General features: G+C 57.6%; 54 protein-coding genes and 1 tRNA gene. 23 read left to right on the top strand and 32 right to left on the bottom strand.

Features of this window, described 5'->3' with window-relative positions; genetic code table 11:
• Positions 1-21 precede the first annotated feature (21 nt).
• The gene (gene purD, locus QP981_RS02955; RefSeq protein ID WP_070643288.1) at positions 22-1,296 is read right to left on the bottom strand and encodes a phosphoribosylamine--glycine ligase; all 1,275 of its coding nucleotides are present in this window, start codon (positions 1,294-1,296) and stop codon (positions 22-24) included.
• Positions 1,297-1,376: 80 nt separating this feature from the next.
• Here purD and QP981_RS02950 point away from each other — a divergent pair, with 80 nt between their 5' ends.
• The 3 genes from QP981_RS02950 (at position 1,377) to QP981_RS02940 (ending at position 3,452) form a co-directional block, all read left to right on the top strand.
• Positions 1,377-1,799, top strand: coding sequence for an HIT family protein (locus tag QP981_RS02950; protein WP_049172147.1), 423 nt, complete (start codon positions 1,377-1,379; stop codon positions 1,797-1,799).
• 122 nt (positions 1,800-1,921) lie between these two features.
• Positions 1,922-2,689, top strand: a complete 768-nt coding sequence (locus QP981_RS02945; protein ID WP_317614755.1) for an esterase/lipase family protein — start codon at positions 1,922-1,924, stop codon at positions 2,687-2,689.
• Positions 2,679-3,452, top strand: coding sequence for an alpha/beta fold hydrolase (locus QP981_RS02940; protein WP_284857394.1), 774 nt, complete (start codon positions 2,679-2,681; stop codon positions 3,450-3,452). The genes QP981_RS02945 and QP981_RS02940 overlap by 11 nt, the downstream gene beginning before the upstream one ends.
• Before the next feature lie 9 nt (positions 3,453-3,461).
• Here QP981_RS02940 and QP981_RS02935 read toward each other — a convergent pair whose 3' ends face one another.
• Both QP981_RS02935 and QP981_RS02930 read right to left on the bottom strand, forming a co-directional pair.
• Positions 3,462-4,304: a PaaI family thioesterase gene (locus QP981_RS02935; RefSeq protein WP_005511580.1), complete on the bottom strand. Its 843-nt coding sequence runs from the start codon at positions 4,302-4,304 to the stop codon at positions 3,462-3,464.
• A gap of 126 nt (positions 4,305-4,430) precedes the next feature.
• Entirely contained in the window at positions 4,431-4,838 is a 408-nt protein-coding gene (locus QP981_RS02930) for an arsenate reductase/protein-tyrosine-phosphatase family protein (protein WP_070603951.1), read from the bottom strand.
• A 590-nt stretch (positions 4,839-5,428) separates the two neighbouring features.
• Between QP981_RS02930 and QP981_RS02925 the strand changes: the two genes are divergently transcribed.
• On the top strand, positions 5,429-6,931 hold the full coding sequence (locus QP981_RS02925) for a hypothetical protein (RefSeq protein ID WP_070549865.1): 1,503 nt from the start codon (positions 5,429-5,431) through the stop codon (positions 6,929-6,931).
• 809 nt (positions 6,932-7,740) lie between these two features.
• Here the strand turns inward: QP981_RS02925 and QP981_RS02920 are convergent.
• Positions 7,741-8,103, bottom strand: a complete 363-nt coding sequence (locus QP981_RS02920; RefSeq protein WP_016421436.1) for a DoxX family protein — start codon at positions 8,101-8,103, stop codon at positions 7,741-7,743.
• Complete coding sequence (locus tag QP981_RS02915) at positions 8,103-8,675, bottom strand: TetR/AcrR family transcriptional regulator (RefSeq protein WP_284857395.1); 573 nt, start codon at positions 8,673-8,675, stop codon at positions 8,103-8,105. The genes QP981_RS02920 and QP981_RS02915 overlap by 1 nt, the downstream gene beginning before the upstream one ends.
• A gap of 451 nt (positions 8,676-9,126) precedes the next feature.
• On the opposite strand from QP981_RS02915, the gene QP981_RS02910 reads away from it, so the two are divergent.
• The gene (locus QP981_RS02910; protein ID WP_256374817.1) at positions 9,127-9,261 is read left to right on the top strand and encodes a hypothetical protein; all 135 of its coding nucleotides are present in this window, start codon (positions 9,127-9,129) and stop codon (positions 9,259-9,261) included.
• Positions 9,262-9,405: 144 nt separating this feature from the next.
• Here QP981_RS02910 and QP981_RS02905 read toward each other — a convergent pair.
• Positions 9,406-9,481: transfer RNA gene (locus QP981_RS02905), tRNA-Thr, on the bottom strand.
• 360 nt (positions 9,482-9,841) lie between these two features.
• On the opposite strand from QP981_RS02905, the gene thrE reads away from it, so the two are divergent.
• The 3 genes from thrE (at position 9,842) to QP981_RS02890 (ending at position 12,584) form a co-directional block, all read left to right on the top strand.
• The gene (thrE, locus tag QP981_RS02900; RefSeq protein WP_070595472.1) at positions 9,842-11,494 is read left to right on the top strand and encodes a threonine/serine exporter ThrE; all 1,653 of its coding nucleotides are present in this window, start codon (positions 9,842-9,844) and stop codon (positions 11,492-11,494) included.
• Positions 11,495-11,715: 221 nt separating this feature from the next.
• Positions 11,716-12,093: a hypothetical protein gene (locus QP981_RS02895; RefSeq protein ID WP_284857397.1), complete on the top strand. Its 378-nt coding sequence runs from the start codon at positions 11,716-11,718 to the stop codon at positions 12,091-12,093.
• Between the two features lie 14 nt (positions 12,094-12,107).
• Positions 12,108-12,584 carry an META domain-containing protein gene (locus QP981_RS02890; protein WP_284857398.1) on the top strand — a complete coding sequence of 159 codons (477 nt, stop codon included), beginning with the start codon at positions 12,108-12,110 and terminating at the stop codon, positions 12,582-12,584.
• Here the strand turns inward: QP981_RS02890 and QP981_RS02885 are convergent.
• Positions 12,566-13,189 carry a flavin reductase family protein gene (locus tag QP981_RS02885; RefSeq protein ID WP_284857400.1) on the bottom strand — a complete coding sequence of 208 codons (624 nt, stop codon included), beginning with the start codon at positions 13,187-13,189 and terminating at the stop codon, positions 12,566-12,568. The two genes, QP981_RS02890 and QP981_RS02885, sit on opposite strands and share 19 nt — an antisense overlap.
• Before the next feature lie 102 nt (positions 13,190-13,291).
• On the bottom strand, positions 13,292-14,398 hold the full coding sequence (locus QP981_RS02880) for a LacI family DNA-binding transcriptional regulator (protein WP_284857401.1): 1,107 nt from the start codon (positions 14,396-14,398) through the stop codon (positions 13,292-13,294).
• Positions 14,399-14,713: 315 nt separating this feature from the next.
• Between QP981_RS02880 and QP981_RS02875 the strand changes: the two genes are divergently transcribed.
• The 3 genes from QP981_RS02875 to QP981_RS02865 are packed head-to-tail and all read left to right on the top strand — an operon-like array spanning position 14,714 to position 17,240.
• A complete protein-coding gene (locus QP981_RS02875) occupies positions 14,714-15,685 on the top strand; it encodes a metal ABC transporter solute-binding protein, Zn/Mn family (RefSeq protein WP_284857402.1) in 972 nt (323 codons plus the stop codon).
• Between the two features lie 2 nt (positions 15,686-15,687).
• A complete protein-coding gene (locus QP981_RS02870; RefSeq protein WP_284857403.1) occupies positions 15,688-16,368 on the top strand; it encodes a metal ABC transporter ATP-binding protein in 681 nt (226 codons plus the stop codon).
• A complete protein-coding gene (locus QP981_RS02865) occupies positions 16,368-17,240 on the top strand; it encodes a metal ABC transporter permease (RefSeq protein WP_284857404.1) in 873 nt (290 codons plus the stop codon). Before QP981_RS02870 ends, QP981_RS02865 begins: the two co-directional genes overlap by 1 nt.
• 555 nt (positions 17,241-17,795) lie before the next feature.
• On the opposite strand, the gene rlmB is transcribed toward QP981_RS02865, so the two are convergent.
• The 3 genes from rlmB to QP981_RS02850 form a co-directional block, all read right to left on the bottom strand.
• A complete protein-coding gene (rlmB, locus tag QP981_RS02860) occupies positions 17,796-18,740 on the bottom strand; it encodes a 23S rRNA (guanosine(2251)-2'-O)-methyltransferase RlmB (RefSeq protein WP_284857405.1) in 945 nt (314 codons plus the stop codon).
• Positions 18,741-18,797: 57 nt separating this feature from the next.
• Positions 18,798-20,201, bottom strand: a complete 1,404-nt coding sequence (gene cysS / locus QP981_RS02855) for a cysteine--tRNA ligase (protein WP_284857406.1) — start codon at positions 20,199-20,201, stop codon at positions 18,798-18,800.
• 139 nt (positions 20,202-20,340) lie between these two features.
• A complete protein-coding gene (locus tag QP981_RS02850; RefSeq protein ID WP_284857407.1) occupies positions 20,341-20,916 on the bottom strand; it encodes a CarD family transcriptional regulator in 576 nt (191 codons plus the stop codon).
• Positions 20,917-21,070: 154 nt separating this feature from the next.
• Between QP981_RS02850 and QP981_RS02845 the strand changes: the two genes are divergently transcribed.
• Together QP981_RS02845 and radA are read left to right on the top strand one after the other, a co-directional pair.
• The gene (locus tag QP981_RS02845) at positions 21,071-21,757 is read left to right on the top strand and encodes a hypothetical protein (protein ID WP_070603942.1); all 687 of its coding nucleotides are present in this window, start codon (positions 21,071-21,073) and stop codon (positions 21,755-21,757) included.
• A 292-nt stretch (positions 21,758-22,049) separates the two neighbouring features.
• Positions 22,050-23,609, top strand: a complete 1,560-nt coding sequence (gene radA, locus QP981_RS02840) for a DNA repair protein RadA (RefSeq protein WP_016421451.1) — start codon at positions 22,050-22,052, stop codon at positions 23,607-23,609.
• Here radA and QP981_RS02835 read toward each other — a convergent pair.
• Together QP981_RS02835 and QP981_RS02830 are read right to left on the bottom strand one after the other, a co-directional pair.
• On the bottom strand, positions 23,606-24,316 hold the full coding sequence (locus QP981_RS02835) for a hypothetical protein (RefSeq protein WP_016421452.1): 711 nt from the start codon (positions 24,314-24,316) through the stop codon (positions 23,606-23,608). The two genes, radA and QP981_RS02835, sit on opposite strands and share 4 nt — an antisense overlap.
• A gap of 4 nt (positions 24,317-24,320) precedes the next feature.
• Positions 24,321-24,953: a carbonic anhydrase gene (locus QP981_RS02830; RefSeq protein WP_042388218.1), complete on the bottom strand. Its 633-nt coding sequence runs from the start codon at positions 24,951-24,953 to the stop codon at positions 24,321-24,323.
• A gap of 29 nt (positions 24,954-24,982) precedes the next feature.
• Between QP981_RS02830 and QP981_RS02825 the strand changes: the two genes are divergently transcribed.
• Positions 24,983-25,915, top strand: a complete 933-nt coding sequence (locus tag QP981_RS02825) for an HhH-GPD family protein (RefSeq protein WP_284857408.1) — start codon at positions 24,983-24,985, stop codon at positions 25,913-25,915.
• 62 nt (positions 25,916-25,977) lie between these two features.
• Entirely contained in the window at positions 25,978-27,240 is a 1,263-nt protein-coding gene (locus QP981_RS02820) for a lipase family protein (RefSeq protein WP_284857409.1), read from the top strand.
• A 39-nt stretch (positions 27,241-27,279) separates the two neighbouring features.
• On the opposite strand, the gene QP981_RS02815 is transcribed toward QP981_RS02820, so the two are convergent.
• On the bottom strand, positions 27,280-27,456 hold the full coding sequence (locus QP981_RS02815) for a hypothetical protein (RefSeq protein WP_005510144.1): 177 nt from the start codon (positions 27,454-27,456) through the stop codon (positions 27,280-27,282).
• Positions 27,457-27,789: 333 nt separating this feature from the next.
• On the bottom strand, positions 27,790-28,623 hold the full coding sequence (locus QP981_RS02810) for a DUF1266 domain-containing protein (RefSeq protein WP_016421456.1): 834 nt from the start codon (positions 28,621-28,623) through the stop codon (positions 27,790-27,792).
• A gap of 130 nt (positions 28,624-28,753) precedes the next feature.
• On the opposite strand from QP981_RS02810, the gene QP981_RS02805 reads away from it, so the two are divergent.
• A complete protein-coding gene (locus tag QP981_RS02805; RefSeq protein WP_042388222.1) occupies positions 28,754-29,317 on the top strand; it encodes a hypothetical protein in 564 nt (187 codons plus the stop codon).
• Positions 29,318-29,574: 257 nt separating this feature from the next.
• Positions 29,575-30,159, top strand: a complete 585-nt coding sequence (locus QP981_RS02800) for a hypothetical protein (protein WP_231367153.1) — start codon at positions 29,575-29,577, stop codon at positions 30,157-30,159.
• A gap of 123 nt (positions 30,160-30,282) precedes the next feature.
• On the opposite strand, the gene QP981_RS02795 is transcribed toward QP981_RS02800, so the two are convergent.
• Complete coding sequence (locus tag QP981_RS02795) at positions 30,283-33,000, bottom strand: ATP-dependent Clp protease ATP-binding subunit (RefSeq protein WP_284857411.1); 2,718 nt, start codon at positions 32,998-33,000, stop codon at positions 30,283-30,285.
• 213 nt (positions 33,001-33,213) lie between these two features.
• Complete coding sequence (locus tag QP981_RS02790; RefSeq protein ID WP_016421460.1) at positions 33,214-33,666, bottom strand: hypothetical protein; 453 nt, start codon at positions 33,664-33,666, stop codon at positions 33,214-33,216.
• A 231-nt stretch (positions 33,667-33,897) separates the two neighbouring features.
• On the opposite strand from QP981_RS02790, the gene QP981_RS02785 reads away from it, so the two are divergent.
• Positions 33,898-34,092, top strand: coding sequence for a DUF4236 domain-containing protein (locus QP981_RS02785; RefSeq protein WP_016421461.1), 195 nt, complete (start codon positions 33,898-33,900; stop codon positions 34,090-34,092).
• On the opposite strand, the gene QP981_RS02780 is transcribed toward QP981_RS02785, so the two are convergent.
• The 7 genes from QP981_RS02780 to QP981_RS02750 all read right to left on the bottom strand — a co-directional run bounded on the left by QP981_RS02780 (position 34,089) and on the right by QP981_RS02750 (position 41,841).
• Positions 34,089-34,961: a hypothetical protein gene (locus QP981_RS02780; protein ID WP_284857412.1), complete on the bottom strand. Its 873-nt coding sequence runs from the start codon at positions 34,959-34,961 to the stop codon at positions 34,089-34,091. The genes QP981_RS02785 and QP981_RS02780 overlap by 4 nt on opposite strands.
• Complete coding sequence (locus tag QP981_RS02775) at positions 34,934-36,529, bottom strand: serine/threonine-protein kinase (protein WP_147766211.1); 1,596 nt, start codon at positions 36,527-36,529, stop codon at positions 34,934-34,936. The genes QP981_RS02780 and QP981_RS02775 overlap by 28 nt, the downstream gene beginning before the upstream one ends.
• Complete coding sequence (locus QP981_RS02770; protein ID WP_070833334.1) at positions 36,526-37,116, bottom strand: hypothetical protein; 591 nt, start codon at positions 37,114-37,116, stop codon at positions 36,526-36,528. The genes QP981_RS02775 and QP981_RS02770 overlap by 4 nt, the downstream gene beginning before the upstream one ends.
• Complete coding sequence (locus QP981_RS02765; RefSeq protein ID WP_147766209.1) at positions 37,116-38,735, bottom strand: Hsp70 family protein; 1,620 nt, start codon at positions 38,733-38,735, stop codon at positions 37,116-37,118. The genes QP981_RS02770 and QP981_RS02765 overlap by 1 nt, the downstream gene beginning before the upstream one ends.
• Before the next feature lie 115 nt (positions 38,736-38,850).
• Entirely contained in the window at positions 38,851-39,765 is a 915-nt protein-coding gene (locus QP981_RS02760) for a hypothetical protein (protein WP_150961063.1), read from the bottom strand.
• Entirely contained in the window at positions 39,752-41,086 is a 1,335-nt protein-coding gene (locus tag QP981_RS02755) for a hypothetical protein (RefSeq protein ID WP_070546635.1), read from the bottom strand. The genes QP981_RS02760 and QP981_RS02755 overlap by 14 nt, the downstream gene beginning before the upstream one ends.
• The gene (locus tag QP981_RS02750) at positions 41,083-41,841 is read right to left on the bottom strand and encodes a hypothetical protein (protein ID WP_070546633.1); all 759 of its coding nucleotides are present in this window, start codon (positions 41,839-41,841) and stop codon (positions 41,083-41,085) included. Before QP981_RS02750 ends, QP981_RS02755 begins: the two co-directional genes overlap by 4 nt.
• A 193-nt stretch (positions 41,842-42,034) precedes the next feature.
• Here QP981_RS02750 and QP981_RS02745 point away from each other — a divergent pair, with 193 nt between their 5' ends.
• Complete coding sequence (locus QP981_RS02745) at positions 42,035-42,784, top strand: hypothetical protein (protein WP_224784054.1); 750 nt, start codon at positions 42,035-42,037, stop codon at positions 42,782-42,784.
• A gap of 2 nt (positions 42,785-42,786) precedes the next feature.
• Positions 42,787-43,503, top strand: a complete 717-nt coding sequence (locus QP981_RS02740) for a hypothetical protein (protein WP_070439703.1) — start codon at positions 42,787-42,789, stop codon at positions 43,501-43,503.
• Positions 43,504-43,545: 42 nt separating this feature from the next.
• On the opposite strand, the gene QP981_RS02735 is transcribed toward QP981_RS02740, so the two are convergent.
• The gene (locus QP981_RS02735; protein WP_070439705.1) at positions 43,546-44,460 is read right to left on the bottom strand and encodes a LysR family transcriptional regulator; all 915 of its coding nucleotides are present in this window, start codon (positions 44,458-44,460) and stop codon (positions 43,546-43,548) included.
• Positions 44,461-44,518: 58 nt separating this feature from the next.
• Here QP981_RS02735 and QP981_RS02730 point away from each other — a divergent pair, with 58 nt between their 5' ends.
• Positions 44,519-45,418, top strand: a complete 900-nt coding sequence (locus QP981_RS02730) for an EamA family transporter (RefSeq protein WP_070439707.1) — start codon at positions 44,519-44,521, stop codon at positions 45,416-45,418.
• On the top strand, positions 45,415-46,068 hold the full coding sequence (locus tag QP981_RS02725; RefSeq protein ID WP_070439709.1) for an NAD(P)-dependent oxidoreductase: 654 nt from the start codon (positions 45,415-45,417) through the stop codon (positions 46,066-46,068). The genes QP981_RS02730 and QP981_RS02725 overlap by 4 nt, the downstream gene beginning before the upstream one ends.
• Before the next feature lie 279 nt (positions 46,069-46,347).
• On the opposite strand, the gene QP981_RS02720 is transcribed toward QP981_RS02725, so the two are convergent.
• Complete coding sequence (locus QP981_RS02720) at positions 46,348-46,680, bottom strand: hypothetical protein (RefSeq protein ID WP_284857415.1); 333 nt, start codon at positions 46,678-46,680, stop codon at positions 46,348-46,350.
• Positions 46,681-47,044: 364 nt separating this feature from the next.
• Between QP981_RS02720 and QP981_RS02715 the strand changes: the two genes are divergently transcribed.
• Positions 47,045-48,763, top strand: coding sequence for an AMP-binding protein (locus QP981_RS02715; protein ID WP_284857416.1), 1,719 nt, complete (start codon positions 47,045-47,047; stop codon positions 48,761-48,763).
• 112 nt (positions 48,764-48,875) lie between these two features.
• On the opposite strand, the gene QP981_RS02710 is transcribed toward QP981_RS02715, so the two are convergent.
• The 6 genes from QP981_RS02710 to lysS all read right to left on the bottom strand — a co-directional run bounded on the left by QP981_RS02710 (position 48,876) and on the right by lysS (position 57,422).
• Positions 48,876-49,703 carry a hypothetical protein gene (locus QP981_RS02710; RefSeq protein WP_070607477.1) on the bottom strand — a complete coding sequence of 276 codons (828 nt, stop codon included), beginning with the start codon at positions 49,701-49,703 and terminating at the stop codon, positions 48,876-48,878.
• Positions 49,704-49,852: 149 nt separating this feature from the next.
• On the bottom strand, positions 49,853-51,310 hold the full coding sequence (locus QP981_RS02705) for a purple acid phosphatase family protein (protein WP_048731772.1): 1,458 nt from the start codon (positions 51,308-51,310) through the stop codon (positions 49,853-49,855).
• Positions 51,311-51,529: 219 nt separating this feature from the next.
• The gene (locus QP981_RS02700) at positions 51,530-52,741 is read right to left on the bottom strand and encodes an acyl-CoA dehydrogenase family protein (RefSeq protein ID WP_016421475.1); all 1,212 of its coding nucleotides are present in this window, start codon (positions 52,739-52,741) and stop codon (positions 51,530-51,532) included.
• A gap of 42 nt (positions 52,742-52,783) precedes the next feature.
• Positions 52,784-54,190 (bottom strand): acyl-CoA dehydrogenase family protein, encoded by a 1,407-nt coding sequence (locus QP981_RS02695; RefSeq protein WP_048731769.1) that lies wholly within the window; start codon positions 54,188-54,190, stop codon positions 52,784-52,786.
• A gap of 122 nt (positions 54,191-54,312) precedes the next feature.
• Positions 54,313-55,722: a metallophosphoesterase family protein gene (locus tag QP981_RS02690; RefSeq protein WP_284857417.1), complete on the bottom strand. Its 1,410-nt coding sequence runs from the start codon at positions 55,720-55,722 to the stop codon at positions 54,313-54,315.
• Positions 55,723-55,889: 167 nt separating this feature from the next.
• Entirely contained in the window at positions 55,890-57,422 is a 1,533-nt protein-coding gene (lysS, locus tag QP981_RS02685; protein WP_038626637.1) for a lysine--tRNA ligase, read from the bottom strand.
• Between the last annotated feature and the right edge of the window lie 249 nt (positions 57,423-57,671).

Here is a 57,671-nt window from a genome sequence, read left to right as displayed (position 1 = left end):
CCTGAACACCTCGGGCATTATTTAGATGGAAATGCGGCCCTCAACTGCAGGTAGTGCAATGTCGGTGCGGTAGTGCGAGCCCTCGAGCTTAATGGTCTTGATGGTCTCGTACGCCTTGTCGCGGGCCTCTTCCAGCGTGTCACCAACGCCGATGACGTTGAGCACACGGCCACCAGCGGAGACCAGCTCACCTGCAGCATTGCGGGCAGTACCTGCGTGGAGAATGCCATCTTCCTCGCGGCCAGGCTCTGCACCTTCAATGACATCACCCGTGCGCGTCGATACCGGGTAGCCTTCAGCGGCCAGTACAACAGTCAGAGCGTAACCATCACGCCAAGACAGCGGACCGAAGTCCGCCAATGTTCCGGTAGCAGCGGCGTTGAGCAGCTGCGCCACCGGGGACTCCAGCAGCGCCAGCACGGCCTGGGTCTCCGGGTCACCGAAACGGCAGTTGAACTCAATGACAGCCGGGCCGTCCTCGCCCCAGGCCAGACCTGCGTACAGCAGACCCTGGAACGGGCAACCGCGAGCGGCCATCTCACGAGCGACCGGCTCGCAGACCTCGGTGACAATGCGCTCAGTTGCGCCTTCCGGCAGCCAGGACAGCGGGCTGTAAGCACCCATGCCACCGGTGTTCGGCCCCTCGTCGTTATTACCGACGCGCTTGTGGTCCTGAGCCGGCAACAGCGGGACGACGGTTTCGCCGTCGACCAGGCAGAACAGGGAAACTTCCGGGCCGTCCAGGAAGGACTCCAGCAGCACCGGGTTACCGGCGGCCAGAACAGCCTTTGCGTGTTCGAGAGCTTCAGCGCGGTCCTTAGTGACCACGACTCCCTTGCCAGCAGCCAGACCGTCATCCTTCACGACCCAGTTCGGGCCAAAGCGGTCAATGGCGGCCTCGATGTCTTCGTCGGAGGCCTCCGGCTGGATGGCCTCTGCCGAGGCGGTCTTTACCCCAGCCGCCTTCATGACGTCCTTAGCGAAAGCCTTGGACCCCTCAATCCGAGCTGCGTCAGCGTTCGGGCCGAAGACCGCGAAACCAGCGTCGCGCAGTGCGTCTGCCACACCCGCGACCAGCGGAACCTCCGGGCCAATAACAACCAAATCGGCCCCAATTTCCTTGGCCAGCGCAACAGCGCCAGCGGGGTCATCCACGACCAGTGGATGCATGGTTGCAATTTCACTCATACCCGCATTACCAGGGGCTACGTGAAGATCAGTAGCCTGCGGGTCCTTACTCATTGCGTACAACAGGGCGTGCTCACGGGCACCGGAGCCAATTACGAGGATGCGCATAGCAATCATCTTACTAATCAGCCCGGATAACTCTCATCGCACCCAACCCCTCAATCCGCTATTCGGGTTACCCTTGGCACATGAGCACAGTATTTACCAAGATCATCAACGGTGAACTCCCCGGTCGTTTTGTCTACCGCGATGACAAGGTCGTCGCATTTTTGACCATCGAGCCAATTGCACCTGGTCATACACTGGTCGTCCCTGTTGAAGAGGTGGACAAGTGGACGGATGCCTCACCTGAGCTGTGGGCTCACCTCAATGAGGTTGCCCAGAAGGTTGGTCAGGCTGTTGTCTCCGCTTTTGACGCTCCGCGTGCTGGCTACCTCATCGCCGGCTTCGAGGTTCCGCACACGCACATTCATATCTTCCCTGCCCACGATATGTCCGGGTACAACCTACAGTCGGTAGATCGCAATCCTTCCGCAGAGTCCATGGATGAGGCCGCCGCCAAGCTACGGAAGGCCCTCGGGACTGACGAAGACGGAAAGTTGGTGCGCTAATCGCCGCTTCAAACGAGGATTTTCGGGAAGAACAACTTCCGGTAGTCCCTGCCCCTGAAGCGCAGGAACCGGAGGCGCAACAACCGGCTGCAGCTGAAGGATCAGCATCGCTTCCCTATGCCATCTTCCGTCCGCTGCGCGGTGTTTTCGAAGATAACTGGGGAGCCAAAGTATCCAAGTCTCGGCCGTGGCCGGTCATCCTCCTGCACGGAACAGGCCAGGTCAAGGGCATTTGGGAGACCCTTGGCGGTCAGTTGCGGGAAGATGGCTGGGCTGTCTTCGCGCCAGACTTTGGGCACCGTGCAACAGACCCCATCAATCAGTCCATCGACATGCTCGTGCCTTACATCAAGGCTGTCCTGCACGCCACTGACGCAAAGCACGCCGTTATCGTGGGGCACTCGCAAGGCGGCTTAATCGCCACCCTGCTTTCTCTACGCATTTCCAAGTACATCAAGCATGTTGTCTGTCTTGCCGCCCCCAATCACGGCACCAACCTGGGCGGCATCGCTTCCGGCATCACTAAGATTCCCGGCACGAGGTCGCTGATGAGCAACTTTGTTCAGAGCTACTGGGGCGTTTCCGGCTTGGAACAGCTCACGGGCTCAAAGATGGTTTTGAACTCCAATTCTCACGATATTCTCGGTCCCGGCGTTACTTATACCTGTATTGCCACTAAGTATGACCAGCTCATTTCCCCGCCGCAGTCCTGTTTCTTGGATGACGGTGACACAGGCATGGTCACCAATCTCTATGTGCAGGACACGTTCCCTCAAGCCATCGTTTTGCATGAGCAGATGGCACACGATTGGCGTCCCCGCACTCTTACTCGCGAGGCTCTATTCAGGCTGGTAGGCGAGGATTTTGACCCAACCGAGCATGCGGAATAGACCGCTCCTAACACGGATTTTCCCGCCGACAGCCGCACGTCCGTCCCTGCCAAATCCGAGTCTGGCAGCGGGGAACCTCAGCGACCCCGTTCCGGTTATCGCATTACATGGCACGCTCGATAGTCCCGGCGCGTGGGCACCGCTTGCCGACGGGCTCCGCTCCCTCGGCCGCCGCGTCTATGTACCGGCCTACGGGAACCGCGGCACTGCTGCCCTTGCGGATTCTGTCGCCGAAGTCGAGGCCTACATCAACGGAGTTTGCGCTGAAACGAACTCGGACACGGTCGACATTGTGGCTCACTCTCAGGGTGGGCTACTGGCTTTCCTGCTGTTTACGCGTCTTGCAAACCATGAATGCGAGCGTTTTTCGTTTCGACGTGTCATCAGTGTGTCGGGCTCTGTCGGCGGCGTAAATCTGACTGGAATTTCCCGCATTTTGGGCTGGCGAAATGGGTCTCTTGCCCGCTGGCTAATGGGACAGGCTTTAGCCGATCAAATTGCGGTAGCGGCAGAAAAATATGACCTTCCTGCCGCCAACACTGCCCCACACCTCCGAGGGCGCAAGGCAGCTGCACCTGACTGGATTAACGTCATCAGCCACCATGACAGTCTGGTCATTCCGTGGTCCGATACCGCGCAGAGTTTCCTGCCGGACAGTCGAACTGTTTTGCTCGAATCCGAGCTGGAGGGCAGGTCTGTTGCGCATTGGAAGCAGCAAACAGACCCCGAAGTGATCGATCTGATCACTCGGCTATTGGCGTAGAGCTTCGACCTAGAACTTGGTCAACGACTCGCGCGCGGTGACGACATCCGCAAGCAGCTGCTGCGCAGCTGGCGAGGGGTTATCGGAGGTGAGGGCCTCGATGACGACGTCGGGAAGCCCTGCGGCGCGGTAGTCGTCGACAGTGACATCGCCGTACTCAAGGACGCCGTGGAGCCATGCGACTGCACGCGACTCTGGCGAAATGCAGCGTCGTGCGGTGCGTTCCTGCTGGACGAGCACATCGCGGTTTTCCACCCCGCGCATCCCCAGCCGAGCAAGAGTGCGAGCAGCAGAGATGAGGTTCTCACCGGCAACACGATCCTGCTGATTCGGGTTGGCCGGCGGCTTCTTGCGGCCACGACGGCGCACGTAGAGCTCCTGCTGGCCAATACCGACCAGGGAACCATCGCGGTTTCGGATTACAGAGGTGTATGGAACGACCGTCGAATAGCCGCCTTCTGTTTCGGCCTTAAGCTTTTCGACCATCTCATCCGGCACCTCTACCTCGAGGTACGCACCGTTCTTACCTGGGCGGATAAATTCAAACGACCCAGTTCGGGTCCATGCCTCGTACTTCTTGACGTCCAGGCGCTGCATAACCAGCGTGCCAAACAGCACATCCGTCATCGAAAACAGCGCACCGCCGAATGCCGCGCCGTGCATATTCGCAGTCAGAGCGTTTAGGCGCAGCTCCAGCCGACCTGCCGACCAGTCATCCGCAATCTCGGTGATACGGATGCCGGTGCCAAACAGCGGCGGCCAAATGTTCAGCAAGAACTTTGCCTTAGCCGGGGACATCTCTTTCTCAGCAAGCTTGTACAGGGTGCGTCGCAGCGAGGGACCAATAGACATAACTACTTACATTAGGTGCTGACCGGACGGACGCGGGTATTATTGTCCGAAAACAAAAGTGTGTCGGCTTCAGCACATGCTTTACGACGGTTCCCGCGCCCCACCTTTTATGAAGTCAGCGACTATTTAGGCAGCAAACCGTTCCGCCAGCGTATTGACGCGCCGAGTGAAGAAATCCCGCAATTGCGCGTAGCGGGGATAACCATAAATGCCGCGGTCAGCCGGGTCATCATATTCCCAGCGCTCCGTCTCTACATCTGGTGCGATGTAGTCCGAAACGTCGATTTTCCCCACAACAATGACCACATCCGCACTGTCCGCGAGAGATGGCGTGAGCTGATGAGGATCTCCATCGCACCGTGCCCCCACCTCACAGAGTGCACGCCGCGCGTCTTCATCCAGACCGCGGTCATCATCATCGATGCTGATACCGGCTGACAAAACTGTCAGGCCCGGGGCCGCTTGCCGCAGCAGCCCTTCTAGTACGCGTGAGAGTCCCATGTTTGAACTACTGACAAAGAGCACCTCTGACATGGCTCTATCGTAGAATATTTTTCTCAGAGAAATCACCCCAGCTTGTGGGGTTTTCTGGAGGGTTTTACAGAAAAATGCCAAAAGCGCCCATAGCGCAGGCCCTTCCCCGAGACCAGCCCTATCGACGCTTATGACTTAAAAACAAAGCCCACTTTACATACGCGTGTAACTCCTGTGAAGCATGGGGCTGGAGTTATAGATGTGAATTCTCCGTGACCTGTGATTTTCCGGCTGTCGGTGTTGCGTCGATGCTGCGTTGTTCTGCGGTCGGTGTTGCGTTGTCCCGCTGTCGGTGTTGCGTTGTCCCGCTGTCGGTGTTGCGTTGTCCCGCTGTCGGTGTTGCGTTGTCTTATCGATGCCCTATTCACCTATCGATACGCAGCAGCGTGGCCATAAGTGGAAAGCTCATCCATATGTCGACCGGGACTTCCGACAACGTGCGCATAAGTGACAGAAAATTCCCCCGCCCCGGCCCCCGACAGGCATTTGCCCTTTAATCTGCCTTCAAAAGAATCCTTTGCTCCCCGCCCCGGCCCCCTTAGACCGGATAAAATTGGCGGGGCCAATCGCTCGCGAATAGGAGAATCACCGTGACCGACTCTCGCGATATTAAACCTTTTGCAGCCAACCGCAGCTCCAAAGTGACCTCCATCGGCTCCATCATCGGCGCAGCAGCAGTGAGCGGCCTACTTCTCGGAGGTGTCGGTGCGGGCACCTGCTTGGCAATTCTCGATGTGCCCGAGCGCTCCGACTACGTCATGAAGACTGCGCAGCGTGAGGTACAGGCTGACATCATGGACCCGGACGATGTGCTCACCCCAGAGGAAGAAGAGCGCATGCTTCGCGATGTCTCCCTGATCGCCGCCCCTGACGTGGTCCAAGAGCTGCACTACATGGTCTTTGCCGAGAACAAGGAAAACGTTAATGACTCCGTAGAGGAGTACCTGCGCGATAACCACCAGGAGCTCATCGGCAAGGATAAGTTTGCTGATGGCCAGGTCTTCGTCGGCGTGGGCCTTGATCCGCGCCAAGCCTTCGTCTTCGCGGGTGAGGACGTGGCTGCTCAAATGAAGCTACGCAAGAATGACAGCCATCTGAAACAGTCCATCGAAGCAATTAAGCCGGGCGTGCGGGATGGCAACATTCCTGCTGGCCTCTTTGCTGGCGCAGCGGCTGCAATCGACGTAGACCGTGCTGCGGATACTCAGTACGAGGGCGCAAAAGAGGATCGGATGGGGGCGGCCGTTGGCCTCGGGGTGGCGGGCCTGAGCGTTGGCGGCGCTGGTGTCGGCCTCGCCGGCGGTATACGCCGCAGCCGACAGAAGAAGGCACAGCAGGCACGCGAGGACTGGGACTACGTGTCGCAGACCTACACCGATGTGGCGCAACGGCTAAGGGAGATTGATATTCGAGCGCACTCGCTCCAATCAGGACTGGTGGATGAGCGCCTGCGCCAGGACTGGGAGGGTTTGCGCGATGACTTCCTAGCGATCGATAGCCAGGTCGGTTCCCTCATGTCGATTCCGGCGGATGCGCCAGATGAGCAATTCCGCTCACGCTCTGAGCTCATCGCCAATGCGCGCCAACTGTGCGAGCGCGTGGAAACCGCTGAGGTCAATATTGAAAAGCTGCACCGCATTGAGAACGCTGATGCGGATGCTCGCCGCTATGAACTCTACGAGCTGGGGAAGGATCTGGCACAGGCAGGCTACTTGGCCGCAAGCATCGACTCGACGCTTGAGCGCCACGCGAAGGAGTTGGAAGATGCCGCCACTGAATTATCCAAGGAACCACACCATCCGCAGTTCATGGAGCGCTACCTAGAACTCTTGGATCGCTCCGCGCTCTTGTCGGAGCACGTGCAGTCCCAGCTGCAGAAGCGCAATGAGGCCGACGAGCGCCCCGAGCGCACGCGCATCTACGACTCTAATTTCTTCGCTGGCTCCGGCTACCACGGCTACGTGCCCTTCTATGTCGTGAGCACCTGGGATAGCGATGCCACCACTGCCCGCGACAGCTCTTCTAGTAGCGGCGGCGTCAACAGCGGGTTTAGCTCGGGGTTTTCCGGTTCAGGTGGTTCTTCCAGCTTCTAAGCCGGCTTACGGGGCAGAAGGGATGCGGACGTTCTGTTAGACGATTTCACCCCTCACGCTACTTAACCCCCTACTTTTCTCCTTTAAACCAAAGAACCCCAGGCCGGAAAACTTCCTGGCCTGGGGTTTTGGAGCCGGAAACGGGACTCGAACCCGTAACCTACCGTTAGGGCACCCTGTAAAGGTTTGACCTATAATGCCATTTATGCCTGTCAAAGGCCGTTTCTCGCGCCGCACAGGGGCACCTCCCCTACTAATTTTTGAGGAAAGCCTTTGGGAAAGTGCGGAGTTTTCCGAAGTAGACCCGCAGCTAGACATACGCCACAGCCTGAGTACAAGACTTAACCCGTGGTGGCTGCGCGGTGTCGGCTAGGGGCCACACACCCCTTGCCCCAGCAACCCCTGCCCGTCGCCCCTACCCCGCGCATAAAAAGGGACTGAGATTGCCCCCAACCCCTCAATTCCGGTTACTGCTCCTGCCACCCCACGTCGTCGGGTATGACATCCCGGCGCGGGCCCAGTCGCGCAGCCCTCGCCACTGGCATCTCGGATGCAGTACTGCAGATACCCGTCGAAGAGCTGGACGCCTATCTACCAGTCCCGCAGCAGCCCGCCACTCCGCAATTCCCCCAGCCCCGACCAATCAGCTAGGGCTTTGTCATGCCTTCTGCACCGAGGCAGACGCTCATACCCTTCGACAGGCCGGCGAGGCGGTAGGCGGCTAGCGGGTCACAGGCACCCGCGGCAGGCCGCCCGGCGCGGGCAACGGCGCCCCTCAATGGGCGAACACAATTGGTAAATTGGTCGTCTCAGGCTATCAGCAGTGTTGCAATGAGAGCACCTAGTGAAATAGCGAGCATCCCTAAGCAATTGACCCAAAACTCGCTACCTAGAAACTTGGCTCGGATATGTGCGATTGCTGCGGTGCAGAAGTAGGCAATGACTCCAACCATCGTCGCTATTCCAATGCCTGGTATCCAGAGCCCAATAATGAGTCCACTTGCTGCTAGGCACTTGATAACGATAAGAGCCCACCACCACTCTGTAGGAAGTCGTACTCCTCTGAGGCAGGCCTCGATGAATGCTACGGGTTTGAGCGAGAGTACCGCATCTCCGAACAAAATGGCGGCAAGAATGATGGAGGGCCAAGCAGGCGAAGATTCGAGAATCATTATTTTACTCCGTACGCGATTTTAAGACGGGAGATGGAACTGTTCGCGTGAATGGATAGTTCGTCGGTGTCGTATGCACCGGCAGCCCAGCCAAGAAGCAACCCAAGATAAATGTTGTAAAGGATTGTTGCGAACTCTCTAGCGTCATCTTTAGGGAGCATGTTGCCTAGGCGCAACACGATTTCATCTACCAAGAGAGTTCGAAGCTCGTTGAGAATCTCTCCGTTGCTTCCCTGTGTGATTAGGGCAGCGCCATACGCTTTCGATAATTCTTCCTGCCCAGTAAACATTTTCAGAAAAGGAGCGAGAACGTCGAGAAGGTTGTCTGATTGTCCGCGGAGCTCATCGTGCATGACGGTGATTCGATGTCCGATGGTCTGAACCAACAGCGACTGCTTGCTCCCGACGCTCATAACGGTTCCAACGCTGACGTTGGCTTTCTGCGCGATGGCACGCACATTTGTATCCGCGTACCCGACTGACACAAAAAGGGCATAGGCGGTGTCCAAGACTTTATTGCGCGTCGCCTCCTTTTGAGTAGCACGACTTGATTGAACTTGTTCACTGAACATGTTCAAAGCGTATCGCTGCATCAATCTACGGTCAAGTAGCGATGTGGTTATCCAAGTACATTGCTGTCATGAGAGGCGAGCGGGTTTCCTGCTTACAGGGAGGAAAGTTATAGCTGATCGTCACACCTACATGTTTTTGCTAGACCAGCTTCTCAGACCAATAGACTCGAGGATTGCCGAGCGCTTGGCCGATAAGCCTATCGAGCTTATTCCACGGCCAACACACGACAGGGGCACCGACGACGCGGGTACTGCCTATGCGCGACGACCCATCCGGCACATGCCCCACCCTGGCAAAACTCTGGCCGGGCTCTAACATGAGCAGGCTTGCCACACCTCGCCGGCGACGATGTTGACACAGACGGATAGGGAATTACTGCCCGCGATAATATCCTGTCATGGCCTACGTCACACGGCAGCCACAGCTACGACTGGGGCCGGTAACGCCGCGTTGGCCACCTTGCAACTGGGGCATGCCTCCGTCTCTACGACCGAGGCGGCCTACATCAACCGCGCGGGTGGGTTTGCCAACTCCGCGATTATCGAGGCGTTCGCCACCGACGCACTGGCGATTTTCGGCGGCTAGTCGCTGCCCCCCCCCTGCCGCCGCCCCCGGCGCCCTCCCGGTGCGGGTTTTTTGCATTGAGACGACGAAAACAATTGCAATACCGTTGCAAGCACCCCTTAAACCAAAGAACCCCAGGCCGGAAAACTTCCTGACCTGGGGCTTTGGAGCCGGAAACGGGACTCGAACCCGTAACCTACTGATTACAAATCAGTTGCGCTACCAATTGCGCCATCCCGGCAACTTTAAAGCGACCCTTTTGGCGTTAGCCGTCGCTGGCTCGAAAGAATCAGAGTCAACCTGAGAATCGAACTCAGCTGTGCCGCTGACAGGCGATTGTACAGGTTGGCAAGCAGAAGTTAAAAACGACACCACAGGAATACTGCAACCGCACTTCTTGAACACTTTTCTGCACACTAAAAGCCCCGCTCAGATAGGTAAATTCACCCCACCGAAAACGAATTGAGATTCTCCGTCACCGACGGGGTAGTGTGACTATCGCTAAATCACTGGGGCTATGTTGCTGCAACGCCTCTAGAACTCGTCTTTGCAATAGCGCTGCAACGCACCCCAGGCAGTATCGGGGAAAGGAAGTGTCGACATGCCATTCGATGGTGGCAACAAATCCAACGCCGAAGAAAACTCCGCTGCGAAGGATGATGCCTACGATGCCGAAGCCGCTGTCGCTTACCCCGCTGACCCCACTGTCTCTTACGACGACACTCCGCAGACCCAGTTTCCTGCAATCGACAATCAGTCCACCTTCAAGCAGCGCGTGATTGATTTCGTTTCCGGCCCAACGGCAACTGTCGACCTAGTGCACTCGACCACTACCCCACTGCCGCTGGCACCGATTGATTATTCCGACCCCAGCCAGGTTACGGCCGTACTCGATCTCGCTGCTCGCATCGGAGGACTGCTGCTGGCATGTGGCTCGGGCAACCGCGACACCGAGCTGCAGATTAAGACCGTGACCTCAGCCTATGGCCTCACCCAGATCCAGGTTGACATCACGTTGACCTCGGTGACGGTCTACCACCTCATCGGTGCCCGCCGCACACCAATTACGGCTATGCGCGTAGTCACCGCACCAGTGCCCGACTTCGAGCGCTTGCGCCACACGGACCGTGTCATCCGCCGAATTCGCGCGGGCCATCTGAGCCTGGAGGAGGCTATTGAGGCTATCGACAAGGTCGAGCGTGAGCCCGCAAAATACCGCCTCCGCGTCATCTACGCCGGCTGGGCGTTGCTGGCCTCATCTGTGACAGTGCTACTCGGCTCTGGTTTCGAGGTCGCTCTCATCGCGGCTGCCGTCACACTGGCCATTGTCATTGTGATTGGCGAGCTTGCCGCCCGCGAGTTGCCCACATTCTTCCAAAACGCAGTCGGCGGTCTCATCGCCACACTCTCCGCTGCTGTACTCAATGCGGCACAGGCATACCTTCCCTTTGAAATGCAGCCATCCAGGCTAATTGCCTCGGGAATCATCGTGATGCTCGCCGGCCTAACCCTCGTGCAAGCACTGCAAGACGGCATCACCGGCGCGCCAGTGACTGGCTCAGCGCGCTTCTTCGACACCATGCTGTTGACCGGCGGCATCGTCGCTGGCATCGCGATGGGCATCGAGTTTTCTGGAATGCTGGGCATTCCGCTTCCCGACGTCATCGCGGGCTCCGACCTCAACCTGGCCCAGGCGACAGTGCGGGTGATAGCGGGAACTACCGCCTCAATCGCATTTGCGTTGGCCTCGAATGCTGGGTTCACTGCGTTGGCAGTGTCCGGAACGGTCGCCCTGCTGGGGTCAATGACCTACTACTACGTGTTGACTCCGCTGGGAGTTCATCCGGTGACCAGCGCAGGCGCGGCAGCAACACTGATTGGTCTCATCGGTGGCCTGCTGGCACGACGTTGGTCCATCCCGCCGCTAATTACGGCAGTGGCAGGCGTAACCCCACTGCTTCCGGGTATGACAATCTACCGCGGTATGCACGCACTGCTGCACGACCACCCGACCAAGGGGTTTACGGCGCTGGCCTCAGCGCTGGGCATTGCGACGGCACTAGCTGCGGGCATTGTCCTCGGTGAATGGATGGCGCGCAGGCTCCGTCGCCCTCGCGCACTGCGCGAAGACAGTGGCCTGACCCGTCCAATCCGGGCCGGTATGCGTCGCATCCGTCCTGTGAATCCGCGGAACAAGCCTCGCCGTCCACGCAACTACCGCTTCAAGGGCGGTATGAACCCGCGCGTGGACTAGCCGTACCGTGGGAGCATTGTCCACACCGCGCGACCTATCAACAACGTGGTAGAATAAGATTTTTGAATTGTAAGTAGCGCTTAAAGCTGAAACTGCGTCATCACAATCCCATTCCTTCTCCACTGAACTCCGTTGAGCTCAGTGACGGGAGCGTGTGGTGAGATGGCTGACAGAAGTAGGTGTACTGGGCGCAATTAAGGCCATGCTTGCCAGGAGGATTCGTGCCACCGAAGGTCACAGACACTCGCACTGCTCAGAACGAGGCTCTTCACAAGGTCGAAGAAAAGACCGCTGCTGGCGCACGGCGAATTGTGGCTACCTTCGCCGAGGATTTCTACGATGCCGTCACTCTGATGTGCATGCTCGGAGTGGAGAAGGAAGGCCTGAGCTTCAAGAAGGTTCACGAGGAGTACGAGAAGGAAAACGCTCCGAAGACCGCAAAGCGCACGCGCAAGTCCACTAAGAAGACTGCGAAGAAGTCGGCCAAGAAGGCAGCAAAGAAGACGACTCGTAAGACGGCGAAGAAGGCAGCAAAGAAGGCCGCCAAGAAGACGACGAAGAAGGCTGCTAAGAAGACCACCAAGAAGGCAGCTAGCTAACAGGGTTGCACAGCATGGGTCAGAGCGGAAACAGGGTAGTCGCCGCAGTAGCTGTCGTTGCTGCAGCGTCCATGACGGCTACCGCATGCCAGTCAAAGCCGGCAGCGGAGATCGTCGGCAAGCAATGGCAGATAACTGCGATTTTTGATGACCCAAACCTGCCCCACGGTGTTCCAGACGGAGCTCAGGCACCGACTATTACCCTGGGGCAGACAACATATACCTTCGCTGATTCCTGTGGCAACGGCTCTGGTTCGCTGCAGTGGAAGGGCGAGGCGGTCGAATTCGGCACTCCGGAGCAGACTCGAAGTTTGGACTGCTCAGACCAGGCGCAGACCTATTCGGAGCGCTTCCACAAGATTGTTGCGGGCGAATTCGTCTACACGCAGGACAACAATGGTCTGCGCATGCGAGAGATGAAAGACACCAAGCCAGGTGAGGATCGCCGTGGCTGGACTGCGACAACCTCGGGTTACACCGAGGGGCGCTGACGCCACTTCTGATCAACAGGCGCATCGGTGCCGGGGTGCGAAACCCGCGCGTAAGAACCGCGGTGGTAAATGAGCGGATTGATTTCTTCACGCTTGCCGATAGCCACAATATCCGCCGTCACAATCCAGTGATCGCCGCCTTCGTAAACATCAACGACGGTGCAATCAATCCACACGGAGCAGCCGTGCAGTAATGGATTGCCCAGCTCAGAGCGGGTCCACTTCCCCGTCTTGAACTTTTCGCCATTACTGCGACCGAAGGCAGCCGAGATATCCTCCTGATCCTCAGCCAACACATTGACGGAGAAACGTCCAGCGTTCCGTACGTGCGGCCAGGACCGCGAGGTCTTCATGACGGTAAACAGAACCATCGGTGGAGTGAGGCTCAAGGAGGAGAAAGACTGACAGGCAAAGCCGTACGGCTCGCCCTCGTCCTCGGTGGCGATAATGGTCACGCCGGTGGTGAACTCACTCATCGCGCCACGGATAGACATTTCATTCAATTCGACGGGGCCGCCAAGTTCGACATGGTCTTCGCCGGTGGCTTCCGGACTATTGGGAGCCGCAGCTAATCGGTCGGTGCTCGAATTTGTTGAGTCTGTCATGTAATAGACCTTAATCTGAATCCGAACACAGTAAAGATGAGGTGGGGTTTACTACCCCAAGAACCTCCGATAATGCCACGATGTTATAACCGCAGCAGCCCACTACCTGGCTGACGGTGCCGGCGGCGCTGCCGTTGTCGATCCAACGACGAACTCAGTTTCCAGCAAGACTCGAGGAGCGCGACCACTGTCCTCGTGTGCAGCCTCAAGTTCCTCGGCGAGCGCGCGACCGACGGCGATGCCCTTCTGCCTATTCGGCTGAATCACGGTGGTCAGCTTGTGGAAGAGGGCGCGCTCAATTCCGTCAAAGCCGGTGATGGATAGGTCCTCAGGAACACGAATTCCGTTCTCCTTGGCATATTCCAAGACCGCAATTGCCTGAGTATCGGTGGTACAGACCACCGCTGTGAGATCCGGGTTGTCAGTCAGCAGCTGGCGGGCCGCATCGCGGTTGTTCTCGCGGTCATTGAGGTGACGCTCGATGATGGGCACATCTGCCTGCTGAATACCGGCCTCGGCAAGCGCTTCCAGCGCACCTTCAACGCGGTTCTTCTGCACCTGGTGATGAGCTTCTGCCAGCCGCTCCTCCGTGACATATCCCGAGTTCGGGGTACGCGACAAACGCACCGACAGAATCCCCACTTTGCGATGTCCCAGCTCAGTCAGATGGCGCACCGCGGGCTTGATGGCCTCACGGTCGTCGATGCCCACAAACGGTAGAGCCGCCGCATCCGCAGGCTGGTCGCACACGACCGTCGGCAAGCCGCGAGCGCGAACCGCAGCGAGGAACGGGTCGTTGTCAGCGACGGAGTAGACCACGAAGCCATCAACCACCGCCTGCCGAATCAGATTGAGATCTACATCCCCTCCTTCCTCGGAGGAAGCTGGGATGACCAACATGGAGTCGCCCATTTCGCCGAGCTCCTCTGCCAGGCCAGCAAGGAAATCGACTGAGGCGGGATCTTCGAAAGCGAACGGGAGATGCTCGGTGAACAGCACGCCGATGGCACCGACCCGGCGCATGCGCAAACCGCGAGCCATTGGGTCCGGCCCCGGATAGCCAAGGCGCTCCGCAGTTTCCAGGATGTGCTCCCGCAACTTCTCCGAGAGCTGGTCAGGACGGTTATAAGCATTAGACACAGTCGTGCGCGAAACTCCAAGCTCTGCTGCGATGGAAGCCAAGGTGCCACGACGACGCCGACTTTGCACGGAATACCGACCCTTCTTGAAAACCAACAGTGACTGCGCGCTCAGCTATCTTCACTCATCTACCTCAGGTAGAAAACCTCAGTTTTATGGAAAAGAACTACAACAAGCACCACGCGCATCTAATCGCGGACAACTTTACCCAACGAATGTGCGCGACTGTCATTTTTCCCACGCCAGCAGCCATCTGCCTTGTTACGGGGTCGCTGCATTCCCTACTATATTCTTTGTACTAAAGACAACTGTTTTCAATAGCGGTTGATGCTCAGAAGCTGAATAAACGGAATAATTCAGCCCGCAACAGGATTGGATACATATATGAAGGCACGCTTTTCCACGCGCATCGCGGCGCTGGTCGCCAGCGCCGGCCTCGTCGCAGGTCTCGGCGCATGCTCCAGCAATGATGACAGCGCTACGTCCGCAGACAAGTCTGAAGACACCATTAAGGTGGTCACCTCCACCAAGGTCTGGGCAGACGTCGCCGACGCAGTCACCGATGACGAGAAGGTCTCCATCGACCCAATTATCGCGTCCAACGACATCGATCCTCACTCCTACGAGCCGGCCGCAGCCGACATGGCGAAGGTAGAGCAGGCCGATATTCTCGTCGCAGGTGGTGGGCATTACGACGCATGGCTGACCTCCTCCCTACGTGATGCAAAGGACAAGGTCATCATCTCTGCGCTGCCGCAGGAAGAAGGCCACGACCACGATCATGATCACGAAGGTCACGACCACGACCATGAGCGTCACGACCACGAGGGTCACGATCATGAGGGTCACGAGCACCACCACCATGACGGCGAAGCCAACGAGCACGTCTGGTACGACACCGATGCGGTTGAAGAAACTGCAGAGCAGCTCGCCGAAGCTCTGACCAGGATGGGCGCCAAGGCCGACACCAAGGCTGTCGATAAGGAAATCAAGGACATCGAAGAGGCCAAGAGCAAGCTCAAGGCCGCTAAGGTTGCTCAGGTTCACCCGCTGGCCGATGACATCTTGGAGGATACGAAGGTCGAGGACATCACCCCGAAGGGCTACCGCCAGTCCACGCTGAATGAGTCCGAGCCGTCGGCAAGCGATGTCAATGAAATGCTCAAGCTGATTGAGTCCGGCGAGCTGGACTACCTCATCGACGCACCGCAGACCCACGACCAGGTTTCGGAGCGACTCGTCGAGGCAGCCAAGGCAAAGGGCGTTAAAATCGTCGATGTTTTTGAGTCGCCGAGCGCTGACCAGTCGTTCTTTGAACTCTACAAGCAAACCCTTTCCGATATGGAGTCCGCATAACTTTGCCCTCACTGACTTTTACTGACGCAGCCGTTGAGCCGCTGTGGTCCGGCCTCAATTTGAACGTCGAGCCCGGCGAGTTTTTAGCCATCCTGGGGCCGAACGGCGTCGGCAAATCCACGCTGCTGACCACTGCCCTTGGCATGCGCCGGCTGACTCACGGTTCAGTAAAAGTCGACGGGAATCTGGGCTACATTCCGCAGCAGCGGATGTTCGAGCCCTCACTACCCATTCGGGTTCGCGACCTCGTCGAGCTGGCAGCCGGCAAGAACCGCTCCGCCACCGACGAAATGCTGGAGTTCGTCGGCGCAACGGGTATTGCGGACCGTCGCGTCGGCACGCTTTCTGGCGGGCAGCAGCAGCTTGTCCGTCAGGCCCAGGCGCTCGTTTCGGCGCCGGATTTTTTGCTTTGCGACGAGCCTCTGCTCTCCCTCGACCCTGCGGCACAACGAACCACGGTCGAGCGTCTGGACCGGCATCGCCGGGACAATGACACGGCCGTCGTCTTTGTCACCCACGACATCAATCCCATCCTGGGTGTCTGTGACCGAGTGCTCTACCTGACACCGCATGGACATGCGGTCGGATCGGTGGAGGAAATCATCACTTCAGAGACGCTCTCGGAGCTATACCAAACCAAAATTGTGGTTGCCCGTGTCGAGGGAAAGTTGGTTATCGCCTAATGAACCTACTGGCTCAGTATTTCTCCGACACCGCTGCCCTACTCCAGGTCGGATTCGTCCACAATGCTCTCATCGCTGCAGCTTTGCTCGGACTGATCTCCGGCATTATCTCGCCCCTGATTGTCATGCGGCAGATGAGCTTCACCGTCCACGGCACCAGTGAGCTAGCGCTCATGGGCGCATCCGCAGCTCTACTACTTGGTGTCAGCGTCAGCAGCGGTGCCATTATCGGCTCGGTGGTCATCGCAATAGTCCTGGCAGCACTGTCGCTAAGAGGACGCCAAGATGCGGTTGTGGGCGTGGTCTTGAGCTTCGGTATGGGCCTATCGGTGCTGTTTATCCACCTCTACCCTGGCCGAACCAGTACCGCGTTTTCACTTCTCACCGGCCAGATCATTGGCCTGACTGACACTTCTCTATGGACGATGGCCATCGTCGCGGTCATCGTCGTCGGCGGCATTGCCTGGAAATGGCGGCCGCTGCTATTTGCCTCCGCCGACCCCATCATGGCCGCCGCCTGTGGTGTCAACGTCAAGGCGCTATCGATCTACTTCGCGATTCTCACCGGTCTCGTCGCCGCCCAGGGCGTGCAAATTGTCGGCTCCCTGCTCGTCATCGCCCTGATTATCACCCCGGGTGCCGCGGCCGCATTCGTCACCGCCTCGCCGGTGAAGGCCATCATCCTTTCGACCATCTTCGCCGAGGTCGCGGCTGTTGGCGGCATCGTCCTCTCGCTCGCACCGGGCATCCCGGTCAGTGTTCTAGTGACGACAATCGCGTTTGTCATCTACCTCATCTGCTACGCCATTGGAGCGGTGCAATCGCGCAAGGCAACGCGTGACGACGTCCAGGCAGCCAAGTGGAGCAAATAGATACATACGCTTTTCGGAGTGGCTTTTAAAACAACAAAAACACCGGGCAGCCCCTCGAGTGGCTATTGCGGAGAAGATGCGTCCACCTTCCCTCTTGCCACCGAGGGGCTGCCCGTATTTTTGCTGGATTCTCAAAAGAAGACTCCAACACCCCCAGCTCTTTTCAAGACTGCGAGACTGCCGATATGGGATGACCCGGCAGACAGAAAAACTAACACTGACGATATCGTGGTCTGACATCACAGTGACCTAAAAGCTAGCTGTACAAGCCACCGCTAGGTCCGTGCGCTCCCCTAAACTACGGTCAAATACGCCCCCATTTCTAGGAGCATCATTTGCCCACCCTCCCCTCGGGAAACGACGGATAATTTTCTGTTGAAATTGATAATAACGCCGCTATTTTCCCAGCGCACGCCAGGAATAGAATTATTTTTAAAGCGCTGAACTACTGGGGGTAGCCATAAGTACCGGCCAGAATCTAGAACTCAAAATACCCCACGTAAACGCCATTACTATAACGAATTGATAATGGCGCCTACGGGGGTATCAAATGCGCTACTGGCTACTCTTTACCCGGCGCTGGCGGGCAAACTCACTCAGAGTCACACCGGCAGCAACGGAAGCATTGAGCGACTCAACCCATCCGGCCATCGGAATGGACATGATGGTGTCACAGGTATCGCGCACGAGGCGCGAAAGCCCCTTGCCCTCAGAACCGACGACCACAACCACCGGGGTGGTTCCGTCATAAGTATCCAGAGTGTGATTGCCACCAGCATCCAGCCCAACAACCTGGTAGCCAGCCTTCTGGAACTGCTTGAGCGAGCGCACCACATTGGTCGCCCGCGCAACCGGCAGACGCGCAGCAGTACCAGCAGAGGTACGCCAGGCGACGCCCGTAATGGCAGCCGAGCGACGCTCCGGAATCACCACACCGTGACCACCAAAGGCCGCCACCGAGCGAATGACCGCACCCAGGTTACGCGGATCAGTGATGTTATCCAGGCAGACGATAAGGCCCGGCTCCCCTGTCTTGGCCACCGAATCAATCAGATCTTCGACAGATGCGTACTTGTACGGCGGAATCTGCAGGCCGATACCCTGGTGCATGGTGTTGCCGGTCATGGTGTCCAACTCGTGGCGAGGTACCTCGCGAATCGGGATACCACGGGAGTTAGCAATACGCACTGACTCCTGCAGGCGCTCGTCATTGTCGGTACCCAGCGCCACAATCAGCGCGGCCGCTGGCACCTTTGCATGCAGGCACTCCACGACCGGGTTACGGCCAACTACCAGCTCGGTGCCATCCCCCTTGCGCTCATGACGCCCCGAGTCACGGCGGCGCTTCTCTTTCGCCCGCTTATGAGCTGCGTGATAAACGCGGTCCTCTGCTTTCGGGGTCGGCCCCTTGCCACGCAAGCCACGCTTTTGACCACCGGAGCCGCCAACGTTCTTCTTGCTTGCCTTGCGCACTGCACCACGACGACCGTTGCCTGCCATAGCTACCTGCTTCCTGTTGTTAATAGTTTTCTTTAGCCTAAAGCCAGCTTTTCAGCCCTAGTCAGCGACAGACCATGCCGGACCATCCGCGGTATCAGTTACCTCGATACCCGCTTCCTTCAGACGGTCGCGCACAGCATCAGCCGTAGCCCAGTCCTTCTCTGCACGAGCCCGGGTGCGTTCCTCCAACTGGTGCTCAACCAGCACACCGAGCGCATGCATTGCCGCGTCAGAACCGGAATCGGAGGTTGTCCACTGCTCATTCAGCGGATCGAATCCAAGGACTGCGGCCATAGCGCGGACAGCACCGGCAATCTCCTTGGCCTTGGTCTCGTCGCCGTCGGCAAGCGCCTGATTGCCCCCACGAACAGCGTTGTGGATTTCCGCGAGCGCGCGCGGGACGGCGAGGTCATCGTCGAGCGCTGCTTCGAACGCCGGCGTCCACTCACCGATTTCGACATCGCCGAGCTTATCGACGGCACGGTGCATAAACGCCTCGATACGACGGTAGCCCGTTGCCGCTTCCTGCAGAGCCTCCTCGGAGTACTCCAGCACGGAGCGGTAGTGCGCACTACCGAGGTAGTAGCGCAGCTCAACCGGACGGACCATGGTCAGGATATGCGGCACGGACAGCACGTTGCCGAGCGACTTCGACATCTTTTCGCCGGCCATTGTGACCCAGTGATTGTGCATCCAGTAGCGAGCAAAGCCGTCGCCGGCTGCGTGCGACTGTGCGATCTCGTTTTCATGATGCGGGAACTGCAGGTCGAGACCGCCACAGTGGATGTCGAACTCCGAGCCCAAGTAGTAGGTGGCCATGGCGGAGCACTCCAGGTGCCAGCCCGGGCGGCCATTGCCCCACGGCGTCGGCCACGAGGGCTCGCCCGGCTTGGCAGCCTTCCACAGTGCGAAATCGTGCGCACCGCGCTTGCCCGGAGTATTGGTCTCGCCCTGCTCCATCTCGTCGACGCGGTTGCCGGACAGGCTGCCGTAGTCGCTGCCTTCAGCCTTGGACCAGGCATCCACGTCGAAATAGACGCTGCCATCGACGGCGTAGGCGAAGCCGTTATCCATCAGACGCTGCATGTACTCCACCATCTGAGTGACATGCCCGGTAGCACGCGGCTCAACGCTCGGCGGGAGAACACCGAGCCGGTTGTAAGCCCAGGTAAATTCGCGCTCAAAGCGGGAGACCCATTCCCACCAAGGGCGGCCGTGCTCGGCGGCCTTGTTCAAGATCTTGTCATCGATATCGGTAACGTTGCGCACAAAGGCGACGTCATACCCCTTGGCGATCAGCCAACGGCGCAAGATATCAAAGGCCACGCCGGAGCGAACATGGCCAATGTGCGGCTGAGCCTGCGGGGTCGCACCGCACAGGTAAATGGAGGCATGCCCCTCCCGGAGAGGCTCAAAATCCTTCAGTTGGCGGGTTGCGGTATCGAAGATTTGAAAAGTCACAGCCCCGAGCATAGCGGGGAAATAGATACGGGTGAAAAAGAGAAAACGGCTAGCGCACACGGGCAATGTGTGTGCGCTAGCCGTTAACCGGAAAAGTGCAGAAAATCCCTACTGGAAGGAACCGGGGAAGGAAAACGACTTATGCGTCAGCGTCCAGGTCCACCGGCTTATCGTCGGCCTCGTCCTTCTTCTCACCGGCGGCACCTTCCTGTTCCAGCGCGCGGTGACGCTCGATAGTGGCATCGACGCGGGCAAAAACTTCCTCGACCTTGGCTTCATCAACGCCGTCGGCAAGCGCGAGCTCACCGACGAGAACCTGGCGAGCCTTGCTCAACATACGCTTTTCGCCGGCGGACAGACCGCGATCCTGATCGCGGCGCCACAGGTCACGAACTACCTCGGCGACCTTGTTAATGTCGCCCGAACCCAGGCGCTCCTGGTTGGCCTTGTAGCGACGGGACCAGTTGCCGGCCTCTTCCACGTCGGTCTCACGCAGAACGGAGAAAACCTTCAGCAGCCCCTCTTCACCGACAACGTCGCGAACACCGACCAGCTCGGCATTCTTGGCGGGCACCTGGATATTCAGATCACTCTGCAGAATCTGCAGTACGAGGTACTGAACGGTCTCACCGTTAAGCTCTCGTTCAATGATGTTTTCGATTTTCGCAGCTCCGTGGTGCGGATAAACTACGGTATCGCCAATGCTGAATTCCATGTAATGCACACGCCCTTTCCAACGGCCTTCCACCCTATCATGTCCCCCCATGATTTTACGGGTAGTATGAGAACATCTTAGGAAGACACTAAGGTGTTCTTTAAATACTGAAAATCCTATCGCCCATCCTCAAGCTACTGGAGGAAATCTAGTCATGGCCTTCAAGTCCGTACTTCGCCGCAGCGCCCTCATCACCGTCTCCGCAGCATCCGCAGTTGCACTTGCTGCTTGTGGCGCCGGTCAGATTTCGCAGACCGCAAATCAGCACCCGGCTGTAGACGGTGCGATGAACGGCGGCGAAGATGCTGCCGGCAAGGGTGCTGAGAACACCAACTCGGCTCTTGGCTTCGTCAACATCCGCGACGCTCACATCCTGGTTGACCCGGAGGCTGGTACCGCTGGTCTGAAGTTCTCCGCCAGCAACCAGCAGCGCGCTACCGAGTCGGTCTACACGCTGAAGTCCGTCACCGTTGAAGGTATCGGCGAGGTTGAGCTGAAGAAGGTCGCTGAGACACCTTCCTTCGCTAAGGCTGCCAAGGGCGAGGACTCCCTGCCGCGTGAGTGCCAGATTGTTGCCGGCCCGAAGTCCGTCATCGATCCGCTGGCTAAGACCGCCAAGGACAACACCGGCTGCATCGCGTACTACACCAACGAGCTGGACCCGAGCACCCTGGTTGGAGACAAGAGCAGCGCTGCTGGCCAGAACCGCGAGGCCACCTTCGAGTTCACCGACCCGCAGGGCCAGACCAACACCTACGACCTGGACATCACCATCTCCGCTGACATTCTGGAAGCTGGCGCACCGAACCGCGGTGCTGACGGCATGATTGAATCCAAGTAATCGCAGCACAGTGGTGTTCCTGCGCTGTTCGCGCGCAGCGCACTTTTAGGCGCTGGTACAGCGCAGTCCTGTCCCGCAAATAACGCGAGGCGCTTCATCGAGCGGGCATGGGCGATTGGTCGCTTGATACGGGTCACGGCAGTACAGTCATCCTTGACACAAGTCATTGACACTGCCCTGGCCCGCTCTCGCGTATCTGGGGTAAATTTTCTCGCGACATTCACCGCATACCGCACAACACACGTTGTGGAGTCTGTCGTGTCCCCTCTCTTGAAGCAAAGGTGGTTGCACCGTGGCCAAGACCAAAGACGAAGCCTACGAATGCTCAGCATGCGGCTGGCAGGTGTCGAAATGGGTCGGCCAATGTCCCAACTGCAAAGAGTGGGGCACGCTAGAGAAGGTCACTATCCGCTCCAGCGGTGGGAAGTCCGCCTCCACGCTGGAGGACAAAATTGCCGCGCGGGCAGCCAAGCAACGTCGCCGTAGCGCTGCCGCGACGGAACCCGGCGCGCGGGGTGGTCGTCGTAAAGCATCTTCCACTTCCGTCGCGGCTGAAAGCCAGCGTCTAGCACAGCGCGCGCTTGACGACGAGGCGGAGGAACGTTTCCTCGCCGAGACCTCCGCAACAGATCGAATCCCCACTTCATCTTCCGAGTTGACCGCGATCACGGGGATTTCCGCCAAGGCTGCGCACGCGGTGCGCACGGGCATCGGCGAGCTGGATCGAGTGCTCGGTTCCGGTATTGTGCCGGGTTCGTTGGTGCTCTTGGCAGGCGAACCGGGGGTTGGTAAGTCGACGCTGCTACTTGAAGTGGCCTACCGCTGCGCGGACGGCGATTTGGGGCCGACGCTTTACGTCACCGGTGAGGAATCGGTCGGTCAGGTGCGGCTGCGTGCCGAGCGCACTGGCGCACTGTCGGACTCGCTGTACCTGTCGGCGGTGTCGAATATCGAGGACGTCATCGACCTGACGCTGGAGCTCTCCCCCGGTCTGCTCATTGTGGACTCTGTGCAGACGATGCGTGCCGACGTCGAAGGTGCTCGCGGTGGCGTTGCCCAGGCTCGCGCCGTAACCTCTGCTCTGGCGGCGTTGGCGAAGGAGACCGGGACTGCGATTTTCTTGGTAGGGCACGTGACCAAGGACGGCAATGTGGCCGGCCCGCGCACAATGGAGCACCTGGTTGATGTGGTGCTCAACTTCGAGGGCGATAGGCATTCGGGGCTACGCTTCTTGCGCGGCCTGAAAAACCGCTTCGGCAGCACTGATGAAGTGGGCTGCTTCGAGCAGACGGCGGGCGGCATTGCGGAAGTTGAGGATCCCTCGGGGCTGTTTTTGCATCACCGAACGCCGACCTCGGGAACTGCAATTACCGTGGCCATGGATGGCCGCAGACCGCTGCTGGCGGAGGTGCAGGGCCTGGTAATCAATACTGAGGCGCACAACCCGCGACGCAATGTCTCTGGCCTGGACCCTCGCCGCGTGCCGATGGTCGCGGCCGTGCTGACTGAACACGGTAACTTCAAGCAGTTAGCTCGCATGGAGATGTACGTATCCACTGTCGGCGGTATGACGCTGTCGGAGCCTGCCGCGGACCTGGCGATCGCGCTGGCACTGGCCTCATCCATGACCAAGCGGACCTTCCAGGATAAAACCATTGCACTCGGCGAACTGGGGTTGGCCGGCGAAGTGCGCAGAGTGACCGATTTGGAGTGGCGGCTTAAGGAAGCTCATCGAATGGGCTTCGACACGGCAATTGTGCCCAGAGGCGCAAAAGGCCCGGCGGGGATGCGGCTGCTGGAAGCAGGCACCGTTGCCGAGGCCATTGAGCTTGGGTTAGGGACTAAGCGCTAGCGCATGTTGAACGTGTAGGCGTCAGAGTTGTTGTCACCAATCACGCCGTAGAAGATGTACGACCCGGAGGGAGCTGGGACGCGGTCTTCTTCGGAGCACTTGTTCGGCGCCGAGGTCAGACGCGACCAGGTGGCGGCATAGTTGACTTCCTCGCCCGGTGCCAATACCAGTTCACCGTGGCCTTCGGAGTCATTGCAGTCCACATCCGACCAGACGCGCTCGTACGTTGCCAGGTCGTATACCTCGAAGCGCAACTGCTGCTCATCGAGGTTCACGCGGCATTCACCGCCGGTGGGATTGTGGACGGTAATTGCCAGAGTCGGCTGCTCATCGCCGTAGTTCGGCTGATCCGAGGTGGCTGTCACCTGCAGGTCTGCAAGGCTACAGTCCTTTTTGTTCGCAAGCGCCGCTTGAGCGTCATCCTTCGCGGAATCCTCGCCTTCCTTAGCGTCAGTCTTGGCATCCTTGTCAGACTTGTCCTTCGTCGAGTCCTTGTCAGACTTAGGCGCGTAAGGTTCCTTGGGCTGTTCCGGAGGGGTCACCTCTTTCCCGTCATCCCTGGTGACATTCACCGGTTCAGAATCCTCGCTGTCCCGGTTTACCAGTGCGGAAATACCCCAGCCCAGGAGAACGAGGATGATAACGAGCAACACCGCCGCGGCGATACGCCGACGCCGGTAGATTTCTGGAGGCAGCTTATTGGTCACACATTTAGGTTAGCGGGTTCTCGCTGACTCCATGGGTAACGACGGTCTCAGCGCGTCCGTCCTCCAAGCGGTACCGCATACCGACAACGCCCACCTCGCCGGTCACCAAGCGCGATGAAATCTCTGGCGAGCGATCAATAATGTGATTAACAATCTCGCGCACGTGGCGCCGCTCAAATTCGTCGATTTCCGTCTCGCCATCTTTGCGAGCCGCCAACAGCGACGGGGTAACTTTCTCAATCAGCACACGCTGGAAACCACCCGGCAGTTCGCCACCGTCCAGTGCATTCTTCGCCGCAGCCACAGCGCCGCAGGACTCGTGGCCGAGAACAATCACCAGCGGAACTCCCAGACCATCAACTGCGAACTCCAGCGAAGCCAGCACCGACAGGTCAGTAATCTCACCGGCAGTACGAATCACAAATACATCGCCCAGACCCTGATCGAAGATAATCTCCACCGGAGCACGGGAATCCGAGCAAGCCAGCACAACGGCCTTCGGCTTCTGCCCCTGCGTCAGCTGCTTACGACGAACCAAGTCCTGACGGGGATGCGCAGTCTTGCTCTCACAGAAGCGGAGGTTTCCGCGCACCATCGATTGCCATACACTCTCAGGAGTCCTCTCAGAATTGCTCATAGCTATATTGTGCAACGACTCCGCTGTTTATGGGAAAGCGAGAATGTAGATTGACCTCTGCAATTAACCAATCCGACGACTTCGACGAACACGTCGATGCCGCCTTACGTGATTGGTATCGCGCCAATATGCGGCCACTTCCCTGGCGTGAAGAAGGCACTTCACCATGGGCTGTGCTCGTCAGCGAAGTGATGAGTCAACAGACTCCCGTCGCCCGCGTCATCCCCTCGTGGCGCGCCTGGCTGGAAAAATGGCCCACCCCAGCCGATCTGGCAGTCGCCCCCAAAGATGAAGTCCTGCGTATGTGGGGAAAACTCGGCTATCCCCGACGTGCACTCCGGCTGCGTGAATGCGCAGAAAAGATCGTCGAAAGGCACGACGGCGAAGTGCCGAGTGACGTGGACACGCTGTTAGCCCTTCCGGGGGTAGGAGACTACACCGCTCGGGCGGTAGCGGCGTTTGCTTTTGGCGCGCGCACGCCGGTGGTGGACATCAACGTGCGCCGCGTACTCCGGCGACACCGCCAGGGCACGTACCTTCCCGGCATCGCCAAACGCGCCGACATGGCGCTCGTCGAAGAGTTGCTACCACTCGACCCCACGACTGCGGCCGAGACTTCCGTCGCGCTCATGGAACTCGGCGCTACCGTCTGCCGAACGACACCCGAGTGCGAGGTCTGCCCCATCGCTACCAGTTGCGCCTGGATCGCCGCCGGTCGCCCCGAACCCGAAGACCACGAAATCGCCGCTGCTAAACGACGCGTGCAGAAGTTCGAAGGCACCGACCGCCAAGTCCGGGGCTTGCTTCTCGACGTGCTCCGCGCCGCCGACTCCCCCATCGAACAGGCCGCTCTCGATGCGGTCTGGGATGATGCACATCAGCGTTCCCGCGCACTGTTTTCCCTGCTTGACGACGGGCTTGCGGAGCAAACTCCCGATGGCCGCTTCCAGTTGCCCCGTTAAAGCCGAGGCAATGCTCCGGTAAAGACCAGATTCGGACAAGTGCGTTGCCTAGAATTAGGAGCATGAATGCCTCGCTCCATCGATCTCAGCGCCAACGCTGTCTCTTTGGGGCTAGTAAGCGCAGAATTGCGCTGAGCATGGTGCTCGGAATTTCTCTGATTGGCGCTAGCGCGGGTGTGATTAGTGGTTGCTCAGCGTTGGATGGTCTAGGTGCGATTGACTTCGACTCCTCGGATTCTGACTCTTCTGCGGTGAAGCGATTGCCTCCGGGGCAGGTAATTACGCAGACACCATTTCCGGTCAATGCGCCCGCACGCGCACAGCGGGTCGTGTTTTCCTCCACAGGTGCACGCGACCACCGCCAAACAGCAGTATCTGGTACCGTATTGCAGCCCTATGCCCGCTGGTCGGAGAAGTCCCCACGGCCTCTGGCGGTGATTGCGCCGGGGACTCTCGGGATGGCCGATAACTGCGCGAGTTCGGTTGCGCTGCGCTACGAAGCACCTCCGACGCCTCCGGCACCTCAGCTGCTGGCACAGGGATGGAATGTTGCCATCGTGGATTACCAGGGGCTCGGCACGCCCGGGGTACATCCGTATCTCAACCGTGAGATTGCCGGGAATAACACGCTCGATATGGCACGAGCGACTATTGAAGCTTTACAACTACCTGCAGATACTCCCATTGCGCTCTTCGGCTACTCACAAGGCGGAGGTGCCACCGCTGCAGCCGCCGAGCTAGCCGATGAGTACGCCTCGGAGTTGAACATCCGCGCTGTTTACGCCGGGGCTATTCCGGCCGATCTCACCGACACTGCGCTGCATATTCGCGGCTCGGCGTTGGCGGGGCTCGTCGGTTACTTCATGAACGGCTTGATTGCAGAGTACCCAGAGACAAAAGAACCAATCGAGCGCATGCTCAGCCCACTGGGGCAGGACTTCCTGAAGCTCACCGCCGATGAATGCATTGGCGCCACTGTCGAACGTTGGCCTCGCAATGACACCAAGGCATTTACTGCCAATGACTTGGGGATAGCGGAGAATCTGCGCTCGCCCGAGCTCTCCCCCGTCGTTCGACGCCACGTGGACGAGCAGGCTCTGGGCACAAAGACTCCCAGTATGCCCGTGTTCGTTACCCATAATGCATTGGATGATGTGTTACCCGTGACGTCGGCACGCGAGCTTGTGCAGAAGTGGCAAAAGGCCGGCGCCGACATCACCTACGTGGAGGTCGAGACTGACCTCGGTGATGGGACGCACGGCCTTGCCTACGTGCTCACTCACGAAGAGATGCTTGCCTGGGTGAATCAGAAAATGGGGTACTAGCGGCGACAACCGCCACTTTCCTCCATCTAGCAAGTACAGCTACTTTTTCTTCCAGCGACCACGGAAGGTTAGGCCCTTGCCCAGTCGGACGGTGTACCCGCCACGGCTGTTAATTGTCACTGGACCGATACGCTTAGAACCAGAGACTCCCGAACCCGAGTAGTTCAGCCACGTGTCCTTGTCCAGGTTCTGCTTCTTGCGAAATTGAATCCCCATTTAGTTCTCTCCCTCGGAGTTATCAGATTCGGCCTCTGCCTCGGCAGTGGCCTGATCGGCAGTACTTTTGATGTCGCCAGATACAAACGCTCAGGATACCGTCAGCGCTGCCGAGAACGCCCGTCATCTTCCTCAGAATCGGCCAAGGCACCGCTCATCGGCATCAACGTTACCGACCTTGCTTCATATTGGTGAAGGTAACTTCGCCTTGCAGATGTCGTTGAACTCGCCGTCCCTGCGCCATAGATGCCTCAATCCGTTATTTGTGACCGCCCCTAGTGAGCTCATGAAACCGGCCACCGCCACAGCGCGCCGAACAATGACGACAGCTAGTTAGTGCAAACCGCCCAGGGATGCGAATGGCTCCTCGGCCTGGATGTCGTGCAAGGGCACGCGCACCCAAGGCGAATCACTGTGTGCGAGCAGCTCGGTGAGCCGTTGCGATTGATCCTTCATCGCAGCGGTGACGTCGGGCTCACCATCACTCGCCCAGATCATTCGACCCCACCAGAAACTTGCGGCTACGTCAGCCCACGACACGAAGTAGCGCTGCAGCGCCGCCACGGCCTTGTCTGAAATCTGAAGGAACTCTTCTGGAGAGATCCACCCCAGCTCCGTTGCCGCGCCACCAACGCTGTGAACACGGATTATGTCCCATGCGCGAGTAGTGGCGGGCAGTGCCGGGGCCGCTGCTTTGGCAAAGCCCTCCGAGCGCAACATCCGTACAAGGTAACGGAACTTATGTTCTGCACCACGCGGATCCACGCCTTGGACAACAAAGAAGTCTTTCAGAAACTCGATTCGCTCCTCCATCTCTGCCTCGAGCTCGTTCTCAGAGATGTCCTTCACTGCATATGCGAGCGGTAAAAGCAGGTCATTTTCCACGTGCTGGCCACCTTCGAGCAGAGCATCAATAACCTGATACGCTTCCTGTGCACCAGTGACCCCCCAGTTTTGCTCGAGAGATGTTTTGTAGTACTTGGCCGCCCTTGCGTTGATGGCCTCAACCCCTAGCGGGGTCGCAAACGCCTTATTGCTCTTGTACACCATTCCCCAAGAGTGGCGGCGCACCTCATCTTTGCTCGGCGCCGGTTCCGGCCATGGGAACTTTGTAAGGCGGTAGATCCAAGTATCATCAAACTTTGCTGGCGTGAACGTTGAGCTCATACCCACAGAACGTACCGAGGTTTCGGGGTTGAGTCAGCGTTACTTCACACACCACCCCACACCTGGGGTGAGTTATGCCATAGCACTGAACGGCAGGCGCGGTTTTTATTGTGTTGCTAGTCTCGTGTGCATGACAGGACCCCAAATTGCATTGACCGACCGGCCAGATCTCGGTGCCGCACTTGAACGTACCGGTAATTCCGGGATTGTGCGCACTGCCGCCGTCGCTGTTGTAGAAGGTCTTGGTGTCGACGAGATTGTGCTCGAGGCCGCCGCCACGAAAGCAAGTGGGGTGGATGGTGCCGCGTTTGTCACCAACCGCAGGATCCTCGTGACCGCCGATAAGAAGGATCCATCCCATTTTGAGTTCCTTGAACTTGACAACCTGGGCAACGTCACAGTTCTGCCTTACAAGGGCGGCTGGGCCGTCGTGGCCCAGCTCTACAACACATATAAAGTGTGGAGCGGTTTCACAGAAAAGGCTGCGAAACGTGTGCAATTTGCCGCCCAGTGGGCTCTGACCGCAGGCCGAGAGGCACGAACTGAGGCCTCGCGTGCAGTGTCGTCAACTGAGCTGTTTGAGCGATGGAAAGAAAACAAGCACCGTCTCAATCGCAATAGCTTGGAAGAGTTTGCAGAGTCGATGCGCTCCCTGTACTCCGACATTGATTCACGGTGGTGGACTGAAAAATGATTCGACTTGCATACCCGGGTTCGCCCGACCGCTTAAATGGGCCAGAAGACACATCACACATCGAGCAAAACCTGGCTATTGCGCAAAATGGCTATCGCCATTACATCAAGCATGGCTCGTTACTAGAAACTGGAGCGTCTCCAGCAAATACGACGGCCGCCTCAAGGTCGAACGCCAGCGCGGGCACGACAGGTGCCCAGACCAGCGGCGCATCGAAAGGTCTCAGTGTAAAGAAGCAGCTATTACTCCTTCCCTTAGTGATAGCGGGCATCGTGGTGCTAGCGATTGCCTACGTTGCAGCTAAAGACGCGCTCTTTAGTGACAAGTCAGACGAGTCCGCTGCTCCCGCACAGTCCGCCGCTGAAGCACCTGCCGATCCCGGCGCTTCCAACGGTGGCGCCACCGGTGCCACTGGTGGGGATACCGCTGGCGGCCTCACCCCTGCCGACCACGCACCCGAACCGATTGCTAGTTTCGTGCGGGCCTGCACAGACTATGAAGTGGTGTTTAGCTACTATGGTGCGGATAGCGCCCCTGCCCCACAGGCAATGGGTACCAACTGTTCCGTGGATACTACGAAGGCACCCGACGTTGGTTACGTAGTCTTCACCGATGACCCTGCCGCCACCGCCGCCGTTCGTGACGGCAAGCCCGTCTTGGATGCCGTTGAGATTCCGGCAGAATCAACGCGCGGTTCCACATTCAAGGCGCAGAGAGTGGAGTCCCTCATCACAGTTGCGGAAATCCTCCCAGAGGACCAGGGAATCGTTGAGTACATGATCAAAAATGATGACCCCGAAGTGGCAAAGAAAGCATTGGTCGACCTCGGCGTGGCCAAGTAGAACTACAACTATCCGCGCTTTTAGGAAAGACCGCATATAGACACACTGCCGCCCCAGTTCCTCCCATAATGGAATCGGAACTGGGGCGGCAGTGTTCGTTGGTACTACTAGCGGCTAAACCTCTTAGAGTGGCTGGCCAGCACCCGCACCAGCCGGTGGCGGGTTGTGGCCGTCGTCATCGGAGTCGACCTCTGCCTCGGCAGCGGCTTGGTCAGCAGCACCTTCGATGTCGTCGGCTTCAACGCTCAGGGTGCCGTCAGCATTTCCGAGAACGTCCTTGTCTTCCTCGGACTCACCCAGAGCACCGCCGTCGGCATCAACGTTACCGGCCTTGCCCTTGTTGGTGAAGGTGAACTTCGCCTTGTCGACGTCCTTGGACTCGCCATCCCAGCCTTCGACATCGATGAAGACGGTCTCGCCGAGACCAACCTCACCGTAGAGAATCTTCTCGGAGAGCTGATCCTCAATCTCGCGCTGGATCGTGCGACGCAGCGGACGGGCACCGAGCACTGGATCAAAGCCACGCTTGGCCAGCAGGTTCTTGGCGCGGTCGGAAATCTCCATGGTGATGCGCTTCTCGTCGAGCTGGTCGCTGACGCGGGCCAGCATGAGGTCGACCATCTGAACGATCTCGGCCTGGCTCAGCTGTTTGAAGACCACAATCTCATCGATACGGTTCAGGAACTCCGGACGGAAGTGCTTCTTCAGCTCGTCGTGGACCTTGTCCTTCATCCGCTCGTACTTGCCATCTTCATCGGCCTCGCCGACACCCGAGAAGCCCATACCAACAGCCTTGGAAATGTCGCTGGTGCCCAGGTTCGAGGTGAAGATCAGAACCGTGTTCTTGAAGTCCACCACTCGACCCTGAGAGTCAGTCAGACGACCGTCTTCCAGGACCTGCAGCAAGGTGTTGTAAATCTCCTTGTGGGCCTTCTCAATCTCGTCGAAAAGCACGACGGAGAACGGCTTGCGGCGCACCTTCTCGGTGAGCTGGCCGCCCTCTTCGTAGCCGACGTATCCGGGAGGAGCACCGAAGAGACGCGAAGCGGTGAAGCGGTCGTGGAACTCACCCATATCAATCTGAATGAGTGCGTCTTCCTCACCGAAGAGGAACTCGGCCAGGGCCTTCGACAGCTCGGTCTTACCAACACCAGACGGGCCGGCGAAGATAAACGAACCGGACGGACGCTTCGGGTCCTTCAGACCAGCGCGGGTACGACGAATAGCGCGGGAGACAGCACTGACGGCCTCTTCCTGACCGATAATGCGCTTGTGCAGCTCATCCTCCATGCGCAGCAGGCGCGAGGACTCTTCCTCGGTGAGCTTGAACACCGGAATGCCAGTCCAGGAAGCCAGGACCTCCGCAATCTGCTCCTCACCAATCTCAGCGATGGTGTCGGACTCGCCCGCACGCCACTTCTTCTCGCGCTCGCGGCGCTCTTCGCCCAGCTTGCGCTCCTTGTCGCGCAGACCAGCTGCCTTCTCGAAGTCCTGCTCGTCGATGGCGGCTTCCTTCCGGCGGCGTACATCGGCAATCTTGGAGTCAATCTCCTGCAGGTCAGCCGGGGCAGTCATGCGCTTGATGCGCATACGAGCACCGGCCTCATCAATCAGGTCAACAGCCTTATCCGGAAGGAAGCGATCGTTGATGTAGCGATCCGAGAGGGTAGCTGCGGCAACCAGTGCCTTGTCCGAAATGGATACGCGGTGGTGAGCCTCGTACTTATCGCGGACACCGCGCAGAATCTCGATAGTGAGATCCACACTCGGCTCCGGCACGTTCACCGGCTGGAAACGACGCTCAAGAGCGGCGTCCTTCTCGATGTGCTTACGGTACTCATCCAAAGTGGTCGCACCGATGGTCTGCAGCTCACCGCGGGCCAGCTTCGGCTTCAGAATCGAGGCCGCGTCAATTGCGCCCTCTGCGGCACCGGCACCGACCAGCGTGTGAATCTCGTCAATAAACAGGATGATGTCACCGCGCTGGTTAATCTCCTTGAGCACCTTCTTCAGACGCTCCTCGAAGTCACCGCGGTAACGGGAGCCCGCAACCAACGAGCCCAGGTCGAGGGAGTAAAGCTGCTTATCCTTCAGCGTCTCCGGCACGCGGCCGTTGACAATGTCCAGAGCAAGCCCCTCCACAACGGCGGTCTTACCGACACCCGGCTCACCAATCAGCACAGGGTTGTTCTTGGTACGGCGAGAAAGAACCTGCATAATGCGCTCGATTTCCTTCTCACGGCCAATAACCGGATCCAGCTTGCCCTCGCGTGCAGCCACGGTCAGGTTACGACCGAACTGATCGAGCACCAGCGAACCGGACTGGTGGTTGCCCTCCTGCACACGAGCGCCGGAGGTGGCGCCGACCGGACGCTGCTCCGGAGAACCATCGGACTCATCGCCCTGGAAACCGCTGAGCAGCTGAATAACCTGCTGACGTACGCGCGGCAAATCAGCGCCGAGCTTAACCAGGACCTGAGCGGCAACACCTTCGCCCTCACGAATCAGGCCGAGCAGCAGGTGCTCAGTACCGATGTACTTGTGACCCAGCTGCAGAGCCTCGCGCAGAGAGTACTCCAGCACCTTCTTTGCACGCGGGGTAAACGGCACGTGACCGCTCGGCGGCTGGGAGCCACGACCAATAATGTCGACCACCTCAGAGCGCACAGCGTCCAGGGAAATACCCATGGACTCCAGCGCCTTGGCAGCCACACCGTCGCCTTCACTAATCAGGCCGAGCAGGATGTGCTCCGTGCCGATGTAATTGTGATTGAGCTCGCGTGCCTCATCCTGTGCCAGGACGACAACGCGACGTGCTCGGTCCGTAAACCTCTCGAACATCACTGCCCTTTCAAGTGTCTATTTTTGCCGTAATTCAATAAAGGTTGTTTCACCTAGCTTAAACGCGCCGCGACACAGATTAATCCCTATAGCCGTACGCCAGTAGCGAACAGGCTGGTCGAGAGAGGTATCACTGCTCGTACGGCAGCAAAAGCTCCCGGCGGCAATGCCACCGGGAGCTAATGGGAAACGAGGTTATCCCCCCACACACAACTAGTCAGTTTCGATTGCAGTCCAAAAATCAGGTTGAACTTCACCACGGCACTGTTGCTTCGGAGAACTGAAGTACAAAGTGCCGTTCTTGCCCTGAACTACGATGCCGTTAAAGAGGTACTTCTTACCTTCCTTCAGCTTGAAAACATCCAAATTGGCATCAAAGTCAGCAAAGGTTCGCTCAACCACTTCACGTTCTTCGAGATCTACCTCGAACATGTTGTAGTCAGGCTTAGCCTTGTCACTCCACGATTCGGTGGTCTGACAGCTCCAAAACCCATACTTCGCGGAGCCATCACAGAAAACTCGACCATCATCGTTGCCGTACGAAACGAGGTCCGCATGAATCCTCGGATACTTCGTAGCTGCATCGGCGACGGACGGATTGACAACAGCAAGCGCAGCGGCGGCAGTGATTGCGGCGGCTACAGCGGAAATCTTCTTGGTGAACATGATCTCAGATTAAAAACTCTCGGACACAAAAGAAACGGGAGTTCTCCCCGGGGAGTTCTCCCCTAGCCAAACCATGCTGGACTGCCCAAATCTGGACAGTGGTGCCATCAAACGCACCACGATTTATCCGCTTATGTCACCGGCACAATGCGGTCAGAGAGCGATGCTGTCCAAAGCAGCACGGTCAGAGCGCATGGCAGTCTGTGACGCACCGAGAATGGACTCATATCAATGGCTTTCAAACTATTCAGCTTCCGAAAGACCTTCCGCCCCACCCGCAACTCCCGGGTTACGCTATCGCGTTCTGGCCTCGGATATTCCTATCGCATGGGGCCCGTTCGGTGGACGAAGAATGCCCGTGGCGGCCGAACCACCACTGTGAACACGCCAATTAAGGGATTGACTTATCGCAAGTACCGTCGTTAAGCGAGCAGTTTCAAGTCGTCTGCAGTGACCAATCGTGCTTCGATTGCAGCGACAACTACCAGCTGCAGACGGCTCTTTTGATTAACCCGTTGCCACTCCTTGCTTGAGACCAGCCCCTTGCTCAAAGCGGATTCAAAAAGTGCGGTGCGGTAATGCTCGACTGCCTTTGCAGTCTTGCCTCCCAGCTTTCGGCCGGCCTCGGCATCGGTGCACGAAACCATAATGGTGTCGATTCGGCCGCGCAGATAGTCCTCCGCATATGCGGCGATTAGAGCACGCTGGCGCTCCGGCAGCTCCCCAACCGAGATGGTTTCAGTCCCGTCAGTTGGCAGCACGACCTTTGCATCGGCGTGCTCAATATCCTGTTTAATCTGAATTTCGTACTGGTCATCCTTGACGGAAAAGCGGATGAAATACTCCGGGTAGCTCAGATCAAAACGCTGTTGCGGAGCCAGCCGGAATGACCGCGACACCTCCGGAATGTGCACCATTGCAGTCACGTGCTCGCAGTTATTGAGCAAAAACCACATTCCGGATTCCGCATACACATACATTGCTATGCGGTGCATGTAGCGGTTATCTTCGCCCACTTTGAGGTCGGCGTCACGCCCGATGGTCAATCCCTCACTCGGATTGGCAACAATCGCATCCCCACACAAATTATCAACCACAAGTGTTGGGAGCGATGTCACGTTGACCAGGCCTTTCTCTCGCACCACCAGCCACCAACCGTGAGTTAGGCACCTTGCCCAATGCTCCTGGGAATCGCCCAACGACGGCTGAAGTGACTGGCATTCATGATAATTATCCGAAATATAACAAATAATCTCGGCGTTATCGCTTAATTCGTCGTGGTTTGCATTGCCCACGCCGCCACCGTGTCATAGGCAGCAGAACAAGGATCGCCTTCAGTCAAAACGACAAATACTGGACGAAGCACTTCGGGACTGGATGGCGCAGAGCTTTCCGCCGGCTGAACCAAACAGTAATTGATCGGCCGTGTTGCCTCGGAACCTTCGCTGTTCACAGCTTGAAATGAACCTGACGTTTGTAGGACATCCAGCCGGCGACCATCGGGCTCCATTCGCAGTTTCACCACTTCAGAGCCAGCTGGTTCAGCCACTGACCGGTTCTTGCTCACGGCATCCAGAATTTCACCACGCCATTTGTCATTTTCAGCCTCTGCAATCGGCTTCTTCTCATCAATGCCGTGGCGAAATGGCAGCAAGAATTCATCTGCTGAAGCAAACTGCGTCGCGTGATATGCAGCACCGTTGAATGTTCCCATCCGCTGAATCCCCTGCCAGCTCTTCTCGCCGATGGGGACGTCGCTTAACGACGTAAGGGTCCACCGGTCACCCACCGGAATCCGAGGCCCCTTCGCCAAATCGGGAGCGCGAAGTCGCATTGGTTCCGCAGAACCCCCGATAGCTACTGGCTGTGCCAAGTGCTTGGCACTAAAGAGACCGCCATCTCCAATGCCGCTACGTTCGGCAACAACAATGCCGCCACCAATAAGGCCTAGACATGCCACTACAGAGAACGCTGCAAGCGCTTTCTTCCGGTTCTTCGGATTGCGAACCTCGACATCACCGCCATTTAACGCAGCAATGAGATCGCTGATAAACGCATTGCAGGATTCGTAGCGCTCATCGGCGTCAATTGCCAACGCTTTGGCGAAGACCGAGTCAACTACCGCGCCGAGATTGGTAACCGGTCGCTTACCGCAGTGCAGTTGCCGCGCATTGGCCGCGTCAGTAGCTGGAAATGCTTTATATCCCTGCAACAGCTCGAATATCGTGCACGCGAACGCATACTCGTCACTAGCCGCACTAATGCACCCCTTGGTGAAGATCTCTGGCGCCATGTAGGGCAATGAGCCGGCAACACGATTTGTCACGCCAACACTGTCGATTTCAGTGGCGGTTGATACACCGAAATCCACAAGCGTCGCACTTAATACAAGCCCCGACGAATCCCGCTCTACGACGATGTTTGATGGTTTTACATCACCATGAATCACCGCTGGTTCGTGCTTTGCTAGCCGATCTAGCGCGGTAGCAATCTCCACACCAATCGACATGACTTCGCTCTTGTCGAAATTGCGCGGCGGATACTCAGCCAGCTCAGTGCCCAACGAATTACCGCTGATAAGAGTCATGGTGAACCAGAGCAGGTTCCCGGCTCGCCCGCCATCGAACACGGTCACAACGTTGGGAACGTGAACAGTAGCTGCGATAGAAACCTCGTTCTGGAACAGTGCCTCCATTCGCTTAGAAGCACCGGCCTCTTCCGGCAGCGGGACGATTTTCAGTGCTTCGTTTCGGCCCAGCTTGGGGTTTCGTACTCGAAAAACAGTCCCCATATTGCCGGCACCGATGAGAGCTTCAATCTCATAGCCCTCAAAAATATCGCCTACCTGGGGAAGATTAGTCATCGGTTCCGTTGCCCAGACCCGTCGAGGTTACCCACCATAATCTGGATCCCCGACTCAGAGCGGCAATCATAATTAGGCGAAACTTCTTGGCATTCCATCGTCAGTGGCTGACCGTCATACTCAATCTCGATTGTCGTCTGCTCTGGCAGCGTTCCTTGCTCTTGCCGCTGTTTACTGAGCGCCCGCACTACCTCGTAATATGCTTCACAGTCCATATCGGAGCCCTGGTTTGACCAGGCACTCTGCAGGTTGCACTCCGAGTCAAAGGTCGACGCTAAGACCTCTGGGTCTACGAACCGATCGTCGGCAGGCGGTGCGATAGTGGTCGAGGTTGGTTCCTGATCATCGCCCACATAGTAGGACGGCGAGACTTCCACCTCGGTGCTTTCAGTGGTTTCAAACAGCCCGTCGGCGTTGTCCTGCTGGTTAGAGCGGAAATTTAGGATCCAGACCACCATTGCCAGGATGACGACAATCAGAATGGCGAGCACGAACAGCAGAATCTTCCGATTTCGACCACCAGTATCGGAATTTGCACCGCTGTCAATGTCATCGACGCCCGGGATTAATGTGCGATCGTCGGTCATCAGTTATCTCCTTGGCTGACAGAAACCTTCATCATCGTCGTGCGAGCAGCCGAAATCTCGTCCTCATTCATCACACCAATGCGCACGTGGGATTCGATTGAGCGACCCGATGGAACGTGAGTACCTTCCACGGTAATCATGCCGTCTGCTGCTACAAAGAACTTAACCTGAATTGGCTGACCCTTGGGCAACGGCGGGATTCCTGTCAGCATAGACTCCGAACCACTAATGATGTCATTGAGAGCGACATCTTCAGATGGAACGTCGCTGGCCTGCTGGTACAACGTCAAATCTACTTCCTCTTGGCCATCAGCTATGGTCGCATACTCCCGGACCACCGGCTCAGACAGTGGAATCATGTCATTCTGGTTGACCAGATAGTCGATGTACGGGTTGTTCAGGTGATCGACAACTCGAATGCCAATCGACTTTGGCAACACATTCGCCACCTTCTTCTCCGACAGCGCGGCGAGCTGCCCAGCGTCAATCCCTGTCTCAGCCGCAATCTGCGCAATTGACTGCTGTTGTGCTGCAGGGCTCGGCTCAGCATTGACCACGCCCCCGAGCTTGCTAATCATCGCAGCAAGCGCGGCCCCCTTAGCAACAGCTAGATCAGGCTCGACCAACAGTGGCTTCTTACGCGTCAGACGCTCCACCAGTTTGGTTACGGCGGTCATTCGCGAAGATCCACCCACCAGGATGACCTCATCAATTGTCAGTCCCGGCTCCTTTTCCTTTGCCGTCTCCAATACACGGGTCAAAGGAATCTCCGTCTGCTCGAGCAATGGCGCCGTGACACGCTCCAAGTCTTCGCGGGTAACGGCAATCTTGGCGCGGGAACCGGAGTCACTGGCAAGTCGCACAGTGGCGCTTTCCGCATTACTCAGCGCCTCTTTACAGTTCACCGTCTGCTCATGCAACTTAGCGACGAAGGTCTCATCGTTTTCCGCCTCCTCGTCACCAGTCTGCTCAATGAATTTATCCAGGATAAATTCACCAAGCGCCTTATCCCAGTCAGCACCGCCCAGTCGAGCATCACCGTCGGTGGCAATAACCCGGAAGGTGTTGTCAATCCCCTGCACAATCGTGGCATCGAATGTACCGCCTCCGAGGTCATACACCAGCAAGGTCTTGTCCTTTAGAGGCTGCTTGGAGTCGTAGTAGAGGGCCGCAGCAACCGGTTCTGCTACCAGCTCCAACACATTGAAATTAGCAATCTGCCCTGCGTTGCGAGTTGCCTCGCGCTCCTTAGCACCAAAATATGCCGGCACAGTAATAACTGCCGAAATCTCGTCGTCAGCTGCTTCGTCTGGAACCAACGAGCGCAAAATCAATGAGGAAATCTCCTCCGGGGTGTACGGCTTCCCGCTGAAGTTCCATTTCTTATCGGTGCCGATGCTCCGCTTCACCAGCTCGATGACGTCATTGGGGCTGAAGAGCTTCTCTTCACGTGCCAGCTTTCCGACAACGGTATTGGCCTTCGATTCAAACCACACCACACTTGGTGTCGACAGATCTCCGTCGAGGTTTTCTTGAATGACAGGAACACCCAGTGAGTCCACGTAGGAAATTGCGCTATTGGATGTACCCAGATCGATGCCGTAAATACGCTCAGTCATGATATTTCTCCTTATTCTGAAATCTGTTGAATTCTTGACTTCTTTTGCCGTGTCAGCGCTCTAGTTGTGTGCTGGCCGGACTCGAGCTGTGCCCTGTTCAGACTCGAGTTTTGGCCTAGTTGCCGCTGTGCCGGTACACCGTGACCGGCGCCTTGGCCACCACAATTGGGCTGGTAGAACTGGTGAAGGTGTAGTAGTGCGAGATTCGTCGTGATGGAGCTAGCGTGCGGTGCAGCGCGGGGTTATCTGAATCCGCGAATTTGGTGCGGCGGTGAATTGAGGAATCAAAGGCATCGCCTACCTTCGCCTCTGTAATTGCCACTCCCATGGACTGAAGCGCATCTGCAATCGAGTCCTGCAGGAAATCCAGGGTCGAATACAGGTCACTGCCATCAGTTTCGGTAGTTTCTTCGAGCCGCGAAAGGTCGGCGCAAATCCCGTCATGGATGGCCGCCAACTTTTCCGCCAGCGGCATCAACTGGGCGTACCAACGACGATCAGTCAGCGCTTCCAACTCTTCACTTTGAGAGCGCAATACTGCGTTCATTGTGTCCAGCCGAGTTTGAATCAAATCCAACTGCTTTACGACGTTCTCGGCCGCAATACCTGTGGTACTTTCGGTATCCGCTTTTGGGACCTCTTTCACCGGAACGGGAGGAATATCTTCCTGGGTTGGTGTTCCTTCCGCTGCCTGTCCAACACCATCAATTTCGCCGTTAGCTGAATCGGCACTGCCAGAATCAGCACTGCCAGAATCGGCGTAATCAACCTTGGACCATGCAGCTTCGTCGGTGTCTAGTTTTGGGTCTCCGGAATACTCGACCGGCTCCTGACCTGTGGTATCACCGTTGTCGACCGTGCCCCGGGGGTCGAAGGACTCATCAAAATTCGGCAGCGGGGCGAAATTATGCGCTCCACCGAAGTCAACCTCCGGATACTTAGGATCTCGTTCCTGATACTCATCAGCACGACTGTCCGAATGCTTGGCAGCCTTTTTATTTTCACCCTTTTTGTTATTAAAGAACCCCATTTTTATACTCCTTACCCTTGGCGAATAGATAGACAAGCGTTATGCCAACCATGATTACTATTAACGACATCTCCCAATCGAAATATGTGAAGAAGATTTCTCCAATTACCGCTGCAAAGAATACATATACAAAGCCGAACACCCCTATCCACCTTTTAGCTGTCCGCGCTCTGACCAATTTATGCAAAATCACAAGAAATAGACCTAAGGTCAGTGCCGACCCAGCATTATGCACAAGGGCATAGCTATTGGGATAATATTTCAAGTCGTTAATTAGAGACCAGATAACGGATACAGCGGTCAAAGGTATTAGTAAAACCATCAAACGCCTTGTAATTAAATCTTTTTCATTCTCTTGTGCTTGTTGACCCCATGATCCTTTTTCTAGCGGTGATTTCTCGAGCGCATCCGTTCGATTGACGTTTTGAAGTACACGATTCTCAATTGTCGAATCGGAACTAGAACAGTAGGCTCCCTCAGCAATTTGCAATTCTTTACGAAGTCTCGTTGGGTCCAGCGACGATTCGTCATTCAGCAGACCGAAAGTATGTCGAGTCACTAAATCCGCTGGATTATCGACTGCTTGCAACCTTCGAATGAGAACGGTGCGGGTTTCAGCCTCTGGCGAACCGGTACGAAAGTTCGCACCAATGGATTTCGTTGCACCCTTCAGCATGTCGTTATCGATTGACTTGCCGTCGATAGCGCCTTCGGACTGTTCACGAAAACCGCTCGCAATGACATCTGCAATCGACCGAATGTCGGTATTTGCACTACTGGCCTCTTTAAAGGCAGCCCAGACTCTTTTCTCTGCATTGTTCGTCGGACCAGTCTCAATTTCCTGGCTATCTTCAACGTCGACGTATTCACGGAGCTCCATGCGGTTGGACGTTGGAACCAATATCCGATTAAAGAACTCTTCAAGCCCGTGCTCGGTAATCGCTTTTCCGCTGCCCTTTGCATACGGCTTCAAGAACCCCTCTTTAACTGCCTTCATCTGCACATCAGTGAAGAAGTACTGAGGACGCTGTACTCGTTTAAGAACAAGTCGAAAGGAAACACCAAACTTCTTTCGCACCGCGTCAACGAAATCTTCGGTGTGCAGCTCATCGATGATGTCCAGTGCACGCTGGGACTGCTCACCGAAGAACAACAAGTCTCGAATTAAACGGACACGCGCTTCCCAAAAATCCGAGGAAGAGGCATCTCCGCCCATGGGAATGTCAGCAATCAACTGAGCTAACTTGGCCCCCGTTGGCACTGCGCCTGTTGAAAATAGATTTTCAGCTAGGTTGTCTCGAACTGCGGGATTCAGACTCACATCTGCTCCTGAATCTCACTGATGCGAACACGTTGTTCTGGGGACAGGCCTGTCATGAATCTTCTGGCAGGATCTACTGCGATAAGCCATCCGGGAACTACATGCTCCGGCAACAGTCGAATCATTGCCCGAGCAGGGCGCCCCGAATCAAGCGCGGAGACAGTTGTCAGAGTCTCTCCATTGACATTGGCGTCCTCTCGCTCTTCCAGCTCATAGGCAGTGCCGTACGTAGAAAGCGCCTGCTTCATCTCTTCAAACGCTGTGGCAGTGCTGTAGTCGAATGCGGCGCGAGCGTAGATATATTCCACTAGGACTACGAGAGCGAAAAGGATTAATGCTTCGAGCGAAATAAGGACGCTTTTAGACATAAGCGATGCTGCGGTGACTGCCAGCACCGTGATAATGAGGCCGGGAATCCAACTAGTCTGATTTCGCAAGAACCACATCGCAAACCCCATGGCGAATGGAATCAACATCGCCGTATCTGGATATGGGCCACTATTGATAGATTCCAAAACTCCGCCAATTATGAATCCGGCGATAACGAGTACGACTCGAAACATCCAGGGTGCCCACCAGACAAAAAATGGCGGAATGATACGACCTTCTTGATCTACACCAACACGGTTCGGAATAATTCCTTGATCCTCCAAATCACCGCGCCAAACTTTAGTGCGATCTGGAACATCCTTCACAATATCTGTGGTTTTTGAGAAGTAGCTTTTGGCCGCATCTTTCAGCTGTTGGAGATTCATTAAGCGGTTCTTTCCCTCGATCCTCTGCCCAACGATTAATTCGCTGAACCCGACAGGATTTAGTTAAGCCCGCACGGGTAGTGAAAGTCACCGGGAGAACTCCCGTACCGCTTCTGAGGCCTCCGCTATAGCGTCGTCAAGCAGATGAAGAAAACGCTTATTCGGCGCTTAACTCGGAGGTTTTTTAACGCCCATGTCATCCCAGTTTCATTCAAAGCACGTTTTAGCTGCGGCAGCCGCCGCGACTGCCCTGACCCTGATTGGCTGCTCAGGTATGCCCACTAACAACGCTGCCCCGGAGTCCCCCGCAGTGGTGACAGTTACAGAAACGTCCCCTGCTTCTGATGCACAATCCGAACCCCCTAACTCGACTGAGAGCTCGACCGAGTCGGAAGAGCCAGAGCAGGAATATGCCAACAGTTCGCAGGATAAGAATTCTCCAAACAGCGAACTTTCGGATTCGGGCGATGACTCCGGTGCAATAACGCTGAACAGCTCGATGGAGCTGACCAAAATTGGTGGCATGGAACCTGGCAGCGCCAAGCGCCAAAACGTCAAGATTGACGCAACTGCTCACCAGAAAGAATTGGGTGGCTTCGACACTGCTCGGATCACGTTTCCCTTCGAGGGGTCCAATAGCCTGTTGACCTATCCCCTGGTTGATGGCGAAGCAAACGTCAGGTTGATGTGGAATTTCAGCCAGACCGGAGGAACTGAAACTTGTGAAAACAAGGTGGATGTCTACGATGCCGAAGGCAAACCGACTGCAAGTGCCAGCGCAGGTGTTACTGGACAACATACTCCTTGCCAAATCGTTCGCCGGTTTGGGGAAAAGGCCTACGCAACGTTTACAGAACCCGGTGAATACATCGTTGCTGTGACAGCTCAGCAACCGGGATTCGAACCAATCACAATCGCACAGAAAGTAAAGGTAGTCGGGTAGAAATGAGCACATATGAACCCATCGATCCATGGAACAACGACCAGTCAACCTCCGCGGTGGACTCGTCTAGCAAAACTTCTGATACCAAGCCGAGAAAGAATAGAACGCTGACATTGCCACTCGTTGTCGGCGCAGTCGGAGTGATTGTTGCCGGCGCGGCAGGTTTTGCCATGGGTGGCAAGAATGCTGAGTCCGAGCTCGCAAGCGCGAATGAAGAGATTTACTCATTACAACAACAGCTAGAAGAGCAGGAAAGCGAGCTGCAAGCACAGATTGATGAGCTGAAGAGTAAGAACTCGGAAACTCATCGCGAGAGTCTCGAGTCCAACCAAGCTGCCGCAGCCGCTTATAACTACAAAAAGGCGCTTGACTGGCTTAACGTCTGCGACGCACGCGACTATATGCCTGCAGAAACAGGGGCTGGACAGTATAACTGGGGCTCCCTAGGCATCGGATGCTCGTACGAATTCGAAGATCCCGACGGAATGATTGTCATCCTAGTTAGCGGAGAAAACAGCGACGCCGAGACAGGAGAATTAACCAACGGCGATATTGACGGCTACTTAAAATCAATCATCCATGCTGATTTTCTTAGGCTCAATGTATGGGTCTCTGACTCTGGGCCATGGGCCGACGCAGAGGAAAAGGCCACAGATATTGCCGAAAAGGTAAGCAATGCCGCTGAGCTCAACAAGAAACAGGACACTGCAGAGCAATAGCTAGTTGTACTGACCGGAGACGTTGATCGACGCGATCTGGCATCAGTCGACCATGTGCAGGGCGATTGATTCCTTGACCTGTTCGATGAACGCTCGAGCGGCGGGGCTCGGATTGAAAGATCCCCACGCGATGTACTCGGTCCGGCAAGGGCCATCGACCACGGGAATGGCTCGCAGCGCTGGGTTGGCTGGCACACAGTCGACGGGCAGCAGGCAGACGCCCAACCCGCGTTCGACGAGGGCGAGCATGAGCTCGGTCGACATCGCCTCGAAGCCCACGCGGCGTTGAAGGCCTGCGGCAGCGAATGCCCGATCGCCTTGGAGCCTGCCCGGTGACCCGGCCGGGAAGTCAACGAACGTCTCGTCGGCCAGGTCGGCCAGGGCTAAGGTGCCCCTGTGTGCTAGCCGATGCTGTGACGCCATGACAGCGACGAGACGCCCTCGGGCGATCTCGTGCGCGGTGAGTCCGGACGCTGGGGTGACGTCGGCGTCCACGCCGAGGAATGCTACGTCGAGTCTCCCGCTGCTGAGATCGCGCATGAACTCATTGCTTCCCCCGCCCCGCACGGTGAGATCCACGTGGGGATGGCTGGCGTGGAAGGCTGCGACGATGTCGGGCACGCTGACGGCTGTGACCGTCGGGATCACACCTACCGACAAGCTTCCGCGGACCTGGCCCACGGCCTCGGCGGCGACCGCCACGGCGCGGTCAGCGGCTGCGAGGCTGATCCGTGCTTCCGTGAGGAAGGCTTCGCCGGCGGGGGTCAGCTCGACCCGGCGGGATGAGCGCACGAACAGTGCCGTGCCGAGTTCCTTTTCGAGGGCCTTGATCTGGTGGCTCAGGGCTGACTGCACGACGAAGCAGCGTTCTGCTGCTCGCGTGAAGTTGCGTTTCTCGGCGATCGCCACGACGTACCTGAGCTGTTGGAGTTCCACCCAATCATGATAGCAGCTCATTGTTTGGGTGAGAACAATGTGTTGGACTCACTACTGGTGAGCGACTGATGCTGGATGCATGAACACTTCTTCTCATGGGCGCCGCGGTTCGTTGCTGTGGACCTGTTTGACGGCGCTGGCCCCCGCTACGTGGGGGACGACATACATCGTGACCACACACCTCCTCCCAGCCGGGCATCCATTGTTTGCTGCGTTCATGAGGACGCTGCCGGCAGGGATCATCGCCTTGTGCCTGTCGAGGCAGCTGCCGCGCGGTTCGTGGAGGTGGAAGAGCTTCGTGTTGGGCGGTCTGAACATGGCCGCGTTCTTCCCCCTGCTGTTCTTGTCGGCGCAGCGTCTTCCGGGCGGGGTAGCGGCCACGCTGAATGCGGTACAGCCCATCATCGTTGCCCTGCTGGCCGTGGCTGTCCTCCACGAGCAACTCTCCGGATGGCGTCTGGGATGGGGTGTCGTGGGTGTCGTGGGCGTGGCCCTCGTGGTTCTCGGTCCAAGCGCTGCCCTGAACCCGGTGGGCGTGGTTGAAGGACTCGGCGGCGCAGTGGCCATGGCCACCGGCGTGGTCCTCACCAAGAAGTGGAAGCTCCCGGAAGGTGTCTCGCCCGTCGCACTGGCCGGTTGGCAGCTGACGTCCGCCGGCCTGCTGCTGGCGATTCCGGCGCTGCTGGTGGAGGGACCACCGCCGGTAATTCCTGTCCATGGCTGGCTTGGGTACGCCTGGCTCGGCCTGGTCGGGGCGCTGGTCTCCTACAGCCTCTGGTTTACCGGCATCCGACGGCTTCCGGTCACGTCCACAGCCCTCCTGGGACTCCTCTCGCCGTTGGTCGCCGCCCTGCTCGGCGCCCTGATCGCGCATGAACACCTCGGAGCCGAGCAGTACCTCGGCTTCGCGATCGCCCTGGCTGCCATGGTCTGTGGCCAGCTCCCCGCCCCCACCAATTATCGAAAGGACAATTCATGAACATCACGATTCTCGGAGCCACCGGCATGGCCGGTACCGCGATCGCGCAGGAGGCCACACGCCGCGGCCACCACGTCACTTCCGTATCGCGTAACCCACCGGAGACCAACGACCCGCATACTACCGTCGCTCGTCTCGATCTGACAGATCTCGAGGCACCCCTGCAGCCCGTCCTGAACGACTCAGACGCCGTCGTGCTCGCCGTGCGCATGGCCCCCGGCGATGAGAGCAGTGTGGCTCCGCTGACCAGCCATGTCCTCGACCACGCCGCTGTCGCGGGGGTTCGGGTTCTGGTCGTAGGAGGAGCAGCGCCCTTACGCTCACCTCACGATCGGGAGTTGCGCGTCCTGGACGACCCCACCTTCGTGCCGCCCCAGTGGCGTGACGTCGCATCGGCCAGCCTCGACCAGTTCAACGCATGTACAGAACATCCGAACCAGAACTGGACCTACCTGAGTCCGTCGGCAGTCTTCGAGCCCGGACAGGGAACCGGCGCTTATCGCCGAGGCGGTGACACGCTTCTGATCAACCACGACGGTACGTCGCGGATCACCCCTGCGGACCTGGCCCTGGCCGTACTCGATGAGCTGGAACAGCCCAGCACCCAACGTCACTTCACCGCCATCGAGCAAGCAAAGGGTCTGTCCTAAAGTTAGCGGTTCACAGAGGAATCCTCGCTAACAACCGTGAGGGGGTCGAGTTATCGGCCCCCTCCGTCTATTCCAAGGGGACGCTCTTGCTCCACGCCTACGCAGCACTGGCCTCACACGGCTTGCGGGAACCAGCCGCCCTTCTCACGATTGACCAACGTCTCCGGTCAGTACAGCTAGTGGCCCCTGATAAAGAACCCCAGCTCACCGATGAGCTGGGGTTCAGGCTTTGAGAAGACCGCTAGCAATTCACGCACTCAACAGTGCGAATAAGGACACCTAGTTGTTCACACGGTTATCGTCGTCGTGATCGCCATCCAAATCGCCGTCATCGTCATCACCATCGCCGCGATTATCGTCGTCCATGTCATCGTCACGATCATCGTCGTCACGATCGTCTTCCATGTCATCGACGTCATCAGAGTCGTCGCGATCATCGTCCTGCTTCTCAGTCGAAGTCACCGTAGTGGTCTGGACAGGAGCCGGATCGACGTCATCGCTATCGCCACATGCTGCAAGACCGAAAGCAGCGCCGGTTGCGACTGCCCCAGCTACTACCACTCGAGCTGACAAAATCCCCAGGGACACTCGAGCCTTGAGAGCGGAATCCATAGATTCTCCTAAGTCATATCGACTAACTTTGCCCTCCACAACGGAGACGTGGGCGTAGTTGGATTGGAACATGTTTGAAGGAATTTTTCTAGAAAAACAACTTCAATACAGGGCCTTCTATCTAACAGACGCCACCTTTGGAAAAGAGAGCATCTGCACGTTTGACCATTTTCACTGGTCACAATACAGGTCTTCACAAATATTCGTTTCTCATAAAAAAATTTTGCAAAAACCTACACAAGAGTGACCTAGGACACTTATTCTTACTGTAAAAGAAACTAAGTCGGCGGTCCTACCGATGAGGTTTCGCCTGATTAGGACTCTCCGAAGACCACAGGACATGAACCACGGAAGATGAGTGACTATGACATCTGACCCACAGACCTCGATCCTCAATAAGGTGCGCAAAGCTTCGCGAGCTACCTCGGACCTCGTCCTCGGACTCGCACCGGTGACGCAGGCTGGTGTCCTCGGCTCGATGGGACCCGGCGCGGCTGGTAAAGCATTAAATTCCATCTACCGCTGGGACTTCCTGCCAGCTGGTCTCCTTGGCATTGCAGCCGGCCGCGATCCGCACCACACCGCAATTATTGATGACGGCGGCTCGCTGACCTACGAGGAACTGCACGAGCGCTCCACTGCCCTGGCGCGAGCACTCCGCCACGGCGATATTCAGCAGCGCGACCGCATCGGTGTGTTGGCTCGCAATCACCGCGGTTTCATTATGGCTCTGTGCGCCCACGGTCGCCTCGGCACCGACCTGGTACTGCTCAACACCGGTGCCTCTGCCGAGCAGACTCTGGCCGTGATTCGTGAGCAGAAGATTGACTTCCTGTTCATTGATGAGGAATTCACTCACATGCTGCCGGAGGACTTCGATGAATGCCCGGTCGCCGTGTCGTGGTTTGAAAACTACGGTGACACCTCCTGCGTTCGCGAAGGCTGGACCTCCATGCAGGAGATGCTGAAGACGGCACCGCCGGCAAAGTGGCCGACCGCCGAGCTGCCAAGCCGCCCGCGCCGTGGCCGCGTTATTATTCTGACTTCCGGAACCACCGGCACTCCAAAGGGCGCCAAGCGCCCGGAGCCGCGCAGCTGGATGCCGGCATCTTCCATCATGAGCCGCATTCCGCTGCGTCAGCGTCGCCCGGCTTACCTTGCGGCTCCGCTGTTCCACACTTGGGGCTTCGCAACTGCACAGCTGTGCATCGCACTGCGTTCCACCATGATTATGCGCCGCAAGTTCGATCCAGCCGACAGCCTCCGCATTATCGAACAGCACTCTCCGCACACCATCTTCCTGGTGCCGACCATGCTGCAGCGCATGATTGAGATTCTCCCCGACAACTATGACATCGGTGCGACATCACTGAAGGTCATCGCATCCTGCGGTTCGGCCATTCCGGAGGGAATTGTCACCAAGACCCTCGAGCGCTTCGGACCGGTTCTCTACAACCAGTACGGCTCCACCGAGGTCAGCTGGGCAACCATTGCTACCCCGGATGAGCTCAAGGCAAATCCGACCACGGCAGGTCGCGCACCGCTGGGCACTCGTGTCCAGATTCTCGACGAAGACGGCAACCGCGTTGCTGACGGCGAGACCGGTCGAATCTTCGTGGGCAACAACATGTTGTACGAGGGCTACACCCGCCCCGGCGCGGACAAGCAGGTCATTGACGGCATGGTCTGTACCGGTGACCTGGGTCGAATGGAAAATGGCCTGCTCTACATCTCCGGTCGCGAGGACGACATGATTGTCTCCGGTGGCGAGAACGTCTTCCCACGTCAGACCGAAGATGCGCTCAGCCAGCTCGAAGGCATCCGCGAGTGCGCAGTCGCAGGTGTTCCGGATGAGCGCTTCGGCCAGGCCCTGGTTGCCTGGGTTGTCCGCGACGACTCCCCTGAGGGTCGCGCCCTGACCAATGAGCAGATTCGCACATATGTCAAGCAGCGCCTCAGCCGCTTCGCTGTTCCGCGCGAGACCGTGTTCCTCGATGAACTGCCACGCAACGCAGTCGGCAAGGTGGTTCCTCGCCACCTGCCGAAGCCGTGGGAGAATGCCGCCGAGGAGAAGGCTGCTTAGGGCGCAGGGACCGTCGTAAAGCGAGCGGCAGACACGAAAAGGACGCGGTAGAAACTTCCATTGTGGAAGTTACCGCGTCCTTTTTGCGTGTCCTAGAAAGAACCAGTGCTGATTAGCCTGCGTTCAAAACACCGTAGTCCGTGACGGGTTCACGGAAAATTTCTTCGCCGTCCTGGGTCACGGTTACCGCATTTGGAGTGACGGTATACGTGTAGCCACCATTCTTTGCGACAGCACGGTTCCCGGAGAAACTATCTACTGTGTATGCATCCGGACTATCCGAAATCTCACCGAAGTCACCGATGTAATGGCGCTGCTGGCGGTTATTGGAATTCTCGCAAATCACAGCCTTGCCCGACGACGTCTCCGCCAGCACACGCGCGTAATCCCCACCCGAGCAGCGAGCGGTACTGCCAACCCAACCTTTGGCGTCGATATCATCGCGATCCATACCGAACGCGCGGAGACCAAAATTTCCCCTCTGCGTAGTGGTAGGAGCGCTGCTCTCCGGCTGCTTCGTCGTTTCTGGCTCGACGGTCTGGGTATAGGTTTCCGTGTGCGTCTCCACCGGCGCCGGGGACGCAGTGCTTGACGACGAGTCCCCTGCCGCAACCGTATCGGGAGACTGCGGGGAATTATCGGAGGAATTATTCAGGTAGTACGCGCCACCGATACCGGCGACCGCTGCAAGTGCGACACCGACGATGCCCAAGACCACGTACAGACCGTTGTTGCTCTTCTGCTCAGGTGCCGGAGCCTGCTGATAAGCCGGATACTGCTGGGGGTAACCGCCCTGGTTCGGCCCCTGCGTTTGGTACTGGTACTGAGGCTGGTACTGGCCCTGGGCCCCGCCCTGCGGCTGCTCCCAGGCAGATGTTGCATAACCGTCCTGCTCCCAATCCTGCGGGGAGGACGAACGCGGGTTGTACTGGTCGGTCATCGCTAAATTCCTTATTACTTCAGAGCCACACTTGTGCTCGGCCAATAACGTGGCGGCTTGCGACTACGCCCACAGCGGAACTTGCCACTACGTATTTTCCATTAACACTATGCGTTGCCCAGCGTACCCTGCTTGAAGCTAGCACTAGCTCAGAGCGGCACTTTGTTCTTGAAGAAATTGACGTAGTTCCGATCGGAGATCTTTCCCAGCATAAACTCTGGCTCCAACCCGAACATCGACCAACGAGTCTTCGTGGACCAGGACAGAGACTGAGGTGTCGTAGTGCGGTGGTAGCTAATTTGGTAACCGTCAGTGTGAACTCGGATCTGCGTGTATCCACCCGGATAGCCGAGTGCCGCGCCCCGCTCACAGAAGTCCGTATCCCCGTAGTCAGCGATACCACGGCGGCTGCGGTGCGTATGACCAGCGAACACGCCTTTGGCACCCGGCGTGGCGGCCAGAATCTCCTGGAAAATCTTGGCCTGCTGCGCCTCGACCATGAATGCCTCACCACCGAAATGCGAACGCACCGCATCCTGAGTAAACGGGTGATGCGCAAACAAAATTGTCGGACGCTCTGGATCGTCTGCGAGTTCGGCACGCAATGCACGCATCTGACGCTCATTAATACGTCCACCTGCATAACCAAACTCGGCGGTATCAACACCGATGAGGCGCACTTCGCCGACGCGAGTCGACCAGTGCTGCTGCGTCGGCACAAGACGCTGGCTGAAGTAATCCGGAACCGCGGTCTTGCCCTTGCGGATTCCGCGTCCACGGAAACCATTGATATTGGGTAGCCCGGGCGGGTGCACATCGTGATTACCACGGGTGACAAACCAGTTTTTCCCAAACTCACCGAAAGTATCCAAAACCCTGATGAGTTCGTCATACTCCTCAGGGCGGTTGCTATCCGTGCAATCGCCATTGATGACGAGAGTGTCTAACCCGGCAGCCTTTACCGTGTCCACCAGACCCTGCAATTGCATAGAGGCAAAAGGCTGCTCTCCCGGACCGGAGGAAAGACCGAGGTTGCCAATGCGAATGCCGTCATGATTGGGCTTGCCAATGTGTGTGTCATTCGTCAGCGCGAACGTCGCCAAATGTGCACCCTCCAGCGCTGGCAGAGTGCTTACGACGCCTGTCTTCTCCGGTGCCGTTTTGCTCATGGTGATATTCAGCGACGGAACCGCGCGACAGTTGTGTGACCAGCACTCAAAGCGATACTCCCGTCCCGGCTCCAACCCGTCAATGACCACATGGTGGTAGCCCGACTCTGAGTACCCCTCGTGCACGAGCTCTAACTGCGTTGAATCCGCAGGACCAAGCAGCACCCGCTCATCCGAAGGAACGGTCGGCTTAATGAAGCCATACGCTGTCTGCACTCCCGGAGCATATGTTGCCCATGTAAATGCCACTGACGTGTCTGTGACAGTGATGACCTCCAAGTCGCTAGCCAGTACCTGCCACGACTTGGAATCCGACTGGGTAAGCCCCAGACCCGACGTGACGTACTCCAGGCCGTACGCTCCCGAGGTTTTCGCGACGGCCATTGAACTTGCAGCAAGAGTTGCAACAGATAGGTAGGCCCGGCGGGAAATGCTCATGTCCAATAAGCCTAGAACCTAAAGATGAAAATTAGATGAACTCTCCCTCTAATCTCAGAAAAATAGGAACGCAACGACAAGAGACACACGGCCAAAACAGCGCAAAATAAAACACCGCCCTACCAAGTCATGGCAGGACGGTGTTTTAAGAAATGTGGCTTGAGCATCTTTGTGAGCTTTTACCGGCTCACCAGTATGTAGATTGCTCTGAAACTGTAACTACTTCAGTTCCTTGGAGGACAGGCCCAGGGTGCGGCGAGCAACGACCAGCTGCTGAATCTGCTGGGTACCTTCGAAGATGTCCAGGATCTTGACGTCGCGGGACCACTTCTCCAGCAGGTTACGCTCAGAGTAACCGAAGGTACCTGCCAGCTGAACGGCACGGAGGCAAATCTCGGTGCCTGCACGGCCGGCCTTGGCCTTACACTCGGAAGCTTCCAGAGTGTTCGGCTGCTTGTTGTCAGCCATCCACGCAGCGCGCAGAGCCAGGAGGTATGCAGCCTCCCAATCGGACTCCAGCTTCAGGTACTCAGCTGCAGCAGCGCTCTGGGTGTGTGCCGGTGCATCGTAGTCAATCTCGATGCCAGCCTCTTCCAGGATGCGACGCAGCTCTTCCAGCGAAGCACGGGAGACACCGATGGCCATACCCGCAACCAGCGGACGAGTGTTGTCGAAGGTCGCCATTGCGCCGGCGAAGGACTTCTTAACATCAATGTCCGGGGAACCCAGCAGGTTCTCCTTCGGAACGCGGACGTTGTCCAGGCGGAGCACTGCAGTATCCGAGGAACGAATACCCAGCTTCTCTTCCAGACGCTCCACGGTGAAGCCCGGAGTGCCCTTCTTCACCAGGAAGGATTTGATGGCAGCACGGCCCTTGGACTTGTCCAGGGTCGCCCACACAACGACGGAGTCGGAACGCTCACCAGCAGTGACGAAGATCTTCTCACCGTTGATGACGTACTCATCACCATCGAGCTTGGCGGTGGTGGAAACTGCGGAGGAGTCAGAACCAAAGGACGGCTCGGTAATTGCCATGGAAGCCCAGGTCTTACCGAAAGCCTCCAGCTGCTCATCAGTAGCAACAGCTGCGATGGCTGCGTTACCCAGACCCTGGTACGGCAGAGACAGGGTCAGACCCACGTCACCCCAGCAGGTCTCAATAACGTTGAGCAGCGAAGCCATGTTGCCACCGTTCTTTACACCGGTGCGCTTCGGCTTCTTATCGTCGCCACGTCCACCAGAAGCACCGGAGAAGCCACGGCCACCATCTGCCATGCCGTCCATCATGGAGGCAAGGGTGTCGAGTTCCTTCGGGTACTCGTGCTCAGCGAGATCGTACTTACGGGAAATCGGTCGGAAGATCTCAGCGGCGGCCTGATGCGACTGGGACGCGCCCGCCTTGAGGAACTTCGGCAGTTCGAGGTTAATCATTTTCTTTCCTCTTAATTCTTTTCGGCTGAAGTATCTAGCGGTTTACAGAACGACGATGCCTTCGGCGACACCAATTGCGCGGAGGTCACGGTACCAACGCTCAACCGGGTGCTCCTTGGTGAAGCCGTGTCCGCCGAGCAGCTGCACACCGTCGGAACCAATCTTCATACCCTTTTCAGTGGCGAAGGTCTTAGCCAGAGCTGCCTCGCGAGCGAAGCCGCGACCCTGGTCAGCGCGGGAAGCACCGCGGAGGGTGATCATGCGGAGACCATCGAGCTCAATCTTGATGTCGGCGACCATGAAGGCCACTGCCTGGCGGTGGGAAATCGGCTCGCCGAATGCCTGACGCTCGTTGACGTAAGGAATGACGTAGTCGAGAACTGCCTGAGAAGTACCCATTGCAAGAGCTGCCCAGCCGAGGCGGGAACGACGCAGAATGTCGAGGTATGCCTCTTCACGATCTGCAGCCGAGGTGCTAGCGCCGCCGAGAATGTTCTCAGCCGGAACCTTGACGTCCTTCAGGATGACGCGCCCCATTGCGGCACCGCGCAGACCCATGGACGGGTCAGCCTCAACGTGGAGACCTTCAGTGTCGGACTCAACGATAACCAGAGCCGGCTTACCCTCGAGCTCAACACCGATGATGAACAGCTCAGCTGCGCCGGCGTTCGGAACGAAGGACTTAACACCGTTGAGGACCAGCGAATCGCCCTCGCGCTTTGCGGTGGTTTCAGGCTTGCGTGCGTCGAAAAGCGGGCGCGGCTCTGCGAGCACAACAGCGGCAGCCGGGACGTTCTCGCCAGCGAATGCCGGCAGGTAGGTCTTCTGCTGCGAGTCGGAGCCGTGAGCGGTCAGGGTGGCAGCGACACCGGCCGGAGCCAGCACTGCCAGAGCCAGACCCATGTCACCGTAGGACAGAGCCTCTGCAACCAGCGCGTTGGTGGTGACATCCTCGCCGGTAGCGATGCCCTCGAAAGCCTCCGGGACGTTGATCATAGTGACGCCCAGCTCAGAAGCCTCAGAGACGAGGTTCTCCGGCGGAGTTGCCTCGTGGTCGGACTTGTAAGCAGCCTCGCGCAAGCGAGACTCAGCAAACTCCTTAACCGTCTCGACGATCATCTGCTGATCCTCGGTCGGGGTGAGGTCGAAGAGCTTCTTTGCCTTCTCCTCGGCTGCGGCCTCCTGTGCAGCCTGGGCTTCCTCAGCCGGACGCTCCGGCTTACCGGAACCGGAAATCTTCTTAAACTGACGGTTCGCGGCACCAAGGGTCTTAAAACCGGACTTGGTGGACTGGTACACCACGCGGTCGATCTTTGGCTGAAGGTCGTACTTCTGGGCGAAGTCCGAACCAGTAATCGACGTGATGAACCGCATTGCCGCTCCGATAGCGTCGCGACCAGGGTTATTGCGGCCGACAGTCGAATCTTCGCGGTTCTTCTTCTCGCTCATGTGATCATGGCCTTTCGAGTCAGAACTATTACTGGCATAACAATAAAACAATCACGTGACCGTTGTCACAAGAATTGAAAAAACATTGCCAAGTAACAGAAAACTTTCAGGCTTCTAACTTGTCAGGCGATAACGCGGTTAACAACGTAGTTGCGATCAGAGAGCTCACCAAGCAGAGCCTCGGGCTCGAAACCGTACATCGCCCAACGGGCACGCGCAGTCCACGCAAGCGCATCTTCGCTGCTCAAACGGTGAAAGTTAACCTGGTAGCCACCGGAGTAGACATGCAGCAGTGTGTAGCCACCGGGGTATGCTTTGCACGCGCCGGTCTCCAAATAATCAACGCCGGCCCCAACATCACCGCGAGTACGCTTTGCACGGTGGGTGTGACCTGCCCCCGCGAAGAATACACCCGGAGCGTCGTTAAGCATCTGCTGCAAGCGTCGTGCATCAGCGCTGTTGAGAATGAAGGTGGGGCCGGCAGCATGTGTCCAACCAGCCTCGGCGGTAATTGGGTGATGAGCCAGCACAACCGTCGGCTTGCTGGGGGCGCGCTGCAGTTCCCGCTCCAGTGCATCGAACTGTTCCGGGCTAATTTCGCCACCGGACTCATCCAACTTCGATGAATCCAGACCGATGACCCGAATCGGCCCCTGCTGAGTGACCCACAGTTCCTGTCGCGGACGCCCCAGGAGAACACCGAAGGGATCGCGATGATTCTCGGTACCCTCCAAAACCGGGAATTCGTCGTAGCCAGCAGATGGATCGGCATCCGGCTTATGCGGACGATCATGATTGCCGCGGGTGACAAACCACTGCCGCTCCTGAGCACCAAAGGTATTCATAATCTCGGCAAATCGACGCACCTCCGCCGGACGTGCTTCCGACGTGGCATCACCGTTGACGAAAACCTTTTCAATCCCCATCCCGCGCAGCTCGGCGAGAGCAGCTGTCAGCATGACCTCGGGGTACGGTCCGGCACCCGGTTCAGAAAAGATAGGCGCGGGGAAATTGCCGGTGATAATACCATGCCCATTTTCGCCAATATGCGTGTCATTGAGGATGGCAATCGTGGTCAGGTACTCCCCTTCCGGAGCGACCAACGTCGTGAACTGTCCAGTTTGCTCGGGTGTATTGGGGAGGTTTCGGGTAATTAATCCCGGCTCGGCGACCAGCCCATTCGATCGGCATTCGAAACGGTACGTGGTTCCAGGGCGCAGCTTATCGACGGTCACAAAGTGGTAGCCAACCTGCGTCTCGTCCTTATGTACCACGGGTAGCTCGCCGCCCTCATCGGCATCGACTGGCACTAGCGCAACTTCAGTGTCGGCCGGCGCCAGTGGAGCCAGCTTCCCCCACGCTGGATGTGGGCCTGCATACGTCGCCCACGAAAATGTCACCGACGTATCGGTCACGGTCACGACTTCCAGGTCCGTCACAACAAGGCCGCTGGTCAACCCGGTGAATGGAAACGGCGCCTGGTTCGGGGCCGCCGATGCAACTGCTCGCGTCCCGACGCTATTGACGGCCACCGTTACGGCCCCTGCACTCGCTGCTGCTCCCGCTGCTGCTCCCAAGCGCAATACGGATCGCCGATCAATTTTCTTATTCCCATTTACCGAATTCACGGGTGAAGAAATTACGGGATAAAAATAATCCCGGTGATAACACCGGGATAACTACACATGAATTCAGTCGCTTACGCTTCCGGCTTCACGATCGGGAACAGCACGGTTTCGCGAATGCCAAGGCCGGTCAGGGCCATCAGCAGGCGGTCAATGCCCATGCCCACACCGGTCGTCGGCGGCATGCCCTGCTCCATTGCGTGCAGGAAGTCCTCATCCAGAACCATGGCCTCGTCGTCGCCACCGGCGGCCAGTCGCGCCTGATCCTCAAAGCGCTCACGCTGGACAACCGGGTCAACCAGCTCGGAGTAGCCGGTAGCCAGCTCGAAGCCACGGACGTAAAGATCCCACTTCTCGGTCACGCCAGGCTTGGAGCGGTGCTGACGAGTCAGCGGAGAGGTCTCGACCGGGAAGTCGCGGACAAAGATAGGACCGTCGAGCTGGTCTTCACAGAGCAGCTCCCAGATTTCCTCAACCAGCTTGCCGTGGCCCCAGCCGCCCTTTTCCGGAACCTCAAGTCCAATCACATCGGCGATTGCCTTTAGCTCCTCGACGGTCGAGTCAATAGTGACTTCCGGCTGACCAGGGAACTTGCGAGCAAGTGCCTCGTTCAGCGACGGGTACATCTCAATCTGCTTCCACTCGCCGCCAAAGTCGAACTCCGTACCGTCGGCAAGCGTAACAGTCGTCGAACCGAAGACCGCGACGCAGATTTCCTGAATGACCTCGCGGACGGTGCGGGCGGAGTCATCGTAGGTGCCGAATGCCTCGTAGTACTCCAGCATCGCGAACTCCGGGCTGTGCGAGGAGTCGATACCCTCGTTGCGGAAGTTACGGTTGATCTCAAAGACTCGCTCCATACCGCCGACGACGCAGCGCTTGAGGAAAAGCTCCGGCGCGATACGCAGGTAGAGATCGATGTCCAAAGCGTTGGAATGAGTCACGAACGGACGTGCAGCTGCACCGCCGTGCAGAGTCTGCAGCATCGGGGTTTCGACCTCGAGGAAACCGCGACGCTCAAGGGCGTGGCGCAGCTCGCGGATGACCTTGATACGAGTCAGTGCGTTAGTACGCGCCTGCTCACGCATAATCAGGTCCGTGTAGCGGTGACGCACGCGACTGTCCTCGGACAGATCAGCGAACGACACCGGCAGCGGACGCAGAGCCTTCGAGGCCATCTGCCACTTGGTAGCCATCACGGACAACTCGCCGCGGCGCGAAGAAATTACGCGGCCAGTAATGAGGACGAAGTCGCCCATATCTACGTCCGACTTCCAAGCAGCCAGGGCGTCCTCGCCGACCTCAGCCTTGGAAAGCATGGCCTGCAGGGTCGTGCCGTCACCCTCCTGCAGAGCGGCAAAGCAGAGCTTGCCGGTGTTACGAATAAACATGACACGACCAATGACGGTCACGACATCCTGAGTCTCCTCGCCAGCCTCGAGGTGGCCCCACTCTTCACGGACATCCTTGAGGGAATGAGTACGGGGAACCTCAACCGGGTACGGCTGAATTCCAGCCTCGAGCAGGCGGTCACGCTTCTCGCGGCGAATGCGCAGCTGCTCAGGAACGGTGGCGGTGTTTTCAGGGGTCTTCTTCGCGTCAGTCACGGCTATAAAGGTTAGCCGACTACACCGCCGACCTGCTACTCGCCCGCCCCTTTGCGAAATACTCGGCGGGCTACTCCCCCGCCTGCCGCCAACCTCGACGAATATCCTCCACAATTCGAGGATGAGCAAGTGTCGACGGTTCCAATTGTTGCGGACCGTTATCGGCACCGAAGGCGGGATCAAGCGGTTAATGCGCCACGATTGAATATTTGCTGGAGTATCTCACGTGGGGTTGCTCCGCCGAGGACT

Origin of the sequence: Corynebacterium sp. MSK047, assembly GCF_030232285.1 — a bacterium.
In the GTDB taxonomy this organism is placed as follows: Bacteria; Actinomycetota; Actinomycetes; order Mycobacteriales; family Mycobacteriaceae; genus Corynebacterium; species Corynebacterium jeikeium_D.
The sequence above is the reverse complement of the archived record's forward strand: the minus strand, read 5'-3'. Positions and strand labels throughout refer to the sequence as shown.

Excerpts from the sequence above, each read along its gene's own strand:
- QP981_RS02775 (WP_147766211.1), bottom strand. The coding sequence starts at position 36,529 with ATGACTAATCTTCCCCAGGTAGGCGATATTTTTGAGGGCTATGAGATT.
- QP981_RS02785 (WP_016421461.1), top strand. The coding sequence starts at position 33,898 with ATGGCTTTCAAACTATTCAGCTTCCGAAAGACCTTCCGCCCCACCCGC.
- QP981_RS02920 (WP_016421436.1), bottom strand. The coding sequence starts at position 8,103 with ATGATTCTCGAATCTTCGCCTGCTTGGCCCTCCATCATTCTTGCCGCC.
- QP981_RS02890 (WP_284857398.1), top strand. The coding sequence starts at position 12,108 with ATGGGTCAGAGCGGAAACAGGGTAGTCGCCGCAGTAGCTGTCGTTGCT.
- QP981_RS02695 (WP_048731769.1), bottom strand. The coding sequence starts at position 54,190 with ATGAGCGAGAAGAAGAACCGCGAAGATTCGACTGTCGGCCGCAATAAC.
- QP981_RS02770 (WP_070833334.1), bottom strand. The coding sequence starts at position 37,116 with ATGACCGACGATCGCACATTAATCCCGGGCGTCGATGACATTGACAGC.
- QP981_RS02850 (WP_284857407.1), bottom strand. The coding sequence starts at position 20,916 with ATGGAATTCAGCATTGGCGATACCGTAGTTTATCCGCACCACGGAGCT.
- QP981_RS02765 (WP_147766209.1), bottom strand. The coding sequence starts at position 38,735 with ATGACTGAGCGTATTTACGGCATCGATCTGGGTACATCCAATAGCGCA.
- QP981_RS02830 (WP_042388218.1), bottom strand. The coding sequence starts at position 24,953 with ATGAGCAATTCTGAGAGGACTCCTGAGAGTGTATGGCAATCGATGGTG.
- QP981_RS02805 (WP_042388222.1), top strand. The coding sequence starts at position 28,754 with ATGACAGGACCCCAAATTGCATTGACCGACCGGCCAGATCTCGGTGCC.
- QP981_RS02940 (WP_284857394.1), top strand. The coding sequence starts at position 2,679 with ATGCGGAATAGACCGCTCCTAACACGGATTTTCCCGCCGACAGCCGCA.
- QP981_RS02950 (WP_049172147.1), top strand. The coding sequence starts at position 1,377 with ATGAGCACAGTATTTACCAAGATCATCAACGGTGAACTCCCCGGTCGT.
- QP981_RS02795 (WP_284857411.1), bottom strand. The coding sequence starts at position 33,000 with ATGTTCGAGAGGTTTACGGACCGAGCACGTCGCGTTGTCGTCCTGGCA.
- QP981_RS02825 (WP_284857408.1), top strand. The coding sequence starts at position 24,983 with ATGGGAAAGCGAGAATGTAGATTGACCTCTGCAATTAACCAATCCGAC.
- QP981_RS02760 (WP_150961063.1), bottom strand. The coding sequence starts at position 39,765 with ATGGGGTTCTTTAATAACAAAAAGGGTGAAAATAAAAAGGCTGCCAAG.
- QP981_RS02735 (WP_070439705.1), bottom strand. The coding sequence starts at position 44,460 with ATGAGCTGCTATCATGATTGGGTGGAACTCCAACAGCTCAGGTACGTC.
- QP981_RS02705 (WP_048731772.1), bottom strand. The coding sequence starts at position 51,310 with ATGAGCATTTCCCGCCGGGCCTACCTATCTGTTGCAACTCTTGCTGCA.
- QP981_RS02740 (WP_070439703.1), top strand. The coding sequence starts at position 42,787 with ATGAGCACATATGAACCCATCGATCCATGGAACAACGACCAGTCAACC.
- QP981_RS02915 (WP_284857395.1), bottom strand. The coding sequence starts at position 8,675 with ATGTTCAGTGAACAAGTTCAATCAAGTCGTGCTACTCAAAAGGAGGCG.
- QP981_RS02885 (WP_284857400.1), bottom strand. The coding sequence starts at position 13,189 with ATGACAGACTCAACAAATTCGAGCACCGACCGATTAGCTGCGGCTCCC.
- QP981_RS02815 (WP_005510144.1), bottom strand. The coding sequence starts at position 27,456 with ATGGGGATTCAATTTCGCAAGAAGCAGAACCTGGACAAGGACACGTGG.
- QP981_RS02725 (WP_070439709.1), top strand. The coding sequence starts at position 45,415 with ATGAACATCACGATTCTCGGAGCCACCGGCATGGCCGGTACCGCGATC.
- QP981_RS02820 (WP_284857409.1), top strand. The coding sequence starts at position 25,978 with ATGAATGCCTCGCTCCATCGATCTCAGCGCCAACGCTGTCTCTTTGGG.
- QP981_RS02750 (WP_070546633.1), bottom strand. The coding sequence starts at position 41,841 with ATGAATCTCCAACAGCTGAAAGATGCGGCCAAAAGCTACTTCTCAAAA.
- thrE (WP_070595472.1), top strand. The coding sequence starts at position 9,842 with ATGCCATTCGATGGTGGCAACAAATCCAACGCCGAAGAAAACTCCGCT.
- rlmB (WP_284857405.1), bottom strand. The coding sequence starts at position 18,740 with ATGGCAGGCAACGGTCGTCGTGGTGCAGTGCGCAAGGCAAGCAAGAAG.
- purD (WP_070643288.1), bottom strand. The coding sequence starts at position 1,296 with ATGCGCATCCTCGTAATTGGCTCCGGTGCCCGTGAGCACGCCCTGTTG.
- QP981_RS02730 (WP_070439707.1), top strand. The coding sequence starts at position 44,519 with ATGAACACTTCTTCTCATGGGCGCCGCGGTTCGTTGCTGTGGACCTGT.
- QP981_RS02745 (WP_224784054.1), top strand. The coding sequence starts at position 42,035 with ATGTCATCCCAGTTTCATTCAAAGCACGTTTTAGCTGCGGCAGCCGCC.
- QP981_RS02710 (WP_070607477.1), bottom strand. The coding sequence starts at position 49,703 with ATGACCGACCAGTACAACCCGCGTTCGTCCTCCCCGCAGGATTGGGAG.
- QP981_RS02715 (WP_284857416.1), top strand. The coding sequence starts at position 47,045 with ATGACATCTGACCCACAGACCTCGATCCTCAATAAGGTGCGCAAAGCT.
- QP981_RS02935 (WP_005511580.1), bottom strand. The coding sequence starts at position 4,304 with ATGTCTATTGGTCCCTCGCTGCGACGCACCCTGTACAAGCTTGCTGAG.
- QP981_RS02865 (WP_284857404.1), top strand. The coding sequence starts at position 16,368 with ATGAACCTACTGGCTCAGTATTTCTCCGACACCGCTGCCCTACTCCAG.
- QP981_RS02810 (WP_016421456.1), bottom strand. The coding sequence starts at position 28,623 with ATGAGCTCAACGTTCACGCCAGCAAAGTTTGATGATACTTGGATCTAC.
- QP981_RS02700 (WP_016421475.1), bottom strand. The coding sequence starts at position 52,741 with ATGATTAACCTCGAACTGCCGAAGTTCCTCAAGGCGGGCGCGTCCCAG.
- QP981_RS02930 (WP_070603951.1), bottom strand. The coding sequence starts at position 4,838 with ATGTCAGAGGTGCTCTTTGTCAGTAGTTCAAACATGGGACTCTCACGC.
- QP981_RS02790 (WP_016421460.1), bottom strand. The coding sequence starts at position 33,666 with ATGTTCACCAAGAAGATTTCCGCTGTAGCCGCCGCAATCACTGCCGCC.
- QP981_RS02875 (WP_284857402.1), top strand. The coding sequence starts at position 14,714 with ATGAAGGCACGCTTTTCCACGCGCATCGCGGCGCTGGTCGCCAGCGCC.
- QP981_RS02720 (WP_284857415.1), bottom strand. The coding sequence starts at position 46,680 with ATGGATTCCGCTCTCAAGGCTCGAGTGTCCCTGGGGATTTTGTCAGCT.
- QP981_RS02845 (WP_070603942.1), top strand. The coding sequence starts at position 21,071 with ATGGCCTTCAAGTCCGTACTTCGCCGCAGCGCCCTCATCACCGTCTCC.